Below are 57,671 nucleotides of genomic sequence, written 5' to 3' on the forward strand. Positions count from 1 at the left end.
GTAACGGTATTTATTACGATAGTGGGAACCATTCTTAGTATGTTATTCACAGTTTTGACAGCGTTTCCATTATCGCGGAAGGATTTTCTTCTGCGTAAGCCGATCATGTTAATGATGGTCCTTACTATGATTTTCAATGCGCCAATGATTCCTTTCTTTTTAACAGTAAGAGAGGTAGGGCTAATGGATTCGATTTGGGCATTAATTATTCCGGGTTTAGTTAGTACGTTTAATATGGTTATTGTTCGAACGTTCTTTTTAGGTATTCCAAGTGATCTCGATGATGCTGCACGAATTGACGGCTGTAATGAATTTCGGTTGTTATTCCAGATTTATTTACAGTTGTCTAAACCAGTACTGGCAACGATTGGTCTATTTTATGCTGTTGGCTACTGGAACACCTTTAAGACAGCTGTTCTATTTTTAAGGAACCCTGATCTTTGGCCTTTACAAATGCGTTTGCGGGCATTTTTTACATCCGAAGAAGAGCTTGCCGCCGTGGATTTAATAATGGGTGATTTTGACTTTAATACAACCACTTTAAAAGCAGCAACGATTATTTTTGCAACCATTCCAATTGTATTAGTTTATCCATATTTACAAAAATACTTTGTGAAAGGAGCAGTGCTTGGTTCACTGAAAGAATAATGAATAATCAGTAATAAAAAAAGGGAGGAAAAATGGATGAGAAGAAATCATTATTTTCATTTCTTACTGTTTTCTGTATGGGTATTGTTTTTGTTGTTATTTACGGCATGTTCTAATAGTGAAGATACAACAAGTCAGGAAGAAAATGAAGACGAATCGGAAACGGAAGAAAATGGTGAATCTGCAACTGTTAACGTATTTAAAAGTCACTTGGGAAAAGGAACGATTCCTGACGGTGATGATCCCCATGTGCAATATGTCCAAGAAAAAACAGGTGTGGAGTATGAATTGAATTCAACACCGCCAGGATCCGAACCAGCTGAGTACATTAATCTCATGATTGCTTCAGAGGATTTTCCTGATATCTTAAGACCTATTGGTGGAGTGGAACAAACACTTATTGATCAAGGTGGTGCTTTACCATTAGATGACTTGTTACCGGAGTATGCACCAAATGTTTGGGAAAGGGTTCCTGAAGAAGCATGGAATATTGTTAGATCTGCCTCTCCAGATGGGAAAATTTATTATATTCCTAAAGTATATTTAATACCGGAGCGCGCAGCTTTATTAAGACAGGATTGGTTAGATGCTGTTGATATGGATATGCCAGAAACATTAGACGAGTATAAAGAAATGTTAATAGCTTTCCGTGATGAGGATCCGAATGGTAATGGGGAGCAAGATGAACTTCCTACATCAGGGAGAGAGTTTGGCACATGGATGGATCATTTATTTGCGATGTTTGGTATAGCGATGTGGGAAGGTCATCCGGAATGGGATATTTATGATGGTGAAATTAACTATGCCGGTACATCAGAAAATATGAAAGCAGCTATTTCATTTATTAGAGAGCTTTATGCTGAAAATTTACTAGATAATGAAACATTTTTAAACAAGGGAGATGTATGGACCGCTAAAATTAATAATAATTTGGTCGGTAGCTGGTATCACCTCCCAGCCAATTTACATGATCGATATATAGCAATGAAAGAAGGAGCGCCAGAAGCTTATGTTGTTGGGATGCCTCTTCCTGAAGTAGATGGTTTCGACGGCTATATTACACAAAAAAGTATGGGTGAACCAGAGTGGATGATTCCAGCTGCATCAGAGGATAATGCTGCTAATGCGTTGAAACTACTTGATTTTTTCTATGATCCGGCAAATGCTGACTTTGTCCAGTATGGTATTGAAGGAGTTCAGCATGAAGTAGTAGACGGTGAAAAAAAATTATTGCCTACTTCAGATGATAAGCCGATTGCCTTAGGAATGCTTAATTTAACTACAGAAGAATCGATGGATTTAAGAATTGAAAACTCCTTCCCTGAAGATGAACAAGAAATGGTAAGTGATATTTTTGAAGTAAGTAAAGCAGATGCAAGGAGAATTGCTGGTGATGGATTGCCGAGCACTGTTTATGATGGATATCCAGATATTCAGTCACATAAGTTATTCCAAGAATATTTAACCAAAATTGTCATAGGTGAATGGTCCATCGACAAATTTGATGAATTTGTAGAAAAATGGAATCAATCTGGAGGCGAAGAAGTAACACAGCGCGTCCAAGAATGGTATGAAACAGCTAAATAAAAATATTTACTCCTCCTCTTGTTTGGGGAGGAGTATAATAATTTTCTCGTAATATAATCCATACAATAATATAAGAAGAAATGAAAGCAGGTGAGCTTATGCCAAAGCCTTTTCCAGTTCGGAGAATAAAGAATATGCTTCGAAAGAATCTTTCTGATACACAAACAAGGTTACTACTCATTTTAATGATACCTGTTCTTTTTATTATATTGACAGTCGGATTTTCTTCTTATTACACTTCTAAAGACATATTACAACAGGAATTAAATGAACCGCAGCACCAGATGTTAACAATAAACATGCATTCTATTGACGAATATTTAATGGAATCCGATCAAATTGCTGTTAAATTAGCATTAGACAATGATGTATATCGCTTTTTAACGAATCAATCACAATATTCTTATCAAAATATCAAGGAGATATATGACAAGTTAACGACCATTACAAAGAATTCATCTGTTATACAAAGTATTTATATTTATAATGTGAACAGTGATAGCTTTGTCGCTATTCCCCAAGGATTTAGCTCTAGTAGTGCGACTTTTAATGATGCAGAGTGGATCAGTGTGTTGGATGAATTTAATGAAACATCAAGGGTTGTTAAATACCGCGATCTGCCAAATGGTGCAAAATATAAAGGATCAAACATTTCCTTGTTTCGAAAAATCAATTTGAAAGGGGAGACAAGAGGAGTTGTTGCGGTTAACCTTAATCAAGCAGAATTATTCTCTAAATTAAACTCATCTGCCGATCCACAATCTAATAGTATGCAATATATTTTGGATCAAAATAATACCATTCTACATACGACAAAAAATCATACATTTGATCCAGATACTGTTCAACTTGTAAATAAAGAGGTAAACAAGGGAAACTTAAGTGATATTACGTATAACGATAAGATACTGCTAGCCAATCAAATGGAATCTGATTTTACCGGATGGAAATATGTTTCTGTTGTTTCACAAGAAAGTATACTGTCTAAATCAAAAACAATTCGTAATGTGGTGTTTGTTGTTTCTTTAATCGCACTTATTATTGGCGGAATCGCTATATTTTTTATTCACTCTGTGGAATTAAAACCTATTAGAAGAATGAAGGAACTTTTTTCCGTAGATGGTGATCCACATTATAGACGAGATTTATTTCATTTAGAAAATATCATAGATGACTTGGTCAGTGATCATGCGCAATTATCCCAATTGATCAAAAAAATGAAGGTCGAAGCTAAATCTAAATTTTTATATGACATCTATATCGGTAGATTAATGAACAGGGCCGAGCAAAAGGAAAAGTGGCAGGCTTATTTTAAAGAATGGAATGAAGATAATATTCAATTATTAGTCGTATCGATCGATAATTATCCTTTCTGGAAAGAAAATGTAGCGGGCAATTATCGTTCAGTAGTGAAGTCGGGTATGGAAAATATCTTGACTGAAGTATTATCGACTCATTATTCCGTAGAGGTAGTAGATATTGGTAAGGATAAAATGATTATCATCATCCAGCACTTAGAGGGAAAAATCAATGTTATAAACCATTTAAAGATAGCGCTTACACATGTGGAAGATATTTTAGGATTCTCCGTTTCGTTAGGACTTAACCACACAGGGGTTTCACTGCTAGATCTAAAAAACGCAATGAATGAAGCGGAAGAGGCACTTCAATACCGTCTGTTTGAGGGGTATGGAAATATTTATACGAAAGCTGATCAACAGGAAGAAGACAAAGAAACAAATATAGAAAAAATTTCTAGTCTTGTAAAATCAATTACACTCGAAAATCCGACACAATCGATTGATGACGTAACTACATTATTTCAGTTGTTTCATGAGAGTAATATTAGTCCAGAGTTAGCCTTTTATTTTATTGAACAAGTAAGAAAAGTTATTTTTACTGAAAACAAAGATGTTACCAACTCATCTTTTATTACTGCAGAAGAAATTCGCACCATGAATCTACAGGATATCGCCAATGTATTCAAGGGAATAATCTCAGAAAGAATAGAAAATATTAAGAAATTAAATGACTCTAAAAGATACGTCATGTGCAGAAAAATGATTCAGTATATGAATGTACATCTAGCTGAACCTGTCGGCATTCCGGAAATAGCAGAATCTGTTGGTGTTAGTGTAAGTCTTGCAAGTCAATGGTTTAAGGAAGAAATGGATGACACCATTTATGGCTATTTTACCAGGCTTAGAATGGAGCGTGCACAAGAATTATTGATTAAAACGGATAAGAAAATAGCTGATATTGCATTTGAGGTTGGCTATCAACATGAAAATAGTTTTATACGAAAATTTCGAGAATATAAAGAGCTGACACCAGGTAAGTACAGAAGATTAAATGCCGTGATAGAAAACAAGGAATAAAAGGTTAGAGGAGGAAATTAATATGAACAGGAAAAGCATCGTGCAAAAACATAATCCCAACATAAATCAACTAGAAGCCTTATCACCATTGTCTATTGGTAATAGTGAGTTTGGTTTCAGTGTTGATTTTACAGGGCTACAAACATTTCCGCAATTGTATGAAACACCTTTAGGGACCCAATCAAATTGGGGATGGCATTATAGCATGGGGAAGAATTTATATAAGTCAAGTGACATAGAATACCAGACCTTTGATCATTACGGTCGAAAAGTCCCATATCCTATGCAACCAGAAAATAAAGAAGAAGCCTATCACTGGCTTCGACAAAATCCTCATCGATTGCAGCTTGGCCAACTATCTTTTCAATTTTTAGATGAGAATGAAAAGGTTGTAGACATAAATGCTATTACAGAAATTAATCAAGAATTGGATCTCTGGTCAGGTATCATAATTAGTCGTTATGCTGTAAATGGTCAAGAGGTTTTGGTGAAAACAGTTTGTGATCCAAATTCTGATGCGATTGGTGTGTATGTATCCTCTACCTTATTACTAACAGGCAGATTACAGATTATTCAATCATTCCCTTCGCCTGATGTTAGCCATAATAGCTGGGCTAAAGCTACTACCTTAAATTGGGATCATCAGGAAAGACATCAAACCATTGAATTAGATTATAACGATTATGTAGTAAATTTAAAACGGGTGATGGATGAGGATAGTTATTATGTGCGATGGGAGAAAAATGGTGGAAGCTTTACTCGCCTTGATACCCATCAATATCAAATAATTCCGCCGCATCATCAAAGTGAATATAGCTTTACCGTATCGTTTAGCCCTGAAAAGTCGACCAAAGTAGATTCATTGAGTGATATGATGACAGCTTCTCAACACTATTGGAAAGAATTTTGGCAGAAGGGAGCTTTTGTTTCCTTTGCTGGAAGTACCGACACCAGAGCAAATGAATTAGAGCGAAGAGTAATCTTATCTCAATATCTAACAGCCATTCACAGTAATGGATCGATTCCACCTCAAGAAACAGGATTGATGTACAATAGCTGGTTTGGTAAAGCGCACTTGGAAATGCATTGGTGGCATGCTGCTCATTTTCCACTGTGGGGAAGAGCTGATAGGTTAAACAAAAGCTTACAATGGTATACAACCATTATACCGATCGCAAAAAAAATAGCTAGCGGGCAAGGATATGAAGGTGCCAGATGGCCAAAAATGGTGGGGGTTGATGGAGAGCAAAGCCCATCACCCGTAGCGCCGGGGCTTATATGGCAACAACCACATCCAATTATGTTGGCAGAATTACTCTACCGAGATAACAATTCCTTATCTATGCTTCATCAATATCAAGAAGTAGTATTTGAGTCTGCCGATTTCATGGCTGATTTTGCTAGTTGGGATGAAGAGGAACAAGTCTATGTTTTAGGACCGCCTTTAATACCTGCACAAGAATGCCACCGAATGGAGGATTCTAAAAACCCTCCGTATGAAATTGAATATTGGAAATATGGTTTAGAAACGGCAGTGAAATGGGCGGAAAGATTAGGGGTTGCTCCTAATAAAAAGTGGAGTCATATCGCCAATCATTTAAAGCGACCTCGAGAAAAAGATGGGGTTTATTTAGCACATGAAAATGGTGACCATACCTTTACTGAGAAAAATCATGATCATCCTTCGATGGTTGCAGCATTAGGTATTCTTCCAGGCTCATTAATAAACAAGGAAACAATGAAAAATACCTTATTTAAGGTAAAAGATGAGTGGCAGTGGGATACGGCTTGGGGATGGGATTTTCCGATGTGTGCGATGACAGCAGCTCGTGTAGGAGAAACGGAACTCGCTATTGATTTTTTATTAATGGATGCAGTGAAAAATACGTATTTACCGAATGGACATAATTATCAACGGCCAGGATTAACAGCGTACTTACCAGGGAATGGCGGACTATTAATCGCTATTGCTATGATGGTAGCAGGTTGGGATGATCATACCAGTGGGGATTATCCAGGATTTCCTAAAAACAGCAAATGGAATATTGAGGCGGAAGGCTTCCAATCCTATATTTAGAACTTTGTGCAGCAACAAAGGAGGACGATAATTTGTTTGAGCAGGTGCCCGATCGAAATAAGCTTATCTTACAATACCCAGCCTCGTGGTGGAGAAATATGTGGCGGGAGGCATTACCATCAGGGAATGGCGAAATAGGAGCAGCAGTATATGGTGCGATAAAAAAAGAGACGGTTTTAATTAATCACTCCGAGTTATGGCATATGGGTGTCAAAGGAGAATTGCCTAATGTCAGTCAATCTTTAACAGAGACGAGGGCTTTAATGAAGGAGGGGAAATTTCAAGAGGCGAATTGGCACTTAACGAATGCTGTAAAAAAACATGGCTACTTTTCCAAATTAGCTTGTCCGCTACCACTTGTTGATCTACAACTTGAAATGCCCTGTGAACAGGGTTTTAGTCAGTATAGTAGAGGAATTAATATGGAAACTGGTGAAGTCGGTGTCACGTGGTCTGAAAATGATACGACCTTTACAAGAAACTTATTTGTATCCCGTTCTGCTGATCTGATCGTTTATAAAATCAGCTCCAATAACACGAACGCTATTGATGCGGTATTAAATTTTTCCTTACATCCGACACATTCGCCAAACATGAAGGAAAGACACGATGAGCTATCTGGTACGGTGGAAGTTCAAACCGAAGATAACTTTCTATTCTATAAAGCTACGAATGAGGATAATAAAGATTTTGGGGCAGTTGCCAGAGTCATAGCGGATGGAGGGGAGATAAGTTCAGATCAAGGTGAATTAAGATGTACTAATGCTGATAGTCTATTAATACTTGTAAAAGTTTTTACCAACGCAAATCGCTCGACACAATGGACGACATTAAAAGAGGAATTAAGCAAAGTGAATGCCAGTTATGAGCAATTATTAGGCGAACATCTGCGAATTTATCAGCCTTTGTTTTTTTCCTCTACGTTACAATTAACAGATGATCAAGAGGAATGGCCAAATGAAGCATTGCTTTTACAGGCATATAAAGGGAAAGCTCCTGTTAGACTATATGAAAAATTATGGGCTTTTGGGCGATATCTATTTATTTCCGGAACAAAAGTGGGTGGTCAACCTTTTTCTATGTATGGATTATGGCATGGAGACTACCAGTTAATGTGGAGTCATCGAATGGCTAATGAAAACATTCAAATGATGTATTGGCACAGTTCGGTAGGAGGCTTATCGGCATTCAACCTTTCCCTCATTGATTACTATGTGCGTTTAATGGATGACTTTCGAGATAATGCGAAGAAATTATTTGGCTGTCGTGGCATCTATATACCTGCGGGGACAACGCCTGGCATCGGCAAGCCGAATCAATTAGTACCAGTCATCATGAATTGGACTTCTGCTGCTGGATGGTTAGCACAGCATTTTTATCAATATTATCAATTTAGCGGCGATAAAGAATTTTTAAAGCAAAAGGCATTGCCATTTATGAAAGAGGTAGCAGCATTTTATCAGGATTTCTTAGAAGTAGGAGAGGATGAGTTCTATCAATATTATCCTTCGGTATCGCCGGAGAATACCCCGGCGAATTTCATGCCTGAGAGTAGTAAACCTGTTGCCCATCCAATGCCAACAACGATAAATGCTACGATGGACTTTGCGGTGATGAAGGAATTACTTACGAATTTAATAGAAGGTAGTTCTATAGTTTCGATGTATCAGCAGGAGCTATCGGTTTGGGAGGAAATGCTGGCAAGAATTCCGTCCTATCAAGTGAATCAAAATGGGGGAATCAGGGAATGGATGAGTGAGCAATTTGAAGACAATGATGAACACAGGCATCTGTCACATATCTATCCGATTTTCCCCGGGCAGGAGTTAGTAAAAGAAAAAGAAGAAGAACTATTTGAGGCATTTCGAAAAGCAGTTCAAAACAGGAAATTAGGAGCTCAGACGAGCTGGTCCTTCGCTCATATGGCAAGCATTTATGCGAGACTGGAAGATGCCAAGCATGCACGCATTTGTCTCGAGCATCTAACACGTTCCTGTTTATTAAATAACCTTTATACGGTCCATAATGACTGGCGTAATATGGGTTTGACGATGGAAATTGACTCTGCTCCAGTACAAATGGATGCTAACTTAGGAGTAGTAAACGCCATTCAGGAAATGTTGATGTATGTGTCACCGAAAATGATCAAGTTACTACCTGCATTGCCGAATGAATGGATAGTAGGGAAGGTAGATACCTTTCATTTTTGTACAGGGTCGGCAAGCTTCCATTGGGATCTACAAAAAGGTGCATTTTCGGCTGTAATAAAAGCGGATCGAGATACCAATATTATTCTAGGCTTACCTTCATACTTCACAGGATATGAGTGGAAAGGAGTGTCTGGGGTAGCACAATCTGACTTAGGGGAAAAGTATTTTCAAATTAAAATCGATGCACAGCAAACGATAGAGATTGTTTCGTATAAAAGAGATATTTCTACGTAATCGCCAGCAACTAGGGCGTCTCTCTCAAGCTTTCTTTCGTAGATAGTGCTTGAGAGTACCTAATAAGGGCCGGTCGGGTTTTGTCTGGCTTTTCTAAATAGGTCAGAAAGTATAAAATTTGCGCGGGTGTCTAGCTCCGAACGCCCAGAAACTAGGCGACTTCACGAATCGCCCTACGATAAGTCATCATCGGTTCGCAAGCTCACCGTGATTCCTTTATCTCAGGTGATTCGCTCCAGTCGCTACGTTTCTAAACGGGCGCTTTGCGCTTTTCTAAATAGGAAGGTGATGCACATGCAATATGCAGGATTAATGGGTAGGTTCTATGTGATCGCAGATTGGGTTTATAAATTTTCATTTGCCAATATTATTTGGCTGGTGTTTAATATTCCGATTATTTTTGTTTTATTTAACCTTTTATTAGCAGATGAAATCGCTGTTATATTAGTATTATTTGCAATGATGTTATGGTTATCTCCATTTGTTTTTTTCCCATCTACTATTGCTTTGTTTTCAGTTGTGAACCAATTTATTAAAAATGAAGAGGTAAAACTCTTAAGTGATTTTTGGGGTTATTATAGGGGGAATTATAAGAAAAGCATGAAGATAGGAGCAATATGCACTATTTTCTGGGCCATTCTTATTATAGATTTTTTCTATGTATTGGAGTTAGGAAACGTCGTCTTGACATATGTTTTTATTGTCCTTGGATTTTTTGCGCTTGTTTATAATTTGCATATATTCTCTGCTGCTGTAAATATCGATAGTAAAGTTCGCAGTTTATTAAAACAAGTAGCCATTATCATGTTCGGGCATCCGATTTTATCAATGTCATTAGGGCTACTTAGTCTCGCCTTTTTTTATCTGATTACGCAATGGTTAACTTTTCTTTTCCCTTTATTTTTTGGTTCCATTTTAGTATTTTTATCACTGCTTGTTTTTATTAAGAGCTACACAAACTTAGAATTGTCTCGTCCGTAAAATTAGAATGACTACTTTATCAATGAGAGAAGCACTGATCATGCTAGTGATCAGTGCTTTTTAACAATTGTTGCTTTTCTTTTAGTAATTGTTGGAATTCTTTCTCAAGCTCTTTTGTTGGTGCAATACTTAACCTGCTTAAAACATCGGTTATTTTAGTCTCTATTATTAGCATTTTTTCTTCGAAGTCATCTTTTACAGATGTCTGTCCTCGACTTTTAAATTGCAGGTAGTTTCCTTCAAAAAACGTGATATGTTGTTCTTCGATGGAGATGATCTTTGTCGCTATTTTTTCCACGAACCTTCGATCATGTGAAACGAAGATGACTGTACCTTCGTATTCCATCAGTAATTTTTCCAGTGCCTCTAGTGCTTCTAAGTCTAGGAAGTTGGTTGGTTCATCTAAAAGTAAAGTATTACTATTACTAAGAAATAACTTTGTAAGTGTTACTTTGACACGTTCGCCACCACTTAGTACGCCTACTTTCTTATGAACCTGATTGCGGTAAAAGTGGAGCCTCGCAAGTACGGTTCGAATCAGTGTTTCATTATGGATCGAGCTTTCTTGCACATTTTCCAGGATGGAAATTTTTGGATCTAAAATCGATAAATCTTGTTTAAAATAAGCTATTTTGCAAGCAGAAGATAGGTGGACACCTGTTTCACCTTTGATTATTTTACGGATTAATGTGGTTTTTCCGCTTCCGTTGGCTCCGATAATAGCAAGCTTATCTCCTCCTTTTATAAGAAAATTCGCTTTTTTCCAAAGGAGTTGGTCACCAGCTTTACCGTCTATATTTTCTGCTCGCACCAATACTTTACCTGATAATTTTTCTTGATTCGGTAAGTCCATTTTTATCGGAGTTTCTTCAAAGGGCTTCTCTAATTTTTCAAGCTTTTCCAGTCGGGTTTCGATTGATTTGGCCGTTTGTTGGAGTTTCTTTTGTTTTTTTGCAAAGTAAGGTTTCGCCATTTTTGCCTCGGAAGCACTAGTTTTCTTTGGCTTCTTAGTAGCTCTTTCAGCTTTTTCTGACTTCAATGTTAAAGCTTTTTCTAGTTGCTGTTTTTTGGTTTGATATTTTTCGTATTCCTGTAGGTGTCGGCGTGTTGTTTGCTCTTTTTGTTCTTTGAACTGCTGGTAATTGCCCTTATATTCATGCAATTTTCCCTGGTCGATCTCCCAAATCCTGCTACAGGTTGCATCTAAAAATGCTCGGTCATGTGACACAATAACATGTGCCCCTTGCCAATGCTTTAACGTATTTTCTACCCACTCAATATGGTTGGTGTCTAAGTGGGTGGTTGGTTCATCTGCTAATAGAATGCTACTTTGATCGGAGAATGCTTTCTGGATATAGTCTTGTGTTATTTCACCACCACTCTTATGACCATCAGGAGCCTTTAATTGAGGCAAGAGATGAATGGTCCCGTACTGTTTGACAGTTCCTTGCTCTGGTAGCAATGTTCCTGCCAAGGTGTGTAATAAGGTTGTTTTTCCGGTTCCGTTTTTTCCAACAAGACCAATTCGTTCTCCTTCGTATACTTCAATTAAATCAATTTCTATTAGCGTCTTAGCTTCTACAGAGATGACAAGCTCTTTCGCTTGTAATAGCATAAGCATTCGCTCCATTCTTGTTTGGAGACAATAAAAAGCCTCCTTATTCGTATTCAGAATAGGAGGCAATACCGTAAGAAAGGCAGATCTGCATAAGGGAATGGTCGGAATATCCCTGATACACAAGCCGGTCAATGAGTATGAATCCTATTCTGAATATTCTGCATAAAGACATACGTATCCCTTGTCGGAATGATGATCTTTATGAAAATATTTATGAGAGAATAGGATTATAACTTCATTGGCCCAAGGCTCACCCTTTCGCATTTATTTAAACAAAGTGTACAAAAACTGAAGGAAGAAGTCAATAGGCAGATGACAGGTGGTTTTCTTATTTAATTCAAAGGGTTAAAATGTTGGCTAAATTACCTTGTGTAATCGGCGCATTCACCATGCGAACAAATCTAACTGAAGGAGAACTTTTTCTCTTTAATCAAATTGCACCATAAACCGGCAATGATTATTTCCTTCTGTTTTACATTGTACCCTCTCTACTTGAGTTGTCCCTAACACCTTCTTAAACATGCTTGTTTCGCATTGGCAGGCGATATGAAATTCCTTTGCCACTGCAAAAATAGGGCAATTGTACTCGACAATCTCAAATTGCTTTTCATCATGCTGATATAAATCTGCCATATAACCTTTTTCATTTTGAATATTGATCATATCCTGCATTTTTTCAAGGTTCGAGGATTGGGTGACGAGATCGGCATATTGATGTGTTTGTCGCTCTTTCCGATTTTTGAAAAGCTGATCAATGGACTCTTTCCCGTGTATTGCTTGAATATCTTTTAGGAATTCCACACTTATAGATTCATAATTATTGGGAAATAAACGTTTCCCTTTTGTTGTTAAAAAGAATTTTTGAATTGGTCGCCCAATTTCCTTTTTCTCATGCTGACTGGAAACAAGTCCATCTTTCTCTAATGTTGTTAAATGCTTACGAATGGCCATGTGCGTGATATCTAAATGTTCGATAAGTTCATTTACAGATAAAGAGACGTCTTTCTTTAATAACTCTAATATTCTATCTTTCGTTGTTTTTTCTAATTGTTTCATGGGGATTCCTCCTAAATTGGCTTCCCTTTTATATGTATAATTGTTCATATAAACCATAAACTGCTAAGTTATACATTATAGATTTGCTTTCTTCCGTTCTAATTAGAGATGAGTGCAGTTATACGCTCCGGCAGAAAACAAAAAACGTTTTATTACGGGGTCTTTGGTTCGCGTGAGTTCCCATAGGAGTCTCCGTATTCTGCCTCCGCTCATTTTAGTGTCCTGATTATTAAAAATATAGAACTCATGGAACTTTTAATTTTGGATTTCCTGTCTTTTTAACAGAACAAACACTACTCTAAGCTGCGGAAAAATGCGACACTCCTGTGGGAACAGCGCGAGCTGAAGATCCACTTGGTAAAGTGCTTTTCTTTACCAAGTTAGCTGAAGTCGTGCCCACGGCATAGAAAACACTACGAAAGCGTTATTTGCTTGAGTAGATGTTGCGCTTGTGCCCTTGGGTGAAAGGGAGTATTTTTCCGCAGCGACGAATTAGCACTCATCATCAATCAGAATGGGAGAAGGCCTTACTTTTCTAAATTTTCAATAGTACGCAGTTTGTATCTAATGTGAAGAATCTTTTGATACTCATTATACAATATAATTTTTATGTACAGAAATAATTGTAAATTATGGAACGAATGAGTTGAATAATCGTTAAAAATAGTATACCATATAATTATACTTTTTATACTAAAAGGTATAATAAATATATTGGAGGTTTTACATATGGCGAACTTTACTTTACCTGAGTTAGGTTATTCGTTTGACGCTTTGGAACCGCACATTGATCAAAAGACAATGGAAATTCATCACGGAAAGCATCATCAAACATACGTTACGAAACTAAATGCAGCATTAGAAGGGCACGCTTTAGCTGACAAAAGTCTTGAAGCACTTCTAGCTGACTTAAACAGCATACCTGAAAATATTCGTACTGCAGTAAGAAATAATGGTGGTGGACACTTCAACCATACGTTTTTCTGGGAAGTGATTGCTCCAGGATCTAAAACAGATAAACCAGAAGGAGAATTAGCGAAAGCGATTGATGGAGCATTTGGTAGCTTTGATCAATTTAAAGAGGAATTCTCCAATGCAGCAACTACTAGATTTGGTTCTGGCTGGGCTTGGTTAGTCGTAAATGCTGATGGGAAATTAGAAGTAACTAGTACTCCTAATCAAGATAATCCCATTTCAGAAGGAAAAACAGCTATTCTAGGCATCGATGTTTGGGAGCATGCGTACTACTTAAACTACCAAAACAGACGTCCTGATTATATTGCTAATTTCTATAACGTAATTAATTGGGATGTTGTTGCAGAAAAATATCTAGCAGCCGTTAAATAAGTATTATAAGTATTTCGAGTAATAAGTGGGAGGGTGGTGTTTCTATCCTTCCACTTATTTTTTAATTACGGTGAACAATCGTCTGTAAGACTCCCATTGATAGAAGTCTTATTTTATAGGAGGTGTTTAGTGTGGCATTTGTGATAACAGCGCCTTGTGAAACAGAAAAAGCTGGAGAATGTGCAACAGTATGCCCGGTAGACTGTATTGAAGAAGGAAAAGATCAATTTTATATAGATCCTGATATTTGCATTGATTGTGGCGCATGTGTAGCCGTTTGTCCTGTTGATGCAATAGTTGAAGAATATGACATGACGGCAGATCAAGAGTCGTATCTAGAAAAGGCAGAAGCTTTTTTTGGTAATTGATCAACCTGTAAAAAAAGCCCTGATAATTTTAATTATCAGGGCTTTAAATCATTAAAACGGAGGCATATTCTCACTATTTTCGGAACTCAACATTTTGGTTGGATATCTAATTTATCGATGACAGGTAAGGACAGTAGCAGAATTTTTGTCATGTCGTTATGTTAACTTATAATTTATCTATCAATAACAAAAGTGATACTTCACAGACTAATCTGTTGGTATCACTTTTTTGTTATGACAATTTATTCTTTTTCTCCGACTACTGTGAAACGTTCATTAATATGCTCTGGATTTTCGATTTCCTCCAGAATAGCTATTGCGAAATCTGCATAACTGATATAGCTTTCACCAGCACTGTTCATGATGACATTTTCTTTTCCTTTTTGATAAGAGCCAGTTCGTTTTCCTTCTGAATCAAACACCGCTGCGGGACTTAAGTGTGTCCATTTCACACCTTCTGTTTGTTTTAATTCATCTAATGCTTTTCCCATGTTAGAAGCTAATGGATAAACGAAATCAGGGAAGTCAGGTGTGTCATATAAGTGTGTCGTTTGTTCTTCATCAACGTATAAGCTACCTGCACCGCCTACAACGATAAGGCGTGTTTCAGTCCCTTGAAAAGCCTTGATTAATACGCGATGAGAGTCGATATGCAAATGTTCTTCGCCTTGTGGGGAATTATAAGCATTTACGACAACATCAAAATCATTAACATCCTCCGTTTGAATATCAAATATATCCTTTTTCACCACATGGACGTTTTTGTCGTCTACCTTTTCTGGACTTCGTACAATCGCGGTAACATCATGTCCTCTGTTGAGAGCTTCTTGTGTAATTAGTTTTCCTGATTTGCCAGTTGCCCCTATAATTCCAATTTTCATTTATAATTCCTCCCTTGATCATTTGTAACAATTATAGTTACATTTTGTTTTGAAGTCAAATAAAAACATCCCTCTACTGTTTAGAGAGATGTTCGATAATATCTGCTAATGTTTGCCTTTTTAATTCATTTTCCATAGCTTGTTGAGCTTGGGTTAAAGATGTATTCAATGTAGCTTGGATATTTCTGCCGACGTCACAATTTGGATTTGGTTGATCGTGTATGGCAAATAACTCTTCCTCCGTTGTTACAGCTTTATATATTTCTAGTAATGTAATTTGTTGAGGTTTTTTTACAAGAGAATAGCCAGTTACACCAGGACCACCTTTTAACAGGTTCGCTTTTTTTAATAAAGATCCAATGCGCCGAATGACAACTGGGTTTGTATTGACACTTTTCGCAATGAAATCAGATGTTACACCCTTATCCGTTTGTGCTGAAACAAGTGAAAGGATGTGTATAGCAACAGAAAAGCGAGTGTTTATCATTCTCGTTCACCACCATTGATATTATTTTAGTTGTAAGGGGGGAGGTTGTCAATCTAGCAGTCAATAGAAGGCAACTTTGATATATTTTATTTATTGCTCCCCCTTTCCTTTCTAACTATATCACGGAACAACATGAAAAAATTACAGGAATAATGAATAAAAAGAAATGTATAAAACGGTTTATAAATATGGATAAAATGTTATAATTTGTATGATTGATGGAAGAAGGTGTAAATAGGATGTTGAAAAAAATATTCAAAAAATCGGAACCTACGCATGAGGAATTCCGTCTAGTATATGACATGTTTTATTCAAGAGTTTACCGAGATGTCTATTTCATTACGAAAGACTGTCATCTGGCTCAAGATGCTTTGCAAGAAACCTTTGTGAAAGCATATAAACATATGAACCGATTAGAAGATAAAGAGCGGATGGGGGCATGGATTTCAACAATTGCAACAAGAACTGCTATTGATGTATTAAGAAAAAGAAAAGGAGCACGTGAAGTGCTAACAGAGGATATTATGATACAAGAAAAAAACATGGAAGAAAAAGGTTCTGACACCTTACATATTGTAGAAGCTAATTTAGTGAGAGAAGAATTACTCGAATCAATAAATGAGATAAGTGCAGAATATCGCGAAGTAATACTGTTACGTTATATCCATGAACTATCAATCAGAGAAATTGCACATTCATTAAATATAAACGAATCAACTGTAAAAACAAGACTTCATCGTGCACGGAAAAAAATTAAAGAAAAGGTACAACATGATCCGAAACGGCAATGGATTGGTGGTGAATAATAATGAGTGAAGAACATAAGTGGAAAAAATATCTTAAAGAAGATTACCACGAAGTAGAAGAATCTCCACATTCCAAGGACGAAAACTGGGAAAAAATAATAATGGAAGTATCGCAAGCCCATCAACATCAAAAAAAAATTCCGAAGAAAAGTTTGTTAGCAGTGGCTATGATTGTTGTTATTGTGATTGGCTCTGCTTTTGTTCAAACTAATCAAATGCAAGCCTTTGATTGGTTTGTGAAAATGTTTGTCACAACAGACGGCAATACGACACAAATTAATCAAACAACAACAGAAGAAAAGGATGTCTCAACGGGAGCACTGCCTGATTTTGATAACATAACTACAGAAGAAGTCCAAGATGAGGAAAGCAAAGAAATGACGCTTGAAGAGGCGCAAGCTGATACAGATTTTAATATTTCAACCCCCACCTACTTACCTAACAGCTACCAATTAGAATCAGTAACTATATTTTATGATAAAGCGCCAGCTACACATGTTCAAATTGAATATGTAAACGATGGGAACGATGTAGTAACGCTTCATCAAACATATCAACCAGATGACTTTGCAGATGCCAAAGTGGTGGATAATGAGGATACCAAAATAAAAACGATAGCATTAGATGGTGGAGAGGCACGTTTGTTAGAATTTAAGGATGATGTCAGACAAATCATATGGAGCACGCCACAAATGAATTGGCTTCTAGAAGGTACCGAAAATGAAAGGAATCTTATCAAAATTGCAGAATCGATGGAATAACAAAAGAGTTTCGTATCTAGTATAAGATACAAAACTCTTTTGTGTTAGGGATAAAATTAATATTTTATTCTTCCTGTGACGGAGTAAAACTGTTCGTAGTTACCGTAATGTGAAATTGCGTGGAGGGTGCGAATACGATATTCAAACCCTTTCTCGATCCGAAAGTTGACCCTTCCGCTAACATACGAACTAGAATATTTGACAAACCTTTTGCTATTACCGGTATTCACCCATTCCCCTGTTGACTTATTTTTGACTTGTAAGTAAATGGTGCAATTAATTTGTTGAACGGATGAATAGCTAGATGTATTACAATTGCTTCCTACTGTTTGTGAATCCACTCTGCGTATGGAAGCATTCCCTTCTTTGATGTATTTAGTTGATTGGACACTGATGATATCCTCTTTAATTTGTGGGGTATTTTGCTCTGAAGCTTTCACGTCTGAAGTATAAAGAAAAAAACCAATAATGAGAAAACATGATGTTAGTAACAATTTTGCCAACATTTGCATGAAACCATTCCTTTCTAGGTTTTTTTGCTTACACATGTTAGACGTTTGTATTAGTAAAAAGGTTGCAGAAAGATTATTGGAAGATGTTTGTGGTCTGAATTCTGTACACTTTATTTATCCTTTGATTGCTCAAATGCCTTGATAAAATAAGCGGCAGGTAACAATACACCAATTGCCGCTTGAATTAGGGCGAAGAATCGGGCAGAGTTAACGGGGATCATATCTCCATAACCAATAGTAAGGAAAGTGACACCACTAAAATATAACAGATTGCCAAAGGTATGCTCGACAGGATTATTACTCGATAATCCCTGCACAACTACAGTTTCTTGGAATGATAAAGCATAGTATAACAAGGCAAAGCCGAACGTAACGCCAAATAATACGAAAAATAACTTTTTAAAAAGAGCAGTACTGAAATAACTTTTCTTATAGGTTTTATTCCGAAAAAAATATACTACATTGGATATGATGAAAATTGTGGCAACGATTATTAAAGCCTGTGACATTACTATACCTCCTTTACTTCCTACATTCACTGACGAAATGTAAATCAAACCTTGCTTTTGCTCCTTCCATAAAGTAAATCATCTATTTATTTGTTATAATTAGGTGAAGGTTAGTAGAAAGGAAGTTTTATAAAATATGACGTTTGTGAATGAAGCAAAGCGTACAATTACACCAGCTTATGATCCGTGGGAAGCGTACATGGATGTTGAACAGTATGGTGAAATGACGTTAACAAATATAGAATTTACCACCACTCATTTATGTAATATGCGCTGTGCACATTGTGCAGTAGGGTATACGTTGCGAGACAAGGATCCGGATGCATTACCTTTTTCTTTATTGAAGCAACGATTAGATGCAATACCACATTTACGTACATTAAGCATTACAGGCGGGGAACCAATGATGTCTAAGAAATCAGTGCGAGAATATGTGGTGCCCTTACTTCGTTATGCGCATGAACGAGGAGTGCGAACACAAATTAATTCGAATTTAACACTCCCGTATTCCCGATATCAAGCAATTATTCCTTATTTAGATGTATTACATATTTCACATAATTGGGGAACGCCGGAAGAATTTGCGGAAACAGGCTTTGCGAATATGGAGCGGAAGCCAAGTGAGGAAAATCGCAAAAAGTATTTTGAACGAATGGTCGAAAACTCACAGCGACTGGCTGCGGAAGGTGTAATGGTGTCAGCGGAAACGATGCTGAACAAACGAACTTTTCCTTATTTAGAATCGATTCATGATCACGTGGTGGAGATGGGCTGTACCCGTCATGAAATTCATCCCATGTATCCAGTGGATTTCGCCAGTAATATGGAGACGCTCAATTTGGCGGAAATGCAGGAAGGTATTGAACGGATCCTCGATCACCGCGACGAATCGATTTGGATGTTATTTGGTACATTGCCGTTTTACCCGTGTAACAAAAATGAAAATGAACTAGCCTTGTTAAAAAGGTTATACCAAGAGAAAAATGTAACGGTTCGTAATGATCCTGATGGAAGATCTCGATTAAATGTAAACATCTTTTCCGGGGAAGTGATAGTGACCGACTTTGGCGATGATGAAGAGCCATCACTTGGCAATATACAGAATACGCCGTTGCAAACATCCTATGAACGCTGGATGGAATCGAAAACAGCGAAGTCATTGAATTGTCATTGTCCAACAGTTAAATGCTTAGGCCCAAATATCTTGGTTAAAAATACATATTACCAAGATGTTGATTTTACGAAAAGATCAACGAATATTACACTTTATGAAAGATCATAAAAGATCCTTAACCCCTGTGTCCATAATAGTGATTCGGTAACTAGCACTCACTATAAAGAAGATAGAAAGAAGTGCATCCATATATGGAAATTTATAGTTGTTGAAAAGCGATAAGTATGAAAAAAGACCTTAGGGATTGGTTTTTATTTATATATATGGAAAAATGATACTCTAAATATGACAAATGTCATATTGAAATACTGACAACTGTGCCTTATAAAAATCCTGAATTTGGCGTAAACTTTCAAATATAGAAAGCTTCGAAAGTAGGGATTATGATGAGCAAACAAAAACAAGCGAAATTAAGAAAAGATGTAATGCCGTATGCAACATCGAAAACTAAGACAAGCATGATTCAATTATTCAACACAATCCCACCATTTTTTATATTGTGGTTTTTGGCATATCAGAGTTTGTCGGTCTCCATATTCTTGAGTCTTGCTTTCTCCGTTGTTGCAGCAGGGTTCATGGTGCGAACATTCATTATTTTTCACGATTGTGCCCACCAATCCTTCTTCAAAAATAAGAAATGGAATCGTGTGATCGGAACTATGACAGGAGTTCTCACGCATTTTGCTTTTGAAAAATGGAAAAGAGAACACGCGATTCATCATGCAACAAGCGGTAATTTAGATCAACGTGGTATTGGTGATATTTGGGTTATGACAGTTAACGAATATGAACAAGCTAGTAAGTGGGAAAGGTTACAATATCGTTTATATCGTAATCCTTTTGTTATGTTCGGTTTAGGTCCATTTTCGTTATTCTTATATGATAATCGCTTTAATCGTAAGGATGCTCGTAAAAAAGAGCGTTGGAATACGTATTTGATCAACTTTTTATTAGTAGCGATTTATACAGTGATCGTGTTGACATTAGGATGGAAGGCAATCTTACTTGTTCAACTACCGATTGCATATGTAGCAGGCGCTCTTGGTATTTGGTTGTTTTATGTTCAGCATCAATTTGAGGATTCTTACTTTGAGAATGAATCGGATTGGGATTACGTGAAGGCTGCAGTGGACGGAAGTTCTTATTATAAGTTACCAAGATGGTTGGAATGGATGACTGGTAACATTGGTTATCACCATGTTCATCATTTAGCACCGAGAGTGCCGAACTATCATTTAGAGAAGGCACATCAGGAAACACCACCATTACAGCAGGCAACTACGATTACATTAAAGACGAGCTTAGAGTCGATTCGCTTTCGCTTATTTGATGAAGATCGGAAGATATTTATTAGTTTTAAGGAAATGAAAAAGCGCGGTAAAAAGAAATCAAATAACTCGATAACTTCGACGAAAGGCTCTCAATCGATTCGTCCCTGATTTGGGGACGATTCCTCTATCACCTGTCCCATTTCTTTTTGGTACAATGTTGATAGAGGTTATTTTTTTGAAGTAAAGTATAAACGGAGATGTCCACACAGGGACCAGAAACTAGGCACCTTCCCTAAGTAACACTCCTGAGCTTTTCTGGAAAGTAAAGAATGTATATAATTGTGCATATAAAACATAAACTGCGAAGTAACCTTTGGGTTCTTCCTCCCATTTTGTTGGAGATGAGTGATAGTCTAACGCTGCGGAAAAACACTCCCTTTCACCCAAAGGCGCAAGTGCAACATCTTTTTTCCGCAGCTTCATATGGTTTTCTGATTAAGTGAGAAGAAATCCACGAGATGTATATTCATGGATTCTATCCTTTCAATCATCAGAAAATCACTATCAGCGAAGTATTCTGCCGTAGCGTATCAATGTATGTATCTTTAATCAGAATGGAAGGAATCTTCACTACAGACATTTTCGCTGGTTCGCAGTTTGTATCTAGTATGAATAAGGATCGGTCGGGTTTTGTCTGGCTTATCTTAATGAGGTGGTTGTGAATGAGGGATTGGTATGATATTTTTCCTCGAAATACGGGGTTGAGTTTGTATATTTGGATTATTTTTTGTGTGTTGCCATTTTATTTTATTTTTCGTTCCACTTCCTTGTGGGAGATTGGGGCAGGAATAGCGGCGACAATGTTGTTTTTTGGCATGTATTGGATGACATTTAATTCCCATGGTCCATTGGTATATATAGGGTTAAGCATCGAATTTGTGATTCATATTATGATGACAATCTTGTTTGGGTATGTTTATTTTGCATTGTTTTCCGCGTTTTACATAGGAAATATTCGCAGTAAAGCGGGGTTTATTACGATGTATGTCATTCACCTCGTCACCACTGTAGGTGCAATGACAGCAGGGATTTTATTAAATTATTCCTTGTTTTTAAGTCAGATACCTTTCCTAATTATGACGATTTTAGGGGTTATATTAATCCCAATAAATCGTTATAATCGATTTAAACAAGAAGATCTAGAAGGGCAGCTTGAGGATGCGAATCGAAAAATTGCCCAATTAGCAATTATTGAAGAGCGACATCGTATTGCAAGAGATTTACATGATACACTTGGTCAAAAGTTATCAATGATTGGCTTGAAAAGTGAATTATCTGCAAAACTTGTTGAAAAAGATCCTGAAGCAGTGAAGAAGGAGTTACAAGATGTTCAGGATACGGCTCGGCAAGCATTAAAGGAAGTTCGTGAAATGGTTTCAGACATGAGAAGTATTCGGTTAGCGGAAGAAGTAGAACATACCAAACAGTTACTCAATGCGGCAGGGATCGAGAATGAAATTACATTCGAAGCGGATTGCGACCATCTTCCACTTTTTTTAGAAAATGTGCTAAGCATGTGTTTAAAAGAGGCAGTAACCAATGTAGTGAAGCATAGCCAAGCTGTTTCCTGCTTTATTTACATTACAGAAACGAAGCAAGCAATACAACTAGCAGTGATCGATAATGGTGTTGGTAATAAGGGTAAGGAGAATTATGGAAATGGCTTAAAAGGAATGAAAGAACGCTTGGAATTTGTTAATGGAACGCTTGATATTAAGAGAAGAAGTGATGGTTTTGAAGTGTATATATCTGTTCCAAAAGTTTTGAGGCAGATAGAAGAGGAGGAAGAGCTGTGATCCGAATTGTGCTTGCTGAAGATCAACAGTTATTATTAGGTGCTCTAGGGGCTTTATTAGATTTAGAGGAAGATATGGAAGTAGTCGGAAAGGCAAATAACGGTGAAGAAGTATTAGCATTAGTAAAAAAAGAAATGCCGGATATTTGCTTAATGGATATCGAAATGCCGGTGATGACCGGACTGGATGCAGCGGAACAGATGAGAAATCACTCTTGTAAAGTGATTATCCTTACGACTTTTGCAAGGCCTGGATATTTTGAAAGAGCCAAAAATAGCGGTGTCAGTGGTTATCTGTTAAAGGATAGTCCTAGTGAAGATTTAGTACACACGATTCGTCAGATCATGAGAGGAAAACGAGTTTATTCACCGGAATTAATTGATCTAGCCTTTTCAGAAGAAAATCCTCTTACGAACAGAGAAATCGAAGTGATGAAATTATTAGCTGAAGGAAGAACGACAAAAAGTATCGCAAAAGAACTTTTTTTATCTAATGGAACGGTTCGGAACTATATATCGATTATACTAGATAAATTAGAGGTGGATAATCGTATCGAAGCGATTGCAAAAATAAATGAAAAGGGATGGTTAAAATAGAAACTGTTTTTTTTAGTTTCTATTTTTTGCTTTTTTTTGTAAAAGAGCATACAATATCTTTCGTGATTAGAAATATTTTATACATAGGGAGTGAGAGAATGACTACATCCGTTCAAAAGCGAGGAACTATCGTCGCTTTGTTACTAGCTGGAGCTTTTATTGCTATACTCAATCAAACGTTAATGATAACAGCAATTCCTCCAATTATGAATGAGATGGGGATTACTGCTAATTCAGCGCAATGGTTAACCACCATTTTTATGCTAGTGAATGGTATTATGATTCCAATCAGTGCCTTTTTAATAGATCGATTTACAACGAGGCAATTATTTATTACAGCAATGAGTGTATTTGCCCTTGGAACATTAGTGGCAGCGTTAGCTCCTAATTTTGCCATGTTATTAACTGGACGTGTGATTCAATCAGCTGGTGCTGGTGTTATGCTACCATTAATGCAAACCGTATTTCTTATGATATTCCCTGTCAATAAACGAGGATCAATAATGGGGTTAGTAGGGTTAGTTATTTCTTTTGCTCCAGCAATTGGCCCATCATTGTCAGGATGGATTACCGAGCAATATTCGTGGCGTGTTTTATTTTATATTATTTTGCCTATTGCTATTATTGATATTGTCATAGCCTATTTTGTTATGAAAAATGTAACCGAGGTTTCCAAGCCGAAGCTAGACATTCCATCGATTATCTTATCGTCCTTTGGTTTTGGTGGTCTGCTATATGGCTTTACAAGTGCGGGGAATAATGGTTGGAGTTCTCCGATAACTATCGTTGTACTAATTGTAGGAGTTATTTCACTGCTCTGGTTTATTTTAAGACAGTTGAAGTTGGCACACCCAATGTTAGAATTTCGTGTATTTACCTATTCGATTTTCCCATTAACGGTAACGCTTGGTATGATTGCATTTATGGGCTTAATCGCAGTGGAAACTCTTGTTCCATTGTATATGCAGGAATCAAGGGGGTTCACAGCTGTCCAATCGGGGCTGGTTATTTTACCTGGGGCGATAATCACCGGTATTATGTCTCCGATAACGGGACGTATATTTGATAAAATTGGTGCAAGATGGCTTGCAATTGTAGGTTTTTCATTAATGACAATTGGCTCCTTCTTATTTGCGATATTAGATGACAAAACATCCATTACTTATTTGACGGTCGTGTTTGCGATTAGGATGTTAGGTATTTCAATGGTGATGATGCCGGCTGCTACTGCTGGGTTAAATCAATTACCGAAAAGTCTAATAGCTCATGGTGCAGCCATGGATAACACGTTGCGTAACGTGTCGGCCTCTGTTGGTACTGCGATCATCGTAACGGTACTAACGCAGGCAGAATCACTTGCTAAACAAAGTGGTGAGCTGCATCCAGGGATAACAGGTGCTAATACTGCCTTTTTAGTACTTTCGATTATCACCTTAATAGGGTTGATTTTATCCTTTTTTATTAAAAAAAGCAGACCATATGAAGAAGAAAAAGGAGATTAGTTTATAACTAATCTCCTTTCTTTTAATAAGTTAAGTAAAAAAATGGTGTGTAAAAGCCGGATCACTCGCCATTTATCTTCATTTTAAGTCAATGTCGTTTATGCTTAGGGATTGCTTGTTCAATAAAGTTATCGGCGAGTTTTCTCAATTCCTTTTTCATTGTTTCGCCTTCCATAGGTAATCCGTGACCTGCAATTATGGTATCGGGATCTAAATCTGCCAGCTTTTTAACAGATTGTTCTGCACTAAACCAGTCTTGTGTAAAATAAGCAGGTGGTCCATAAACATGCTGGAAGGGGAAAAACACTGCCCATGATGACTCCGGTTTATCTGTTGAAATCGCATCACCTGCGATTAATAAACGATCCTGTTCACGAAACAAACTGATATGACCAGGTGTATGTCCAAATGTTTCGATGTATTTCCAATCCTTTAGGAAAGGAATAGAACCATCATTTGGCAACGCAGATACAAGTCCTTCCAAGTGTTCTGGTTTAGTTGGAAATATCGTTGATAATAAAGAGATCATTCCCCCGCCAACGGTTGGATCGCCTGGAGGATATTCACTTTTTCCTGTGACATAGTCCATCTCATTTTCGTGGATATAAATAGGTACCTGCCAGTATTCTGCCAATTTTTTCGCAGCACCAATATGGTCAAAATGTCCGTGTGTTAATAGAATGGCCTGTGGTGGTTTGTTGCCATAACGATGTTCGCAAGCATGAAGAATCCTTTCTTGATATTTTCGAGTACCAGTATCAATTAAAACCCAATCTTCATTTGGTGTACCGATCATGACGACGTTAACAATAAGAGTTCGGTAATATGCAATATCTGGAAGCACTTCTTCTGGTATTGCATGATCTAAATCATGTTCAAGTTCTTTCCACTTTTCAATATGTTCTTGATCCATTGTTTGTCCCACCTTATCTGAGCGTAAACTATCTATATTTTGGTATTAAATGAGCTGAATTATACTATTATCGGAAAAAATTAAAAATTACTTGTTGTTTTTGAAGTCAATAGTAAAAAGATTGGTGCCGAGCAACCAGAAAACTTCACGACAAAATTTAGCACAGATATAAGTAAAATTTATGTAAAAAATGAAAAACCCTTTCACAAGTATAGACAAAATGGTAAAACATGATAAAATTTTAATAAGTCGATATGAGGGAGTTCGATCGAGATGAAAATGTGGATAAAAAAATTAACCGTTTTATTAGTGACTATATTAACACTTGGCTTATATGTTCCGCCTATCTATATTGATGCTGATGTAGATGTAGGCAAAAAGGACATAGAGCCAAGTGAGGATCGAGCAAAACAAATAGATGAAGAGGAAATAGAAGATTCGATAACAGAGAAAAATCTTGTTCTTGAAGACTCTAATCAGCTCTATCTGCAAGAATTAAACCAGCTCGCCAAAAAGCAAATGCAGGCAAAATTAGGTGCAAAAATATCTGCAAAAATCAATAACGATGTGAATCAAGTAGTTTTACCAAATCTTGAAATGGTATTAGATGAATTATATGAAGACATTGGTGAAGAGAAAAGCCAATACTTAATGATTGCCGAAGAACCATCTGCTGGATATGGTGAGCGTATTTTTAATTTATACAATGTGAAAGAAAAACAAAATGTTGCTAAGTTTCATGTAAATCGGTTAAAGAGACCGCAAGACGGTTATTATTTTCAATTCCACTATCATCTGCAAGACGATCAATTCGAAGAACATTTGCCAATAGGAGAAGTTTATTGGGGAAGAGATACTCCACCAAAATGGATGTCGTAAATAGTCAAGATGCCTTGCTTAATTAAGTATAGAAGGCATCTTTTTTAATCAAAATAGCAGAAATAAAAATATGTCAGAATTTTAAAACATTTCCCTTTATTTTAAGTCGAAATATAGGTAGAATAAGTCATATCGTGATATTTTTTCATTTAGGGAATTATATAAGAAAAGTGCAAAGCGCCCGTTTAGAAACGTAGCGGCTGGAGCGAATCAACTGAGATAAAGGAATCACGGTGAGCTCGCGAACCGATGATGACTTTCACCTAAAGGCATAAGCGCGACTAAGCCTCTGGTTTCACCAATCGGCAAGTCTTCTTTATCGTAGGGTGATTCGTGAAGTCGCCTAGTTTCTGGGCGTTCGGAGCTAGACACCCGCGCAAATTTTATACTTTCTGATCTTTTTAAAAAGGAGTCACAAAAAATGCCTATCAAAGTGCCGGATTTATTACCAGCTAAGAGTAAATTACAAGAAGAGAATATTTTTGTTATGAATGAAAGTCGGGCATTTAAACAAGACATTCGGCCTCTTAAAATATTGATTTTAAATTTAATGCCATTGAAGCAGCAAACAGAAACGCACTTATTACGATTATTAGGGAATAGCCCATTGCAAATTGAGGTAGGGTTATTGCATACAAGCACACATACATCCAGCAATACTTCGCCAGAGCATTTAAAGCAATTTTATAAATCGATTGATGATGTAAAGGCCAATAAATATGATGGACTAATTATTACTGGAGCACCAATTGAAAAATTGCCTTATGAAGAAGTGAATTACTGGGAAGAATTGTCCCAAATTATGGAGTGGAGTAAAACGAATGTAACCTCTACCCTGCATATTTGTTGGGGAGCAATGGCTGGGCTGTACTATCATTATGGTGTGGATAAGTATATTATGTCGGAAAAATTATCAGGTATTTATACACATACAATTAATGATCCGCGAGAAAAGGTAGTCAGTGGTTTTGATGAGGAATTCTTAGTGCCTCATTCTCGTCATGCTGATATCCGAAAAGAAGACATCGAAAAAGTACCAAATCTGAAAATAATAAGTGAATCTGAGCAAGCAAGGGTATATATGGTTGCTTCAACAGATGGGAAACAAATTTTTGTCACAGGCCACCCGGAATATGATTCTTTAACATTAAAGAAAGAGTTTGATCGGGACACGGCAGCGGGTCTGAATCCGACGATACCGGAAAACTATTATCCGAATGATGATCCAAACCGAACACCAAAGTTACGGTGGCGAACACATTCCAATATTTTGATATCTAATTGGTTGAATTATTATGTTTATCAAGAAACGCCCTTCGAACTGTAAAAGACTTGCTCAAAAAAGCTTAAAACCTTGTTTGAAATGAAATAAACAGGTTTTAAGCTTTTTATTTTGAAAAGTGCACAAAAACTATAATCAGAACAGCAACTTTCGTGTGACAGTATCTTGCCGGAGCGAATCCTTGTACTCATTTTTAATCAGAATGGATAGAAAGTCACTACGAAAAATGTTAATGTAATTTTTGCTGGTAGTGTGCATAGGCGTCTGTAGCAAGGGTGACTGCTTGGGCGAAGGCTGCTCCTCCACCTAAGGCGGTACTAATTGCAAGAGTCTCCATTAATTCTGCTTCACTAATTCCGTTTTCTACAGCACCTTTTGTATGATAAATAATACAATACTCATCTTGAGCATAGATACTGATCGCCAAAGCCATAAGTTGCTTTTCTTTCTTATCGATTGCCCCTTCTTTAAATGCTTCTTCGGTAAACTCAAAATAGCCCCTTGTCACTTCAGGTAAGTATTCTTGCATTCTAGTGGTACCGCGTTTGTAATCAGAAATGGACTGATCAAAATAATTAACATGTTCATTATTTTCCATCATTTATCCCACCTTTCATTTTAATGTGTGAAAAAGCATAAGATTTTATACAGAGATGATAGACAGAAGAGAATAAACTCGATAAAATCTGTAAAAGGGGGGGTAATAAAAGATGAGTGAAGAGAACAATAAAGTACAACTAAAAGTAAGAGACAATGGATCGATTTTAGTAACAGGAGATGTCGAATTAGTGGATGCGGAAGGAAATCCGTTTGAAACAAAACCAAAGTTTTCTCTGTGCCGATGTGGCGCATCCAAAAACAAACCATTCTGTGACGGATCACATAAAGAAATTGGTTTTCAAGATCAAATAAGAGCGAAATAAGTGAGACAAGTTGTTTCACATTCTCTCTTGGTGGTATTACTTTAGTAACGCCACCAAGGAGAGGAGAAGAAAGATGACACAAAATAAAAATGTAGAAGTAGAAAGAAAAGAGAAAAGGTCAGACTCTAGTAAAGTAGGAGTTGCTGCGATTAAATATATTACTTATTTAATCATTTTCTTTGGAATTCTATGGTTTTTGATCAACTATGTATTTGGGCAATTATTATAATTTTAATAGAAAAGCAAAAGGCACTGCCATTTCGGTTAGTGCCTTTTCCTATTGATTGCCATTGTAGTTGAATATGATCTATAGTAATGTTGAGTTGGATATGGAGGTGATTTCATGAGGAAGAGGCAACAGATTCTCTTAAGAAAATTATTGTTAGCGGATGGCCAAGTGACCTTAGTGCAAAATTTGGCTGAAGAGCTCGACTGTTCAGAGAAAACGATTCGAAATGATTTGCAAGTAGTGGAATCGTTTTTGGAAGAACAAAGTAATGGGCAATTGATAAGAAAGCCTGGTGTAGGTGTATCGGTTGAAATTTCTGAAGATGAAAAGCAGAATATTTTATCATTGATGCAGACTGATAATAATGTAAAAAGAAATGTTTTAGGTGTCGTTGAGCAAAAAGAAATATTATACCGGCTTCTTATTCATGAAAACATCTCCATTCAGCAATTAACAGACCGATACTTTGTTTCACATACTACCATAAAAAAAGTAATTGAAGAGATGGAAACGTGGTTAAAAACCAGAAATGTACAGATTCAGACCAAGCAAAAAGTTGGTATTGTAGTAAAAGCGGCAGAAAAAGATATAAGAATAGCAATCCAACAGATCGATTATTTTAAAGAAAAGAAAGATTCATCATCTTTTTCTTTTGTGTATCAACAAGTGCAAGAACATGAACGACGAGCACTGGATCAGTCTTTATTAACGTTTATCAGTCATTATCAAATTCCTCTAACCGATGAAAGTATAAAGAGTTTAAAGATCTATATGATAGTGATGATGAAAAGATTGAAGACTAACCATATAATAGAAATAAGTAAAGATCGTGTATCTTTCATAACAAAGAAACAAGAATTTCAATGGATAGAGAAATTAGTGGAAGAATTAGAGGATATTTTTCTTATTAAAGTACCAGATCATGAAAAGGTATACTTAACCATGCAATTTCTTGGAGCGAAATTTCAGGAAAGGCATGAAGATGTATCTGCTAGCGTTGACAAGCAAGCTGAATGGATCGCAGAAGTATTGACAAAACGTCTTAGTGTCTTAGCATTAATGCCTTTCGGTAATGATGAAACATTAAAAGAAGGATTAAAGGTCCATCTTTATTCCGTTCTCAACCGATTGACATATGAACTCCCTGTACAAAATCCGTTAGCATCGGATATAAAACAGATGTACCCGTTTATGTTCGATGCTTTAATTACAGCATTACAGGATATGGAGGAAGAATTGCCATTTAAAATTCCAGAAGATGAAGTGGCATTTTTAACATTGCACTATCAGGCGTCCGTGGAACGAATTAGGGGTGAACGTCAGTTAAATAAAAAAATAGTAATCGTATGTCATATGGGTATTGGCGTATCAGAAATACTACGTTCAAAAATTGCTACGTCATTCCACGAAACAGATATTATTGCGATTCTTCCACAAAACAAATTACAGACATTTTTAAAGGAGCGCTCAGTAGACTTGATTGTTTCGACTGTACCTTTAGATGATATTGTAATCCCACATGTGACCGTTACGCCTCTGTTTAATGAGAACGATAAAAATAAACTTCGAAATGTTTTAAAAGGAAAAGTGGAGAGCCAGGGTGTAAGTGATTCTATATTAAAAAGCTATTTAAAAGAGAATTATATATTTTTACACTTAGATATAGAACATCGCTTCGAATTAATAGAGAAATTGTCAGAGAGATTAGTTCATGATGGTCTGGTAGAGACGGATTATGGGCATCAAGCACTAATCCGTGAACGGGCAGCAGCTACAGCCATTGGTGGCGGTATCGCTATCCCTCATGGTGATCCAAATTTAGTGAGAGAATCAACCATTGTAGTCGTCACGTTAAAAGAACCAATCATATGGGGAACGGAATCAGTTTCGCTAATTTTCTTCCTTGTGCTGAAACAGGAATCATCAGATAAAAGAAGAAGACTATTTCATCAGTTATCAAGATTGGCAGGAAATCCAGAGAAGGTTGCTAAAGTAACTGGTGTAACAGATATAGATGAGTTTTTAGCCATAATGGATTAAAAAATTCTTGCAGTTCTATAAAATTGTAAGGATTTTTATATTTATGCATCTGTCTAGCTCCAAGCTCGCGACTTTCTGTGACAAACGTCGGTACTATTTACGCTTTTAAGGGATTCACGCTAGAAGTGGAGAGCACGAATCACGATTATACGTTTTACTCTGTTTTTAATATAAGTGAAACTTGCTTGTGTTACTTCTAATGGTATGTCATCCGATTAACTGGTAATGAATGGGTCTTTTTCCTTTGCACCTATGAACTAAAAAATCATTTTTGCCGGAAGTAGTGGTAAGTTTCTTTTATTTTGATTTGTCGATTTGGGGGTATACTATAAGTAATTACAATAAGGGAAGGTGTTATGTATGACTAAAGTATTAGCGATTACATCTTGTCCTAATGGGATTGCGCATACGTATATGGCTGCTGAGAATTTAGAAAAAGCAGCGGACGAGATGAATATTGATATTAAGGTAGAAACGCAAGGCTCGATTGGGGCGGAAAATGAATTGACTGCTTCTGAAATAGAAGATGCAGATGCAATAATTATTGCAGCGGATAAAGCGGTTGAAAAGTCTCGCTTTGTTGGGAAGAAATTAATTGTGGCAGGTGTTCAAGAAGGGATTCGAGAACCTAAAGACTTAATTGAAAAAGCATTAAGTGATGAAGCCTTTGTACATCAAGGAGAAGGAAATAATAAAAAAGATAAAATGCCAACTGCATCAGAAGGAACGAAGCAAAATCCAATTTATCGTCACTTAATGAATGGTGTATCGTTTATGATACCATTTATCGTTGTCGGTGGTTTATTAATTGCAATTGCCTTAACCATCGGTGGTGAACAAAGTGAAGCCGGTATTATGATACCTGAAGATTCACTTTGGAAAACGATAGAATCGATTGGTGCTGCAGCATTTAGCTTTATGGTACCAATTTTGGCTGGTTATATTGCTTACAGTATTGCAGATCGTCCTGGTCTGGCTCCGGGTATGATTGGCGGTTATATTGCTGCTAATGGTAGCTTTTATGGCAGTGAAGCAAGTGCAGGTTTTCTTGGCGGTATTATTGCAGGTTTCTTAGCAGGTTATGTGGCGTTATGGATTAAGAAAATTAAAGTGCCGAAGATGGTACAGCCCATTATGCCAATTATTATTATCCCAGTATTTTCTTCTATAATTGTAGGCCTACTTTTTGTATTATTAATTGGTGCTCCAGTAGCACAAGTATTTGAATCACTAACAGGTTGGCTTGCAGGTATGCAAGGGACAAGCTCAATTTTATTGGCTCTCATTTTGGGTGCTATGATTTCATTTGATATGGGTGGACCGGTTAATAAAGTAGCCTTCATGTTTGGTGCTGCTATGATCGGAGAAGGTAACTACGAAATCATGGGACCTATTGCGGTTGCAATTGCTGTACCACCAATGGGGTTAGGCTTAGCAACGATAATGTTCAAAAATAAATTCGAACAAGCACAGCAGGAAACTGGTAAGGCATCTTTAACAATGGGATTCTTCGGTATTACAGAAGGTGCAATTCCGTTTGCGGCACAGGATCCGTTACGTGTCATCCCGAGTATTATGGTCGGTTCCATGTCAGGTTCAGTTGTTGCGATGTTAGGTAATGTTGGAGACAGGGTAGCACACGGTGGACCAATTGTTGGGGTCTTAGGTGCGGTTGACAATGTCATTATGTTCTTCATTGCGATTATTGTCGGTGCGATTGTAACAGCATTTATGATTAAGCTACTAGTAAAAGATGTCGATAACCCAGTTATGGAAGAATCAGTAGAAGAAGTAGAAGAAGAGGAGTCAAATAATACTTCTGCTACCCAATCAGTAGAACAAATAGAAAAACTGACAGATATTACAAGTGTAGAATTGATTGATACAGATATAAAAGCAAATGACAGAGATGACGTCATTGATGAAATGATTGTAAAATTAGATGCTAATGATGTTTTAACTTCTAAGGAAGACTTTAGAAAGGCAATATTAGATCGAGAAGCTGAGAGTTCGACAGGTATTGGTATGAATGTGGCCATCCCACATGGTAAATCAGACGCAGTAAAAGTACCACGTGTTGTGTTCGGTATTAAAAAAGAAGGAGTAGATTGGCATAGTGCAGATGATTCGCTTGCAAAGCTGATCTTTATGATTGCCGTACCGAAACATGCAGAAGGAGATGCGCATTTAAAGATATTGCAAATGCTCTCCAGAAAATTAATGGATGATCAATATAGAGAGCAACTATTGAATGTAAAGTCAGAGGAAGAAGCATATCAATTATTAGATCAAATACAATAATAGCTAAACATCCCTTTTCCGTTTTAACTGGAAAAGGGATGTTTTTATTTGTTTACCACCGTGCTAATCGTCCGTAAAATCCCCACTGCTGGAAATTTCAACTTTTCTAAAGGGTGCAAAGTGGAGGCTTTTTCCTTATCAATCTGATCCAATATACCTTCATCTAAAAACCTTGTTAGATTACCTGACATGAAAATTGTGATGTGTAAGATTTCAGCTTAGACTATATTTAACAGTTGATGTTAATAATATTTACAAGGAGAGGGAAAAGATTATGGAAACTGTACTTATGGATAACTTATGGGTCATTATTGGTACTTTTTTAGTTTTATTAATGATAGGTGGATTTATTTTACTTGAGGCAGGTTCAACTAGAATGAAAAATGCCGGCCACATTGCAGGAAAAACAATTTTCACTATTGGAATTGGCTCATTAGTATTCTGGGCTGTCGGTTGGGGCTTTATTTATGGTGAAGGTAACTGGTTTATTGGTCTATCTGATTTCTTCTATGGTGACACATCATTTAATGAAGAAGGGTTATCACCAGCAGTTGATTTTATTTTCCAAATGATGTTCGCACTTATTGCTTTAACTATTGCATTTGGTGGTTTTGCTGAACGTGCAAAATTATCAGCATATGTTGTATTTGCAGTGTTATTCTCAGCACTAGTTTATCCGGTTGTTGCACACTGGATCTGGGGTAGCGGTTGGTTAGCGGAACACGGTAAGCAAGACTTTGCCGGATCAACAGTTGTACACTTAACAGGTGCCATGGCGGCATTAGCAGCAACAATTATTTTGAAACCACGTATTGGTAAATATAATAAAGATGGTTCATCTAATGAGTTAGCAGGACACAACCAAGTATATACAGCACTAGCAGTATTACTTCTATGGGTTGGTTGGTTCGGATTTAACGGTGCAAGTACATTTGGTGTATCAGAAGCATTCTTTGGTTATGTTATTTTAAATACACAATTAGGTGCAGCTGCTGGTGCAGTAGCGGCAATGTTATTAGTTTGGGCAATCACTGGTAAAGCAGATGTGCCAACGACATTAAACGGTGCATTAGCAGGTCTTGTAGCGATCACAGCATCTTGTGGTTTCGTTGAACCATGGGCAGCTGTAATAATTGGTGCTATTGGTGGTCTTATTGTTTATGCTAGTATGCGATTCTTTGATCGAGCACGTATTGACGATCCGATTTTTGCATTATCAGTTCACGGTACTGTAGGTGTTTGGGGTACGATATCAACAGGTTTCTTTGCTACAGAAGCATTATCGAGCGGAGCTGATTGGGGACTACCAGGTTTATTCTACGGTGGTGGATTCGAACAATTAGGTGTTCAAATCTTAGGTGTTGTTGCATCTGGTGCTTATGCATTTGTTGTATCATTCATTATCCTTAAGGTTATGGATAAAGTAATGGGTGGATTAAGAGTTTCTGAGGAAGAAGAGATTATCGGTCTTGACATGAGTGAACATGGTAGCTATGGTTACCCTGAGAACATTCCACACCCTGATGAACAACAGGCAAAATAATGCAAAGTTCTTCTATAAAGGAGAGGACCTCCGTAATGGGTTATGAAGACATAAAAAAATGGCGTGAACAACACATTCATGAACAAATGAATCATGAACAATTAAACAATTTTCATGATGAACTAATGATAAAAACTGTACAATCAGCAATGGAGAAAGTTAAGGAAGAGCAGGGGAAAGTTCCTGCTCCCTTCGCTTTTTTTCTTATGGGTAGTGCAAGCAGAAGGGAACAATCGATTTGGAGTGATCAGGATCATGGCATTATTTTCGATGGTCCCAACCAACATCAAGCTTATTTTCAAAAGTTAGGAACAGAGATTGTGGATGGCCTAGAAATAGTCGGCTATGAACGGTGTGAAGGGAAAGTAATGGCATCTGAATCACGATGGACAAAATCGGTTGATGATTGGAAACAACAAGTCATCAACTGGCTTGATGAAGAGAGTTGGCAATCGTTACGTCATTTTTCCACTTTCTTTGATTCTCGAGTTTTACTAGGAGAAGAAAAACTTCTGAAAAATGTAAAACAAGTAACATTTTCATATATTCAAAATCATCCTAAAATAATGAATAGACTTGTGGATAATGTAGGATTTATCCGAAAAGGTGTAGGAGTATTTGGGCAGTTATTGCCGGAACAATCTGGAACAAGAACAGGTCAGATAAATATTAAAACTATGGCACTGTTTCCGTTTGTCAACGCAATTCGACTATTAGTTTTATGCAATCAAATTATGAAGACACCAACTGTCGAAAGGTTTGCAGCACTTAAAACGAAATACTCCTTTTTAACGGAGTATCAAATACTGTTTGAAAGTTTGCTAGCTTTTAAGTTCCAGTTCACAAAAGATGCAGCCGAATATGAAGAAGTACATTATATTCCTTTGAAGAAGTTATCAAAAAAAGACAAACAGGAGTTGAAGGAATACATGAAAAAAGGTGCAGAATTGTTTGAGCGAACAAAAAATACGATAGAAAAAGAGTGTTCTAAATGGTAATGAATCAAATGCTTCAATTTATTAAACAGATGTCAGGAAAAATGAGTGATATGAATCCTGTAACCAGTCAAACGGATGCAAGAAAGATTGCTTATATACGTAACTTACAAAGGGAATTGAAGCAAAAAGATGTGTTAAATACACCTTTTAAAGATTTAACTGTGGTCGTCTTTGATATCGAAACAACTGGCTTTTATCCTTATAGTGGCGATCGTATTCTTTCCATCGGTGCAGTGAAAATGAAGGGATCTGAAATATTAAAAGATCAGTTGTTTTATAAAACGGTTTATAGCGAATCCCCTCCTTCAGAAGAAATTGCGACTTTAACAGGGATTACCAAGACGGAGCTTAATCAAGCGGCACCTTTACCAGAAGTGTTAAGGCAATTCTTCCAATTTGTTCGTAGTGATACTTTGATTGCCCATCACTCCAGTCATGAAAAGCAATTTATGAAACAAGCTAGCTGGACTGCGTTGAAAACAAGCTTTCAGCATCGTATCATTGATACTTCTTTTTTAACAAAAGTTGTGTCCCCTGGAGTTTCTCTTGTTACATTGGATGAGTGGTGTGATCACCATGGAGTAGATATTAGCCGTAGACACCATGCGTTATATGATGCTGCAGCAACTGCCAAGTTATGGTCGCAAAATGTAAAAAAAGTAGAAGAAATGGGTTTCACCAATTTAAAAAATATTTATACACATATTGCTAGTTTGCCTTAATTCTGAAAGGAGAGGAAAAGAACGTGAATCATGACATTCCAGATCATATGGCCACCTTTCCAATTAGTGTAGTAAAAGAACTGACAAAATTAAGCGGAAGGCAAATTCGTTACTATGAAGAACAAGGATTAATCTCCCCAGCCAGAAACGATGGAAACAGAAGAATGTTTTCTTTAAAGGATATCGAACGATTAAAGAGAATTAAAGAATTAATTGATCAAGGAATTAACATTGCTGGAATCAAAGCGATGTTAAGAGATTAACAACTCCCCCGTTTTTTTAGTAAAAAACAAACAGGGGGTTTTTTAATGTCCAAAACCACTAACCATCCATCGTAGTACACATAAACTGCGCAGTAACTCTATAAAGGATTTGCTTCCTTCTTGTAGAGATTGTTATGTCACCGCTGCGGCAGAATACTTCGCTTTCCGTGGGCACGGCATCAGCTAACTTGGTAAAGAAAATCACTTTACCAAGTGGATCTTCAGCCCGTGCTGTTCCCACAGGAGTCTGCGTATTCTGCCTACGCTGGTAAGGATTCACTGGTGATTGAAAGGATAACATCTATGGAATATACACCTTTAGGATTTCTTCTCACTTCATTAAAAAACTACTCTAGGCTGCTGGAAAATGCGAGACTCCTGTGGGAAAGGAACAGTCTGAAGACCCCAAAGGAAGCGATTTTTGCTTTAGTAGATGTTGCACTTGTGCCCTTGGGTGAAAGCGAGTGTTTTTCCGCAGCTTAGTATGTATTTCTTATCATGCAGGAAGAAATTCATAGAATATCATTCCATAAGTTCTTTTCTTTCGATAAACAGAACACTACGCAAAGCGGAGGCAGAATACGCAGACTTCTACAGGAACAGCGCGAGCCGAAGACCCCGCAAGAAAACGTACTTGGTTTTCTGAGGAGGCTAAGGCCGTGCCCGTGGAAAGCGAAGTATTCTGCCGAAGCGTTTCCCAGCAATCACCATCAAAAAGGTGGAAGAGCAAATCTACGCAATAATTTATTGCGCAGTTTGTATCTACTGGTTAATAATATTTGTCCCTCGAAATAGCAGGTTATGAGTAACAATCTTTTAGAAAATGAACTTTCAAAAAAATAGTACCTTGCAATATACAGTAGTTGGTGGTATAGTTTATTCATTAAGTACTAATTGTATGCCAGTACTGTTCAATGTATAGTAGTGGTAAGAAAATCGGAGGTTAACTACCATGAATATCCAATTTAAAAAAGGAGCCTTAGAGTTATGTGTGCTTGCTTTGTTAAATAAGCAAGATCATTACGGTTATGAGCTCGTCAAAAAAATATCAGATCAAATTGCTATTTCAGAAGGATCTGTATATCCCCTATTACGGAGATTGAAGAAAGAAGAGTACTTTACGACTTATTTGCAGGAATCGCAGGAAGGCCCATCACGTAAATATTACCAGCTAACGGATAAAGGAAAAGAATATCTGCATGATTTGCTCAAGGAATGGCAGTATTTCTCTGAAGGGGTAAATCATATTATTAAGGAAGGTGTTAGTAATGAATAAAAAAGAATTTATAACTAGTTTAGATACAAGATTACAAAAGCTTACTAAAGAGGAAAGACAGGATATTTTGCAAGACTTTAATGAACACTTTGATATTGGAAAAGAGGAAGGGAAGACAGAAGAAGAAATTGCTCATTCGTTGGGATCACCCAGTCAAATTGAGAAAGAATTATTAGCTAGTTACTATGTAGAAAAAGTGGAGTCAACTTCATCAGCAGGTAATGTATTAAAAGCTGTTTGGGCAGTTATCGGATTAAGCTTCTTCAACTTAGTAATTGTACTTGGCCCTTTTATTGCTTTAGTCAGTGTGATTGTGGCCGGATGGGTAGCAGGTGCATCATTTGTCCTGTCTCCACTATTGTTCCTGATTAATTTAGCCGTTTTTCCTGGTACATTTGAGTTTTTTGATATGTTTTTTTCAGTTACGCTATGTGGACTCGGGTTATTAGTTGTGATTGGAATGCTTTATGTTACCCGTTTTGCAACAAAAGGGCTTATACGATATTTGAATTATAATGTAAATCTTGTTAAAGGTGGAATGAAATCATGATAAATGTAAAGAGAATCATTATGATTGCCTGCGCGTTATTATTAGTAGGTGGAATCGGCAGTATCATGTCTTACCGTTTTTATGAGCCAGTTACCCTTGCTGTAACAAAGGAAATAGAAAGTACTGATATTACTTCCGTTGAAATCGATATGCAAAATGAAAAAGTAGAAATCATACCGACAACTGATCCGGTTCCAAAGGTTGAACTGACAGGTACAGAGGATAGTCATACTAAAAGTGAATTAGTTGTAGAGGAAAATAATAATACGTTATCAATTTATACAGAAAATGAGATGGCAAAGTGGTTTTCCTTTAATTTTTTTAATAATACACGTACATTAACAGTCTATTTACCTGAACAAGAAAAACAAAACTTAGAAGTTGAAACTAGTAATGGAAGCTTACAAGCACGAGATTTAACGGTAAATCAAGTCAATGTAGAAACAAAGAATGGCAAAGTAGAGCTTAGTGATGTTGTAGCAGACTCATATCAACTGAGGGCTTACAATGGTAAAATTGACCTTGAAAACGTTGAGGGGGAATTGGCTGCGAGGGTAAATAACGGAGCAATTTCTCTTGTAACAGAAAATTTGGATCGTAACATTAATTTTGAGACAGACAATGGAAGGATAAAGATTCAGAGTGAGAAAGAACCAACAAATACTGTATTTGATACATCAGTGAAGAATGGTAGAGTGAACCTGTTTGATGACTCTGATTACAGTACAGTAATAGGCGATGGAGATAATCTGGTGAAATTAAGTACGAAAAACGGAAGTATTACCGTCAGTCAATAAATAAATATTCCAGGAGTGAACATATCAGTTCGCTCCTGGAATTTGCATTATATATGATGTATGATTACTTATTAAACAAGTCAAATACTCCGCCAATACCACCCTCGCCTTTATTTCCACCTTTCTCTGGAAGTGCAGCAAATACTTTACTTGCAAGACGACTGAATGGTAACGATTGTACCCATACAGTTCCTGGCCCTGAAAGTGTTGCAAAGAAAATCCCTTCTCCGCCGAATAATGCGGTTTTGATTCCCCCTACAAATTCAATGTTATAATCAACATCACCAGTAATAGCAACTAAACATCCTGTATCGACACGTAATTTTTCCCCGGGTTGTAACTCACGCTTATGGATGGTACCTCCAGCATGAACAAAAGCCATGCCATCGCCTTCTAACTTTTGCATAATAAATCCTTCTCCACCAAAGAAACCAGTGCCGATTTTCCGCTGAAATTCCACACCAATTGAAACACCTTTAGCTGCAGCTAAGAAAGCATCTTTTTGGCATATTATTTTACCATTTAATTCACTTAAGTCCATTGGTATGATCTTGCCTGGATAAGGAGAAGCAAAGGAGACATGTTCTTTCCCTGCGCCCTGATTCGTGAAAGTCGTCATAAATAAACTTTCACCTGTAATAACTCGTTTGCCAGCACCAAGTAATTTACCGACAAGTCCTCCTTGTTTAGAGCCACCATCTCCGAAAATCGTTTCCATTTCAATGTCATTATTCATCATCATTAAACTTCCAGCTTCAGCAATCACTGTTTCCTGTGGATCTAATTCCACTTCTACAAACTGCATATCATCTCCGTGTAATGTAAAGTCAATTTCATGATTGTTCATGTCTACTCATCTCCTTTTTAATAGCCTATTTATATATACGTATCATATCACAAAAACGATTTGAATTGTCAGAAAATTCTAATCGTTGTGAATAAATATTCAACCTGTTTATAAAAAAGTTGATATAATCGCGTTTCTATATATTACAAAAACATTGCAAATTTAGAGTAATTAAGGAAAATGCGGAGAATTAAAAAGAATATAAAAGAATTTCATAATATATGTTTACAAATCGAGTAAATATGGTAATATATAATTAAATTCATTAATAAATGAAGAATTTTTTAAGGGAAAGGGGATAGTTGACTATGGTAACTTCTTTATACATGGTTTCTCTAACTATTCTACTTGCTTTTCTAGTTTTATCTGCAGTTGAAAAAATAACGTCACGCAGAAAAAAACTAAAAGTAGAGATGAATTTAGAAACACCCAACACGCAAGTACAACCGGTTATTGCTGGTAAAAAAATGAGATAAGTAACTAGTCATCTGAAAGATAGGACTAGATGAAATAGGGCTTCCTGATTTTTATCCGGGAGGCTTTTTGTTTGTGTTAAATTATTTTGAAAATTATTATGTGTTAGCTTACCGAAGTCATTAATTACAGCAGGATTAGTATTTGCAGGTATCATGTCCAGTATGGTGAATGTTTGCATCCTACTATTTGCAACGATAGGCGCCATTAGCAGGCTTAGTGCAAATTTTCAATGGGGGCTATGGGGATGTTCGTTGTTCTGTCTTTTGTAGCTAAAAAAGGATAAAAACCTTGATGAGGGGTTTTTATCCTTTTTTTGTTAGGAGTAAATATATAATTTTTGCTCTTTCAATGGTCAGTAAAGAATTGTTGAGACAAATGGAGATAAATCAATCAAAAGTCACCTAAGATTTACATCTAATTGAAGTAAACGGAGTAGGCATTTTCTATCAAGCGTATTCCCACTCATCCTTAAGATGTAAATAAAGCAATAACAACCATACTTCGTTACTTTTGGTGCTGTCTTGCATCTGATCTTCAATTTTCGGCAAGAGAATCTCACTGACTTGCGTCGTCAGCTCATCTTTTTCCTGTGTATCCATATGAAGGATTCGATGAACGTAGGTCTGTAAAAGACGCCAATCTTTTTGATTAAATTGTTTCAAGTGGAAGGATTCTAACTGCAAGTCCTCCTTTTGAATACCAAGTTGAACGATATGTTTTTTTAATGGAGATTGTTTGAGCGGCTTTTTCCGTCTTTCATGCACAACAATAGTTCCTGCTGTCATATCTCCTAACCGTTTGTGTTTAGAATGGAAAAAAACTAGGATAATACCAACAGCATAAGCACCTGGCAACATATCTATTAACCTTACAAAGTTTCTAATGATACTTGCAAGGAATGTAATATTATGTCCATTATCCTGTATAACTCGGATGCCCAACAATCTCTTACCAATGGTTCGACCTCCCCAGAAGTATTCAAAGAAGATGAAGTACCCAAATTGCAGTAAAAAGATCATGATGATGATAATTGCTAACATGGCACTTTCGAGATGGCCTAAAAATATATCACTCAAACTATTATTAAACGCTAAAAATAAAAGCAATATACCCAGAAAATGAGCTAATAAAATAATTGTATAGTCAATAATATGGGCAGCAGACCTTGATCCTAAGCCAGCTAATTGAAATTGTAAAGAGACATACTCGGGTGTTTTTACCTGTAACTGTTCTTGTTCCATGTTTAACCCCTTTCTTATTATTTTCTAATATCAACAGCACGTATTTCTATACTGTTCATTAAGACTATTTTCCATTATAATGAAGTGAGACTATGATCAGTGGGGGGGTTGACTCCCACTGATCATTAGCGAAACTTATCAGGGCGTTAGCTTCTGTTATCCCCACTTAGCTTCCTTGTGTTACTTGAAGTAGTAGGGGTCTTACAGACAGTTAGCACCGTGATAAAGTAAAATGCTAGTAAAAAAGGTGATTATATGCAATTAAATCAATTCATTAAACAGCACCGTCAAGATTGGGAACAATTAGAAAAGCTGATAACCCAATTACCAAAGAAAAAGACCAACGAAATCATCGAGGAGTTTCAACATACATATCAAAAAGTGGTGAGACAGTTATCTTACAGCCAGACTTATTTTCCGAATGAAGACGTGACGAATTATTTAAATGAATTAGTCGGAAAAGCACATAATGTATTATACCAATCTCAACATTCATCATGGAAACAAGCCTATCATTTCTTTTCCAGTAAATTCGTAGGTCTACTATTAGAACAATGGAAGGCAATTATTATTGCCTTGCTTTTATTTTGTTTTGGTGGTATTGCAAGTTTTGTAGCTGTAGTTGAAAATCCAGCTCATTTATTTGGTATTTTACCAGAAAATATGGCACAATCATTTGACCCTGAGTCACTCGGAGAAGAGCCATCCGCAGTTGATGCACCTGTTATGTCGGCGGAAATTATGGTTAATAATATGCGTGTTGCCATTCTTGCATTTGCCGGTGGTATAACGTTCGGATTACTGACTGTATATGTATTGATTTATAATGGCATTATAGTTGGCGCCATTGCAGGACTTTTCTGGAACTATGGAAGTTCATATGTTTTTTGGGCTTATATAGTCCCACATGGAGTGATTGAATTAATCGCTATTTTTATTGCCGGTGGTGCTGGACTACTGATGGGATATAAGTTGTTTGTCCCTGGAAATTATTCGAGAGGATACCAGCTGAAGACGCAAACAGTGAGATCGGTCCAGTTGTTGTTAGGCACCATTCCTTTATTTGTAATAGCTGGTATCATCGAAGGTTTTATCACTCCTGCTGATATTTCATTAGAGATGAAATATGCTGTAGCATGTACAACAGCCATCGGCCTTGTCGCTTACATGATAATTGGTCATTATCTCTTGCGAAAGAGAGCGTTACAGCATTCCACGGTTTAATGTTTCGATGTAATGGGAAACAGAAGTGACTGCTAAACGTTCAGCAGGTGCTTCTAGCATGGGTAGTCCATGCTTTTTCCATTTATTGATGACTTGTTTCTGGTTGATATATTGTTTTTGTGCGATGCTTTTTTCTATTGCTGATAAGGTGCTGTCAGGCTTCGTTCTTATTTGAGCTTGTAGCAGGCGATCTTCAATGCCCAACATGACAAAAAGGTGTTTTTTTCTTATTTTCTTCATGTGAAATAGTTGATAATCTTCATTCGCAAATGTTTGTACATCACTGAAAAGTACAATCATACTTCGTTTTCGCTGGATGGATTGAGCGTGCTGTAAGGCAAGCGGATAGTTGGATTCTTGTGCATCAACTTCTATATCATAAATCGTTTGTAAAATAGTGTCTAAATGCTCTAATCCCTTATCACCAGGCACAACTGCTTTCATTTCTTTTGAGAAGGCTATGACGGCTACTTGATCGCCATTTTTTAGAGCTGCAGCCGCGAGCGTGATAGCTGCTTCAACCGATTTCTCCAACCGATTTCCTTCTTCTAACTCGACTCCCATCATACGACCGCAATCAATTAAGATCGTTATGTTCTTCCCATGTTCCGGTTCATATTCGTTGGTCATCACATCTTGCAATTTGGCAGACTGACGCCAATTTATTTTTCGTGGATCGTCTCCAACAACATAATTTCTAACCTTAGAAAATTCTCCAACACCACTGCGCATCTTTCGAATTTTTATCCCTTCATGTAATAAATATTTTTGGGCACTTTCTAAATACCTTTTTGTCTCTGAAAGGTTGGGAATGACTTTTACCTCATGTGGTAAGTGGTAGGTCATTTGTTTTTCCCAGAGTCCCATTTTTGTCTTAAAGCGAAGATACAATTTATCTATCAGATATTTTCCTCTTATTTGCGGGAAGACCTCATACGGAATGTCAACTGTTCTCCCGCTAGGAACTTGCTGGTTGAAGGGGAAAATGGTTTGAAATGATGCCGGTATCCCATCCTTTAGTCGAACCGTAAACCTGTCATTTGTATGATTTTTAATACGAATGATCACCATTTGTTTATCATATCGTTCCATTTCATCGGCAATGGTACGATCTACATGTATATCTTTCTTTCTGGGAAGTAAGAAGGCATCTATGCTTAACAGACTTACCATTAGTAGAGTGGCTATACCCAGAAACAGCCATGAAAATTGCCAGAATGATAAAATAAACATAGCTAAAATAAACAGAGCGTAATAACTTAATAGTTTATATGTAGGAATAATCCCTTTATCTCGGAACAGCAACCGATCCCACAAGCTCTTGAATCGTTTCATCGATATCAGATCCCTCCAATTCTGCATATGGAGATAGTTGAACACGATGACGTAAACTAGGAATAGCTACCGTTTTCACATCATCCGGTGTAATATAGTCACGGTCATCAAGATATGCCCAGGCTTGTGCTGTTTTTGCTATTGCGATCGCAGCACGGGTACTTGCTCCATATTGAATATGTTCCAATTCACGTGTTTTACGAACAATCTTCATAATGTAATCAGCTATTTCGTTACTAATGTTTACTTCTTGAACACTTTTTTGGATATCTAGTAATGAATCATTGGAGAATATGGATGCTATCTCCTGTGGATTTGTTTGTTCTTTTATTACCATTTGCAAAACAGATGTTTCTTCTTCTAATGTAGGGAAATCTATCTTTAGTTTAAAGAAGAATCGGTCTTGCTGTGCTTCTGGTAACGGGTAAGTCCCTTCAAACTCGATTGGGTTTTGCGTTGCTGCAACAAAAAACAAACCTGGTAATGGATAAGTTTCTCCTTGAATGGTAACTTGTTTTTCTTCCATTGCTTCTAAAAGAGCTGCTTGTGTTTTAGCAGGTGTTCGGTTGATTTCATCCGCCAGCAACACATTAGTAAAAATCGGTCCTTTTAATGTTTGAAAATCATGTTCTTTCATATTATATATAGCACTTCCAGTGATATCACTAGGCAATAAATCGGGAGTGAATTGGACACGTTTAAAGTCACTATCTAATAGCTGGGCTAATGTTTTTACCATTTGTGTTTTGCCTGTCCCAGGCACCCCTTCTATTAATACATGACCACCAGCTAAAGCAGCGGCTAATAATAATCGTACGTTTTTCTGTTGACCAAGAATACGTTGTTCATAGTTTTCTAATAATGACGTAATCGTTGAAGTCATCGTTACTCCACCTCTTCTCTTATTTTATCTATTTTTGCAGACCAGGAAAGATACTCATGTTTATTTAACGATTTCCGACTTGAAATGGTTTCAATTCCCTGGGCAATGTAATCTAATTCTTTTGCAGAAATAGAATCTATTTTTTCTTCCATTCTTGTCAATCTTTCCTTCCAACTGTGATGATAAGGTATACCGTATCGTTCTCGAATTACTTCTTTGAGATATTCGAGTTGGTATTGAAGCGATGCTTGATAATTTTTACCTTTGGATTGCCAAATAGCGAGTGCTCTTACACGTTCATTACTCAGTCTGACCGTTTCCTCACGAACAGGATAAATTGGTCCAAAACGTTTACCTTGATTCCATAGAATAAAAATTGTAATGATGAGACCTTGAACTAATAATACGTATGCCCAGCCAGGAAACAATTCAAAATAGGACACAAGACCGCCTGATGTAGCTAGACTATACTCATCAAAAATTACTGTCTTCGATTCTTCGAAGGGAATAAGATTAAATATAGCTGCTGTATGATCATGTTCGGTGATGTGTTCATTTGTAAGCCAGGCAGGTTCTAAAAGTACAATGAGAGAGCCTTCTCCTACTTTTCTCTCTATTGCGAGTGCACCAGCATTATCTTCTAACAGCACAATGTCATCATCGTTTACTGTCAAGCGGAGGAAGCTGTTTTGAAGTACTTCCAATGGTTCTCCCTGATAATCTGCTTCAGTTGTAGTTTGAGGTTCAGTGTTAAACGATTCTGTGACTGCATATTCTGTTTGCAGGTTAAAAAGTCCATCAGGGTTTTCTTTAGCAAGTACGACGGTATTGCCCTCTCGTACGTAATCGAGATAGTGATTTTCTATATTGTTATCAGAGAATACAGGTGGATTCACTAGAATTCTTAACGTTTCTTCTGTCGTCGCAGGTAATGTTTCTTCACTTGAGACATCATAATCACCTTGTTCTAAATATGTATAGATAGCCTTTAGTCCGGTAGGTGAGGGTGATTCGACAAGATAAGGAGGATACTGCTCCGATGTATTACTGGTTGAGAAAATACTGACTACGATAAGCAAAAAAAGGAATATGACTCCAATGATCCATGTTTTTTTATCAAACATTATCGTTCACCTATTTCTTTCGTATCTGATTGATGCAAAATGGAATCTATCCATCTATTAATTTGAGTCTTATACGTTTGATAATCCTCTTCTGTAATAGACTGTTCACCATATGTGACTTTTTCAAAGAATAGAGCTAAATTGTAAAAGTCTACTGCTAATGGTTTATTGGTTTGTTTTAGTTCTTCATAATAATCCCAATTCGTTTTCCATTGATTTGCTTGTAACAAACGGTATTCATGAAAAATTAACAACAACGCCAAAAACTGATGTCTGGTAGCCAGGCGGTAATCAGCTTGTATTTCATAATCTCTGGCACTCTGCAAATGATCGTCATAGTTCCAATCTAATTCATTATTTTTATTAAATGGTTGTTGATTGGAAAGTCGTCTTTTTCTTGCAGTGAACATGATCAAAGCAATAACGCCAAAAATCACTACAGCTGAAACAATCAGGACAATGAGGACGATAATCAGATTGCCAGCTGTAGAGGAAGGTTCAAAGGAATCAAACAATTTAGTGAGTATGTCACCAATCCAATTAGTTACACGATCCCATATTCTTTCTAAAAAACTGCGATTGTCTTCATAATAGACTTGATATTCCTGTTTACTCAAAATATCGTTTAACTGCTCTTGTTCCGTTCGAATAGATGACATCGCCAATCTCCTTTATGATTCTTCTGTCACTTCATATTCTTTAATCATTTCTTTCAAGTCGGTACCTTCTTGTCTAACGGAAGCGTCCAAATACATGACGGCATATCCAACCGTAAATACAATAGATGAAATTAATGAAATGATGTTGGTTAATAAGTGGAATAACACACTGTTTCCTAAAAAGAAAAGTGGAAGTTGTAATATGCTGCTAATAATAGTAGAAATAATAAGCAACACAATCATTAATCCAAAGAATTTCCATGTTTGTTTTTTTGTTAGTTGCCAACTCTTACCTAAGCCTGGTGCGACTTTATCAAAAAGGACTGCAGGTATGTATAAACTCCATCTAATTATAAGTAGTCCTACCCCAATAAATACTCCTAAAGAGAAAAGCATGATAATGCCAAATCCGATAATAGGCATATCCATCATCATGAGAGGCACACTAATTAAGGCAATTGCCATAAAACTCAGTAATAGTAAACCAAATAAAATAAGTGAAAAAAGCAGTGTGCTACCAAGAAGAGGCCAATACCTTGGCAGCGCTTTTCGGATCATTTTTATCGCAATCAAATTATTTCCTTCTCTTGCATATTTGACTGCCCAGGTAATAGCACCTGCGAGAACGGGTGTGGCAAAAAGGATTAATATATTTACGAAGCCGGTAAGTAAGTCCTCTTGAAAGGATGTGCTGGTGACAGACTCAGCACTTGTAAGTAATTGGTCAATCAGGTTTTGCCCTGAGTCACCGCTAACAATGAGATCACGGCCGATCAAGCTTAAAATGAAAGCTTGGAGAGCGAATATCGGTACCATTACAAGAAAAGTAATCATAAATAAAGATTTAAAATTTGATTTAATAATGCGAAAAGTTTGATCTAAAATTTCACCAAATCCTAATGGCTTTGTTATATTTTCATTCATATCCAATTATAACCTCCTAAATTCAATCATTCATTGCCTATTTTAACATGATTTATGATTTATGGGACAAGAATTTGAAAGGAATTGTAAAAAAAAGGAGGATGAACCAATGTCATCCTCCAATTTCTATACTGCTTTATTGTCTGCTTTATCATTTTGTGATTTGGTTTTCAAGAAAAATGATAAACAGAGACCGACAATAGATAATATGGTAGCTATCCAGAATGCACTGTTGTAACCATTAATAGCAGCGCTACTGGCAATATGGTTCATAGCTTCTGCTTCTGATAAACCTTCTAATGCCGCTTGATCAGGCTGATAATTTGTTGCGGCAGAAGTCATTACAGTAATAAGTATCGCCGTTCCAATCGATGCGGATACTTGCTGCATTGTATTTGCCATGGCTGTTCCGTGTGGGTGCCATTCCGGTGGTAATTGATTTAAACCGGCTGTCATCACAGGCATCATCACTAAGGAAAGTCCAAACATACGAACTGCATAAATGATAACAAGGAAACTGTAAGCTGTATCCATTTCCAAGCTAGTAAATAGGAATGTAGTGACCGTTACAATGGCCATTCCGCTCGTTGCTAACCATTTCGCACCAAACTTATCAAACAGCATCCCGGTAATAGGGGACATAACCCCCATCACAATCGCACCTGGAAATAGCATTAGTCCGGATTCCAAAGGAGTAAATCCTCTTGTGTTTTGCATATATAATGGCAACATTGTTTCTGCACCAATTAGTGCCATAAGCACGATCATTGTAATGATTAATGATAAGGAGAAAATCGGATATTTAAATACACGAAATTCGAGCATCGGACGTTTTAATTTCATTTGACGGATAATAAATAAGGTGATGATAATCGCACCAGCTATGATAATTGCTACTGCTTGACTATCGATTTGAGCAGCGGCTTCTTCTCCGCCATGTCCACCAGTGATACTACTAAATCCGTATAACAAACCACCAAAGCCAAATGATGATAACAAAATGGAAAGAATATCAATTTTGGGATAGGTCTGTTCTGTTACATTTTTGACAAAGATCGCTGCTATGATAATAGTGATAATTACGATCGGTAATACAACGTAAAATAGCCCTCTCCAAGAGAAAAACTCTAACAGCCATCCAGAAAGAGTTGGTCCGATAGCAGGTGCAAAGGAAATAACAACTCCGGCCATCCCCATTGCAGCCCCACGTTTTTCTACTGGAAAAATTTTTAACATGACAGTCATCATTAACGGTAACATGATACCGGAACCGGCAGCCTGGATTACCCTTGCTCCCAATAACAATTCGAATGTATGGGAAATCGATGCAACAGAGGTCCCTAATGCAAAGATACTTAAGGCAGTTATGAATAACTGCCTGGTCGTAAATCGCTCAATTAAAAAGGCGGTTATTGGAATCATTACACCATTTGTTAATAAGAAGGCAGTGGTTAACCATTGTACTTGGCTCTCCCCAATACCAAAATCATTCATAATACTTGGCAATGCTGTTGCTAAAAGTGTTTCATTTAATATTCCGACAAAGGCACCAACCAGCATAGCCGCGACGATGGGTACCCTTTTTACTTCTGTCGGATTTACATTTTGATTCATTTAAATGCCCCCTTGTTTACACAAACGCTCTAGTCTTAATACGTCTGTCTGAATCATTTCTTCGCCTTTCAAGTAGTGTAGTGATACTTCGGCAGTAATGGAATATGGTGAATGGTTATCAATTTCCTGTTCTATTTGTTTCACTACTTTTAAGAGCTTATCTTGATTGTGAAGCTCTTTTTGTTGAATAGTCGCTCTTAAGTCCTTTAGAACACTATCAAATGTCTCGTTTTGCGTTTCATGTAAAAATGGGTCCAAGTCATCCAGATTGTTAACAATACTATTGATGTGATGACTAATCCATTTACTTAGTTGTTGGACGTTAAGTTGGGTTTGCTGAATAAACATATATAAATAATATTCTTTCAGCATACCTTGTAAAATAACAACCATATCGGCAAGAAATGGTTTTACCTTCTCTCCATAACACATGTAAAACATTGCTTTATGTTTTTGTGTTAGCGTAACTTGTAGCTCATCCATTTTTTTATTTATTTGTGGATCCTTTCTTGGTTGAAACTCATTAAACATCACTTGAATAAAAGGCTGATGTTCCATCCATGCGGTCATCTCGTGTTCTATATACGCAGCTAGATCACGGTTTGTTTCCTCTATTTGGTGGGTGCTGTTAATAATTTTACTGTAATGTTCATCAATCATTTCCAGCATTAAATCCCGCTTAGAAGAAAAATAATTATAGAATCCGCCTTTAGAAATACCTGCCTTTTGTGCTATTTGCTGGACAGATGTTTCATTAAATCCATGATCCGAAAACAGTTTTAAAGCTGTGTTCATGATGTGCTTTTTTGTATCCAATTGATCACCTTCTGACTAATCGGTCACTTTAATGACTTTTGAGTCACGATAATTATTGTATTAAATATTAGGCTTAGTGTCAACGTATAAGAACTAATCTTTACATTAAAAAAACAATGCTATCATTAGCATTGTTTTGCGAAGCTCTCTGCGATTTTGACAGTTGTTTCTGTAGCTTTGATCATGTTATCGACGGAAATGTATTCATATTTGCCATGGAAGTTTTCACCACCGGTAAATATATTCGGGGTTGGTAATCCCATGAAGGAAAGCTGTGAACCATCCGTTCCGCCCCGGATAGGCTGGATTAAAGGCTCTACACCGACTTCTTTCATGGCTTCTGCTGCGATATCTACAATATATTTTACAGGTTCAATTTTTTCAGACATGTTATAGTATTGATCCTTCATTTCTAACTGGATACGATTTTCACCATAGTGACTTTGTGCATTTTCTACAATGGAAATGATCGATTGCTTTTTCTTATTAAATTTATTCCGGTCATGATCCCGGATAATATAATACAGTTTTGCTTCTTCTACATCACCCTCGAATGAAAGTAGATGGTAAAAACCTTGATATTCTTCTGTATATTCTGGAGCTTGATCAGCAGGTAATTGTCCTTGAATCTCCATCGCTATTTTTGTAGCATGTATCATTTTTCCTTTTGCTGTACCTGGATGAACGTTGTTACCGTGCACCGTGATTTTTGCCGCTGCTGCATTAAAGTTTTCGTATTGTAATTCACCTAATGGTCCGCCGTCAATCGTATAGGCGAGCTGGGCACCAAATTGGTTTACATCAAATTTATGAGGACCACGTCCAATTTCTTCGTCTGGTGTAAAAGCGACTCGTATTGTCCCGTGTGGGATCTCTGGATTATTAATAAGATATTCTAATGCTGTTATAATTTCTGCAATACCTGCTTTATTGTCAGCACCTAGCAATGTTGTACCATCTGTGGTTATTAGCGTGTGATCATGGTAGTTTTCTAATGCTGGGTATTCAGTTGGTGACAGGACAATATTTTTCTCTTTATTTAATAGAATATTTTTTCCGTCATATTGTTCCACTACTTGTGGTTTGACTGCTTTACCAGTAAAGTCAGTCGCCGTATCTACATGGGCAAGAAATCCGATCACTGGAATTTCTTTATCGATGTTGCTCGGGAGAGTTGCCATCACATAGGCATTTTCATCGATAGTTACATCCTTCATGCCAATTTCTTTTAATTCTTCTACTAACAAATAAGCCAGATTCCATTGGCCATCGGTGGACGGGCAATTCGGGTTACTTTCATCGGATTATGTATCGATTTGTACATATTTACTTAGTCGATCGATTAGTTTCTGTTTCATGATTTGACCTCCGGTTCACGATATGAATAGTTTTACTATTAATCATATCATACTAATGCCAAAGATGATTGACGAGAGATTTTACCAGAAATTATGTATACTAGTAATAAATGATCATTAATGTAAATAAAGGAGTCAGCTTATGACGGATAAAATCCATAAACGAAAAAGTGAGCACATAGAGTTAAGTTTAAAAGATGAGGCGTTAAGTGAAGGCATAACAAATGGTTTTGATCAATATCATTTTCAGCATAATGCTTTACCTGATATCGATTTTGAAGCTATTGATATATCATCCAGCTTTTTTGACCAACCACTACGGACACCATTGTTGATTAGTTCAATGACAGGTGGTGCGGAAATGGCTGAGATGATTAATCGAAATCTGGCGATTGCAGCGGAACAACAAGGATGGATTTTTGCTTTAGGCTCAACCCGGGTGATGTTAGAAAGTGAAAAATTCCGCAAATCGTTTCAAGTAAGAGAATATGCGCCAAACACACCTATTATTGCAAATATTGGAGCTGTACAATTGAATTATGGCGTGACAGTCGATCAAGTCAAACAGATTTTAGAGTGGACAGATGCCAATGCATTGGTATTACATTTAAATACGATTCAAGAAGTGATTCAGGTAGGTGGAGATACGAATTTCAGTAATTTGTTACCAAAGATTGAAAAGCTGATTCAATCGTTATCTGTTCCGGTGGGGGTGAAAGAAGTCGGTTTTGGAATTGACGGTAAAACGGCAAAGCGATTAACTGATATTGGTGTAGCCTTTATCGATGTTGCTGGAGCAGGAGGTACGTCATGGAGTCAAGTAGAGAAATTACGTGCCAAAGAAAAGTTAAAAAGAGAAGCAGCAGAGGCCTTCGCTAGCTGGGGGAATTCCACCGCAACTTGTTTAGAGGAGGTTGCCAGCATGATCCCTGAACAAAACATTATCGCTAGTGGTGGTATTCGTAATGGTCATCATGTCGCAAAGGCGATTGCATTAGGTGCCAATTATGCAGGTTTCGCTAGGTCGGTTTTAAAAGAGGCAATTGATTCTGCCGAAAATGTGATAGAATGGATGCAGGTTCGTGAATTAGAATTGCAAATGGTCATGTTTGGTGTCGGTGCAGCAAACCTACAGTCATTACAAGCAACTGACCGATTACATAAAAGATAGAGGTGTATATCCATGGGGGACTATGAACTGTTTGATATCACCATTATTGGTGGTGGGACAACAGGTCTATTCGCTACGTATTATGCAAGCATGCGTAATATGAAAGTTAAATTGTTAGAGTCTCAATCTCAATTTGGCGGTAAAGTAATGCAGTTTTTTCCTGAAAAATTAATTTATGATGTTGGGGGATACCCTGATATTTTAGGCGAAGATTTAGTAGAACAAATGATCAGCCAAGCTAATCGGCATCAACCTGTGATGTTAACTAATAGATGGATAGAAACAATTGAAAAAGAATCCGATCATTTTATTTTATATACAAGTAATGGGGAACGGCATGCTACAAAAGCAATTTTGCTTGCTACAGGCTCAGGCACGTTCCATACGAAAACCCCTGATAATTGGGATACTTTACCTTTCCCGGAATTCCGCAAGCGTGTTGCTACTAACCTGATGAATCAGGATAAATACCATAATAAAAATGTTGTGATTACTGCTAATAATAAAGTAGGGATGGGCTGGGCATTGCATCTAAAGGAGACTGCGAAGTCTGTCACGATCGTTAATCCTGATCCGAAATTCCATCAAGTAAAGGAAGAGGATCTAAATCGATTACTAAATAGCTCTGTGCAGGTTTATTTGGAGTCCAATATTACAGATATCGATGTGAAGGAAAATCAACTGCAATCAGTAGCGATCCATAAGAAAGAACAGGAAACTATCACTGTTAAAACAGATGAGTTGCTTACCTATAACGGTTTGGAATTACAGGCAACCCCTCTGGATAACTGGGATGTTGCTACGTATAAAGGACGTATTTCGGTTGAAGGTGATATGGCAACTAATACACCTGGGATTTTTGCAGCGGGTGATATTGTTCAATATGAGGGCAAAACAAATTTGATTGCATCGGGTTATTCGGAAGCTATTACGGCTATTAATAAAGCACACCTATTTATCGACCCGCGTGCTACTGAACAATTGTATAGTACAGTTCTTTACCGTTAATGGAAGGGGGTTAATCGACCACATCTTCCGGTCTTTTCCCCCATTTTAATTCTCTTATACTTAGGCCAAAGTCCATTTGTAAGTGTGGATAATCTTTAAAACGGGTAAAATCGCCACCCCAGGAAAATCCTAAATCCTTAGCAATTTTCACCACTTCCATCCAGTCACTTTCGCCGTTTTGGTTACCGTCATATTCTAAATCCCAAATGATGTTATTTTCACTTGTTTGTAAGGCAAAATCTATAGCTAGCCCATAATTATGATAGGACTCTCCTCCTTTTGCATACGTTACAATTGTTCCTTCCGTCTCCCTTCCTTGCTGATAAATTGCATTTTGCTCTGTTGCTGAACGAAAGCTGTCAGTAATGATTATCGAAATTCCGATTTCATCTGTCTTTCTTACCAATTCTTCTTTTTTCTCTTCCACGATTGGATGTAATTCTGTCGGCATTGGTCGATTGCTATATGTTTGATATTGAAAAAATAAGTAACAAATGACAATAATAAACAACAAGACTAAAATTGTGCGAATTTTCATTTTTTTCTCCTCTATTTTTAAGTACGAATTATTCCGTATTTTATAAATATATGATACTATATCATTATTGAGATGTAGAGACATCATTTCTCAAACTAAATTTTACAGAAAATTATAAATTGAAAGAATTCTGGTATTTAAACTAGAAAATATAGTGGGAGGCATATTGGAATGGGGAAGGACTTACGTATCAAAAGTAATGTGTTTGATGATTCAAAACGCGCTCCGAACCGTGCAATGTTACGGGCTGTGGGGGTAACAGATGAAGATTTTAAAAAGCCAATGATCGGTGTAGCGAGTACATGGAGTGAGGTAACACCGTGTAACGTTCACATAGATGATCTGGCAATTAGTGCTAAAGAAGGTGCCCGAGAAGCTGGCGGTGTGCCAATGATTTTCAATACGATCACGGTTTCAGATGGTATTTCCATGGGTACTTCGGGAATGCGTTATTCCCTTCCAAGTCGTGATGTGATTGCAGATTCGATTGAAACAGTAGTAGGAGCAGAGAACCTCGATGGTTATGTTGCAATTGGTGGATGTGATAAGAATATTCCTGGTTGTTTAATTTCTATTGCTCGTTCTGATGTTCCAGCTGTTTTTGTATATGGTGGAACGATTTCGCCAGGATACCGAAATGGACAAAAATTAGATCTTGTATCTGTTTTTGAAGGGGTAGGTAAACACAATAACGGTGATATCGATGATGAAGAATTAAGAGGAATTGAGTGTGCAGCATGCCCAGGAGCTGGTTCTTGCGGTGGTATGTACACAGCAAATACAATGGCAACAGCAGTAGAAGCACTTGGTATGAGTTTACCGGGAAGCTCTTCTAACCCTGCGGAATATCCTGAAAAATCACAAGATTGCCGTGAAGCAGGGGAAGCTGTTTATAAACTTCTCGAAAAAGGTATCTATCCAAAAGATATTTTAACGAAAAAAGCATTCGAAAATGCAATAACTGCTGTAATGGCATTAGGTGGATCAACAAATGCTGTGCTTCATTTATTAGCGATTGCTAATGCAGCAGAAGTAGATTTAACGATTGATGACTTTAATCGTATTCAAGAAAAAGTTCCTCATTTAGCAGACTTGAAGCCGAGTGGTAAATATGTAATGGAAGATTTACATAAAATTGGTGGGGTTCCAGCTGTAATGCGTCTATTATTAGATAATGGATTCTTACATGGTGACTGTTTAACTGTTACTGGTAAAACCATTGCAGAAAATTATGCAGATTCGGTAGTGCTTTCAGATGATCAGGACATCATTCATCCATTAAGTAATCCATATCGTGCAGATGGACCATTAATCGTATTAAAAGGTAACCTTTCACCAAGTGGCGCAGTAGCGAAAGTGTCAGGTGTAAAAGTAAAACGTCATAGTGGGCCGGCACGTGTGTTTAATAATGAAGAAGAAGCAACAAATGCTGTAATGAATAACGAGATTAATGAAGGAGACGTGTTAATCATCCGTTACGTTGGTCCAAAAGGTGGACCAGGTATGCCAGAAATGCTTTCCATTTCTGCGATCTTAGTTGGTAAAGGATTAGGTCAGAAAGTAGCATTATTAACGGATGGTCGTTTCTCTGGTGGTACACATGGTCTGGTAGTTGGTCATATTGCCCCAGAAGCACAAACAGGTGGACCGATCGCTTTCCTAGAAGAAGGAGATATGGTAACTATCGATTCAGAGAAAAAAGAAATTTCGATGGACGTTTCTGATGAAGAATTAGAAAAACGTCGTGCTAACTGGAAAGCACCGGAGCTATACAAACGTGGTATATTAGGAAAATATGCACACAACGTATCTTGCTCATCAGAAGGTGGCGTAACAGACTTTATCAATCGAACGGATCAATAAGAATAATGATTTCAACACGCGTTTCATCTTTGATGAGACGCGTGTTTTTTAGCATGTAGAGATAGGATGGACAAAAATGAGCGAAACGGAGAAAAGGTGTCTATGAATAGCAAGGTGAGGAACAAAAAAAGGGAATCGACAAATGTTATCCTTCACATTTTATAATCGATGAAACAGTCTAAACCCTTTTCAACAAAAGATAAATCGCAAATAAGCTATACCGAAGTTGTCGAAATTGTGCTATAATAAATCTTAAAAGTTTGAAAATTTCAAATTTAAAGAAAATGGGGGAAAAGGGGATTATGAAGAAAAATTTGCTTTTATTATTAATTATTGCTTTCTTCAGTATACTTGTGTTAGCAGCATGTGGTACAAGTGACGATACAGATAATACAAATGGCGGATCGGATGCCGAAGAGACAGAGGGAGATTCTGAAGAAGCTACGGAAGAAACGGAAGATGAAGAAGCAGTTTCTGACGATGAAGTATATCAGATTGGAGCAACACAAATTGTAGAGCATCCATCATTAGATGCTGCATATGAAGGGTTTCAGGCAGCGATTGCAGATGCTGGTTTAGAAGCAGAATATGACTTTCAATCCGCACAAAATGATCAAAATAATGCATCAACGATTGCTAATAACTTTGTAGCAGATGGTGTTGATTTAATTTTTGCAAACTCTACTCCAAGTGCACAAAGTTCATTGCAAGCAACAAGTGATATTCCGATTTTATTTACGTCGGTTACAGACGCAGTAGAAAGTGGTCTTGTTGAAGCATTAGATGAACCAGGTGAAAATATAACGGGAGTATTGGACTTACACCCAGATTCTGTCTTAACAACGGTAGAATTTGTTGATAATTATTTCGAAGGAGCAACAATCGGACTTATTTATAGTGCAGGTGAAGCAAACTCTGTTGCACAAATTGAGGCAGTGAAAGAAGCGGTAGAAGGCACGAGCTTATCTACAGCAGAGGCAACTATTGGTAATTCCTCTGAAGTACAGCAAGCAA

At 37.0% G+C, this 57,671-nt stretch carries 52 protein-coding genes and 1 pseudogene (2 of these 53 running past the window's edge); 34 read left to right on the plus strand and 19 right to left on the minus strand.

Annotated elements, in window-relative coordinates; genetic code table 11:
* The 6 genes from BM121_RS11280 to BM121_RS11305 form a co-directional block, all read left to right on the plus strand.
* Positions 1–648, plus strand: partial view of a carbohydrate ABC transporter permease gene (locus BM121_RS11280; protein WP_091483739.1) — the 3' portion only. The gene continues 222 nt to the left of window position 1, outside the view; the window shows 648 of its 870 coding nt (coding positions 223–870); the start codon falls outside the window, past its left edge; the stop codon is at positions 646–648.
* Positions 649–684: 36 nt separating this feature from the next.
* A complete protein-coding gene (locus BM121_RS11285; protein ID WP_091483740.1) occupies positions 685–2,235 on the plus strand; it encodes an extracellular solute-binding protein in 1,551 nt (516 codons plus the stop codon).
* Between the two features lie 134 nt (positions 2,236–2,369).
* Entirely contained in the window at positions 2,370–4,613 is a 2,244-nt protein-coding gene (locus tag BM121_RS11290; protein ID WP_175495408.1) for an AraC family transcriptional regulator, read from the plus strand.
* Between the two features lie 22 nt (positions 4,614–4,635).
* Positions 4,636–6,690, plus strand: coding sequence for a glycoside hydrolase family 65 (locus BM121_RS11295; RefSeq protein WP_091483742.1), 2,055 nt, complete (start codon positions 4,636–4,638; stop codon positions 6,688–6,690).
* Positions 6,691–6,722: 32 nt separating this feature from the next.
* The gene (locus BM121_RS11300) at positions 6,723–9,134 is read left to right on the plus strand and encodes a glycosyl hydrolase family 95 catalytic domain-containing protein (RefSeq protein ID WP_091483743.1); all 2,412 of its coding nucleotides are present in this window, start codon (positions 6,723–6,725) and stop codon (positions 9,132–9,134) included.
* Between the two features lie 294 nt (positions 9,135–9,428).
* Positions 9,429–10,115 (plus strand): DUF624 domain-containing protein, encoded by a 687-nt coding sequence (locus tag BM121_RS11305; RefSeq protein WP_175495409.1) that lies wholly within the window; start codon positions 9,429–9,431, stop codon positions 10,113–10,115.
* Positions 10,116–10,158: 43 nt separating this feature from the next.
* On the opposite strand, the gene BM121_RS11310 is transcribed toward BM121_RS11305, so the two are convergent.
* Complete coding sequence (locus BM121_RS11310) at positions 10,159–11,736, minus strand: Vga family ABC-F type ribosomal protection protein (protein WP_091483835.1); 1,578 nt, start codon at positions 11,734–11,736, stop codon at positions 10,159–10,161.
* Positions 11,737–12,159: 423 nt separating this feature from the next.
* A complete protein-coding gene (locus BM121_RS11315; protein ID WP_091483745.1) occupies positions 12,160–12,789 on the minus strand; it encodes a helix-turn-helix transcriptional regulator in 630 nt (209 codons plus the stop codon).
* 729 nt (positions 12,790–13,518) lie between these two features.
* On the opposite strand from BM121_RS11315, the gene BM121_RS11320 reads away from it, so the two are divergent.
* Positions 13,519–14,136, plus strand: a complete 618-nt coding sequence (locus BM121_RS11320; protein WP_091483746.1) for a superoxide dismutase — start codon at positions 13,519–13,521, stop codon at positions 14,134–14,136.
* 131 nt (positions 14,137–14,267) lie between these two features.
* A complete protein-coding gene (locus tag BM121_RS11325; RefSeq protein WP_091483747.1) occupies positions 14,268–14,504 on the plus strand; it encodes a ferredoxin family protein in 237 nt (78 codons plus the stop codon).
* A gap of 242 nt (positions 14,505–14,746) precedes the next feature.
* Here BM121_RS11325 and BM121_RS11330 read toward each other — a convergent pair whose 3' ends face one another.
* A complete protein-coding gene (locus BM121_RS11330) occupies positions 14,747–15,385 on the minus strand; it encodes an NAD(P)-dependent oxidoreductase (RefSeq protein ID WP_091483748.1) in 639 nt (212 codons plus the stop codon).
* A 73-nt stretch (positions 15,386–15,458) separates the two neighbouring features.
* On the minus strand, positions 15,459–15,872 hold the full coding sequence (locus BM121_RS11335; protein ID WP_091483749.1) for an Rrf2 family transcriptional regulator: 414 nt from the start codon (positions 15,870–15,872) through the stop codon (positions 15,459–15,461).
* 239 nt (positions 15,873–16,111) lie between these two features.
* Between BM121_RS11335 and BM121_RS11340 the strand changes: the two genes are divergently transcribed.
* The gene (locus tag BM121_RS11340) at positions 16,112–16,678 is read left to right on the plus strand and encodes an RNA polymerase sigma factor (protein ID WP_091483750.1); all 567 of its coding nucleotides are present in this window, start codon (positions 16,112–16,114) and stop codon (positions 16,676–16,678) included.
* A gap of 2 nt (positions 16,679–16,680) precedes the next feature.
* A complete protein-coding gene (locus BM121_RS11345; RefSeq protein ID WP_091483751.1) occupies positions 16,681–17,439 on the plus strand; it encodes a DUF4367 domain-containing protein in 759 nt (252 codons plus the stop codon).
* Between the two features lie 56 nt (positions 17,440–17,495).
* Here the strand turns inward: BM121_RS11345 and BM121_RS22285 are convergent, their stop codons facing one another.
* Positions 17,496–17,951, minus strand: a complete 456-nt coding sequence (locus tag BM121_RS22285) for a hypothetical protein (protein ID WP_091483752.1) — start codon at positions 17,949–17,951, stop codon at positions 17,496–17,498.
* Positions 17,952–18,061: 110 nt separating this feature from the next.
* Positions 18,062–18,460: a potassium channel family protein gene (locus tag BM121_RS11355; RefSeq protein WP_091483753.1), complete on the minus strand. Its 399-nt coding sequence runs from the start codon at positions 18,458–18,460 to the stop codon at positions 18,062–18,064.
* A gap of 136 nt (positions 18,461–18,596) precedes the next feature.
* On the opposite strand from BM121_RS11355, the gene yfkAB reads away from it, so the two are divergent.
* The 5 genes from yfkAB to BM121_RS11385 all read left to right on the plus strand — a co-directional run bounded on the left by yfkAB (position 18,597) and on the right by BM121_RS11385 (position 24,859).
* Complete coding sequence (gene yfkAB, locus BM121_RS11360; RefSeq protein ID WP_091483754.1) at positions 18,597–19,742, plus strand: radical SAM/CxCxxxxC motif protein YfkAB; 1,146 nt, start codon at positions 18,597–18,599, stop codon at positions 19,740–19,742.
* Between the two features lie 278 nt (positions 19,743–20,020).
* Entirely contained in the window at positions 20,021–21,073 is a 1,053-nt protein-coding gene (gene desA, locus BM121_RS11365; protein WP_091483755.1) for a Delta(5) desaturase DesA, read from the plus strand.
* Between the two features lie 554 nt (positions 21,074–21,627).
* Positions 21,628–22,761, plus strand: coding sequence for a sensor histidine kinase (locus BM121_RS11375; protein ID WP_091483757.1), 1,134 nt, complete (start codon positions 21,628–21,630; stop codon positions 22,759–22,761).
* A complete protein-coding gene (locus BM121_RS11380; protein ID WP_091483758.1) occupies positions 22,758–23,357 on the plus strand; it encodes a response regulator transcription factor in 600 nt (199 codons plus the stop codon). The genes BM121_RS11375 and BM121_RS11380 overlap by 4 nt, the downstream gene beginning before the upstream one ends.
* A gap of 98 nt (positions 23,358–23,455) precedes the next feature.
* The gene (locus BM121_RS11385) at positions 23,456–24,859 is read left to right on the plus strand and encodes an MDR family MFS transporter (protein WP_091483759.1); all 1,404 of its coding nucleotides are present in this window, start codon (positions 23,456–23,458) and stop codon (positions 24,857–24,859) included.
* An 88-nt stretch (positions 24,860–24,947) separates the two neighbouring features.
* On the opposite strand, the gene BM121_RS11390 is transcribed toward BM121_RS11385, so the two are convergent.
* Complete coding sequence (locus tag BM121_RS11390; protein ID WP_091483760.1) at positions 24,948–25,772, minus strand: MBL fold metallo-hydrolase; 825 nt, start codon at positions 25,770–25,772, stop codon at positions 24,948–24,950.
* 273 nt (positions 25,773–26,045) lie between these two features.
* Here BM121_RS11390 and BM121_RS11395 point away from each other — a divergent pair, with 273 nt between their 5' ends.
* Both BM121_RS11395 and metA read left to right on the plus strand, forming a co-directional pair.
* A complete protein-coding gene (locus tag BM121_RS11395) occupies positions 26,046–26,651 on the plus strand; it encodes a YpjP family protein (RefSeq protein ID WP_091483761.1) in 606 nt (201 codons plus the stop codon).
* Between the two features lie 421 nt (positions 26,652–27,072).
* Positions 27,073–27,978 (plus strand): homoserine O-acetyltransferase MetA, encoded by a 906-nt coding sequence (gene metA / locus BM121_RS11400; RefSeq protein WP_091483762.1) that lies wholly within the window; start codon positions 27,073–27,075, stop codon positions 27,976–27,978.
* A 184-nt stretch (positions 27,979–28,162) separates the two neighbouring features.
* On the opposite strand, the gene BM121_RS11405 is transcribed toward metA, so the two are convergent.
* Positions 28,163–28,531 (minus strand): carboxymuconolactone decarboxylase family protein, encoded by a 369-nt coding sequence (locus BM121_RS11405; protein ID WP_091483763.1) that lies wholly within the window; start codon positions 28,529–28,531, stop codon positions 28,163–28,165.
* Positions 28,532–28,643: 112 nt separating this feature from the next.
* Here BM121_RS11405 and BM121_RS11410 point away from each other — a divergent pair, with 112 nt between their 5' ends.
* From BM121_RS11410 to BM121_RS11465, 11 genes are all read left to right on the plus strand, one after another.
* On the plus strand, positions 28,644–28,856 hold the full coding sequence (locus BM121_RS11410) for a CDGSH iron-sulfur domain-containing protein (protein WP_091483764.1): 213 nt from the start codon (positions 28,644–28,646) through the stop codon (positions 28,854–28,856).
* Between the two features lie 73 nt (positions 28,857–28,929).
* Positions 28,930–29,085 (plus strand): hypothetical protein, encoded by a 156-nt coding sequence (locus BM121_RS22060; RefSeq protein ID WP_175495410.1) that lies wholly within the window; start codon positions 28,930–28,932, stop codon positions 29,083–29,085.
* Between the two features lie 114 nt (positions 29,086–29,199).
* Positions 29,200–31,125, plus strand: a complete 1,926-nt coding sequence (locus BM121_RS11415) for a BglG family transcription antiterminator (RefSeq protein ID WP_091483765.1) — start codon at positions 29,200–29,202, stop codon at positions 31,123–31,125.
* A 360-nt stretch (positions 31,126–31,485) separates the two neighbouring features.
* Positions 31,486–33,426, plus strand: a complete 1,941-nt coding sequence (locus BM121_RS11420; RefSeq protein WP_091483766.1) for a PTS fructose transporter subunit IIABC — start codon at positions 31,486–31,488, stop codon at positions 33,424–33,426.
* Between the two features lie 274 nt (positions 33,427–33,700).
* The gene (locus tag BM121_RS11425; RefSeq protein ID WP_091483767.1) at positions 33,701–34,969 is read left to right on the plus strand and encodes an ammonium transporter; all 1,269 of its coding nucleotides are present in this window, start codon (positions 33,701–33,703) and stop codon (positions 34,967–34,969) included.
* A gap of 35 nt (positions 34,970–35,004) precedes the next feature.
* Positions 35,005–35,967 (plus strand): DUF294 nucleotidyltransferase-like domain-containing protein, encoded by a 963-nt coding sequence (locus BM121_RS11430; RefSeq protein ID WP_091483768.1) that lies wholly within the window; start codon positions 35,005–35,007, stop codon positions 35,965–35,967.
* Positions 35,961–36,689 (plus strand): exonuclease domain-containing protein, encoded by a 729-nt coding sequence (locus tag BM121_RS11435; RefSeq protein ID WP_091483769.1) that lies wholly within the window; start codon positions 35,961–35,963, stop codon positions 36,687–36,689. The genes BM121_RS11430 and BM121_RS11435 overlap by 7 nt, the downstream gene beginning before the upstream one ends.
* 23 nt (positions 36,690–36,712) lie before the next feature.
* Complete coding sequence (locus tag BM121_RS11440; RefSeq protein ID WP_091483770.1) at positions 36,713–36,952, plus strand: MerR family transcriptional regulator; 240 nt, start codon at positions 36,713–36,715, stop codon at positions 36,950–36,952.
* A 952-nt stretch (positions 36,953–37,904) separates the two neighbouring features.
* Positions 37,905–38,228 carry a PadR family transcriptional regulator gene (locus tag BM121_RS11455; RefSeq protein WP_091483773.1) on the plus strand — a complete coding sequence of 108 codons (324 nt, stop codon included), beginning with the start codon at positions 37,905–37,907 and terminating at the stop codon, positions 38,226–38,228.
* The gene (locus BM121_RS11460; protein ID WP_091483774.1) at positions 38,221–38,778 is read left to right on the plus strand and encodes an HAAS signaling domain-containing protein; all 558 of its coding nucleotides are present in this window, start codon (positions 38,221–38,223) and stop codon (positions 38,776–38,778) included. Before BM121_RS11455 ends, BM121_RS11460 begins: the two co-directional genes overlap by 8 nt.
* Entirely contained in the window at positions 38,775–39,575 is an 801-nt protein-coding gene (locus BM121_RS11465; protein ID WP_091483775.1) for a DUF4097 family beta strand repeat-containing protein, read from the plus strand. The genes BM121_RS11460 and BM121_RS11465 overlap by 4 nt, the downstream gene beginning before the upstream one ends.
* Positions 39,576–39,639: 64 nt before the next feature.
* On the opposite strand, the gene BM121_RS11470 is transcribed toward BM121_RS11465, so the two are convergent.
* The gene (locus BM121_RS11470) at positions 39,640–40,422 is read right to left on the minus strand and encodes a TIGR00266 family protein (protein ID WP_091483776.1); all 783 of its coding nucleotides are present in this window, start codon (positions 40,420–40,422) and stop codon (positions 39,640–39,642) included.
* 308 nt (positions 40,423–40,730) lie between these two features.
* On the opposite strand from BM121_RS11470, the gene BM121_RS22065 reads away from it, so the two are divergent.
* Positions 40,731–40,898 (plus strand): hypothetical protein, encoded by a 168-nt coding sequence (locus tag BM121_RS22065; RefSeq protein WP_175495411.1) that lies wholly within the window; start codon positions 40,731–40,733, stop codon positions 40,896–40,898.
* A 447-nt stretch (positions 40,899–41,345) separates the two neighbouring features.
* Here the strand turns inward: BM121_RS22065 and BM121_RS11475 are convergent, their stop codons facing one another.
* Entirely contained in the window at positions 41,346–42,140 is a 795-nt protein-coding gene (locus BM121_RS11475) for an RDD family protein (RefSeq protein WP_091483777.1), read from the minus strand.
* Between the two features lie 255 nt (positions 42,141–42,395).
* On the opposite strand from BM121_RS11475, the gene BM121_RS11480 reads away from it, so the two are divergent.
* On the plus strand, positions 42,396–43,364 hold the full coding sequence (locus BM121_RS11480) for a stage II sporulation protein M (protein WP_091483778.1): 969 nt from the start codon (positions 42,396–42,398) through the stop codon (positions 43,362–43,364).
* Here the strand turns inward: BM121_RS11480 and BM121_RS11485 are convergent.
* From BM121_RS11485 to pepT, 8 genes and pseudogenes are all read right to left on the minus strand, one after another.
* On the minus strand, positions 43,344–44,699 hold the full coding sequence (locus BM121_RS11485; RefSeq protein ID WP_245780789.1) for a DUF58 domain-containing protein: 1,356 nt from the start codon (positions 44,697–44,699) through the stop codon (positions 43,344–43,346). The genes BM121_RS11480 and BM121_RS11485 overlap by 21 nt on opposite strands.
* Positions 44,653–45,582 carry an AAA family ATPase gene (locus tag BM121_RS11490; protein ID WP_091483779.1) on the minus strand — a complete coding sequence of 310 codons (930 nt, stop codon included), beginning with the start codon at positions 45,580–45,582 and terminating at the stop codon, positions 44,653–44,655. Before BM121_RS11490 ends, BM121_RS11485 begins: the two co-directional genes overlap by 47 nt.
* A 2-nt stretch (positions 45,583–45,584) precedes the next feature.
* On the minus strand, positions 45,585–46,706 hold the full coding sequence (locus BM121_RS11495) for a DUF4350 domain-containing protein (RefSeq protein WP_091483780.1): 1,122 nt from the start codon (positions 46,704–46,706) through the stop codon (positions 45,585–45,587).
* Positions 46,706–47,365, minus strand: a complete 660-nt coding sequence (locus tag BM121_RS11500) for a DUF4129 domain-containing protein (protein WP_091483781.1) — start codon at positions 47,363–47,365, stop codon at positions 46,706–46,708. The genes BM121_RS11495 and BM121_RS11500 overlap by 1 nt, the downstream gene beginning before the upstream one ends.
* Positions 47,366–47,377: 12 nt before the next feature.
* The gene (locus BM121_RS11505; RefSeq protein WP_091483837.1) at positions 47,378–48,289 is read right to left on the minus strand and encodes a hypothetical protein; all 912 of its coding nucleotides are present in this window, start codon (positions 48,287–48,289) and stop codon (positions 47,378–47,380) included.
* Between the two features lie 126 nt (positions 48,290–48,415).
* Complete coding sequence (locus BM121_RS11510; protein ID WP_091483782.1) at positions 48,416–49,903, minus strand: MDR family MFS transporter; 1,488 nt, start codon at positions 49,901–49,903, stop codon at positions 48,416–48,418.
* Positions 49,904–50,719, minus strand: coding sequence for a TetR/AcrR family transcriptional regulator (locus BM121_RS11515; protein WP_091483783.1), 816 nt, complete (start codon positions 50,717–50,719; stop codon positions 49,904–49,906). It abuts the gene before it with no gap.
* 125 nt (positions 50,720–50,844) lie between these two features.
* Positions 50,845–52,077, minus strand: a pseudogene (gene pepT / locus BM121_RS11520) (peptidase T).
* A 142-nt stretch (positions 52,078–52,219) separates the two neighbouring features.
* Here pepT and fni point away from each other — a divergent pair.
* Together fni and BM121_RS11530 are read left to right on the plus strand one after the other, a co-directional pair.
* Entirely contained in the window at positions 52,220–53,248 is a 1,029-nt protein-coding gene (gene fni / locus BM121_RS11525) for a type 2 isopentenyl-diphosphate Delta-isomerase (RefSeq protein WP_091483784.1), read from the plus strand.
* A 12-nt stretch (positions 53,249–53,260) separates the two neighbouring features.
* Positions 53,261–54,256, plus strand: a complete 996-nt coding sequence (locus BM121_RS11530) for an NAD(P)/FAD-dependent oxidoreductase (RefSeq protein WP_091483785.1) — start codon at positions 53,261–53,263, stop codon at positions 54,254–54,256.
* Between the two features lie 10 nt (positions 54,257–54,266).
* Here BM121_RS11530 and BM121_RS11535 read toward each other — a convergent pair whose 3' ends face one another.
* Positions 54,267–54,794, minus strand: a complete 528-nt coding sequence (locus BM121_RS11535; protein ID WP_091483786.1) for a M15 family metallopeptidase — start codon at positions 54,792–54,794, stop codon at positions 54,267–54,269.
* Positions 54,795–54,965: 171 nt separating this feature from the next.
* Here BM121_RS11535 and ilvD point away from each other — a divergent pair, with 171 nt between their 5' ends.
* Positions 54,966–56,657 carry a dihydroxy-acid dehydratase gene (ilvD, locus tag BM121_RS11540; RefSeq protein WP_091483787.1) on the plus strand — a complete coding sequence of 564 codons (1,692 nt, stop codon included), beginning with the start codon at positions 54,966–54,968 and terminating at the stop codon, positions 56,655–56,657.
* 302 nt (positions 56,658–56,959) lie between these two features.
* A protein-coding gene (locus tag BM121_RS11545; RefSeq protein WP_091483788.1) for an ABC transporter substrate-binding protein crosses the window boundary here: on the plus strand, positions 56,960–57,671 show its 5' portion. 368 nt of this gene lie beyond the right edge of the window; only the first 712 of its 1,080 coding nucleotides appear in the window; its start codon is at positions 56,960–56,962; its stop codon lies off the right edge, out of view.

Source organism: Gracilibacillus orientalis, from assembly GCF_900114645.1.
Taxonomy (GTDB): domain Bacteria; phylum Bacillota; class Bacilli; order Bacillales; family Amphibacillaceae; genus Gracilibacillus; species Gracilibacillus orientalis.

Excerpts from the sequence above, each read along its gene's own strand:
- BM121_RS11285 (WP_091483740.1), top strand. The coding sequence starts at position 685 with ATGAGAAGAAATCATTATTTTCATTTCTTACTGTTTTCTGTATGGGTA.
- BM121_RS11290 (WP_175495408.1), top strand. The coding sequence starts at position 2,370 with ATGCTTCGAAAGAATCTTTCTGATACACAAACAAGGTTACTACTCATT.
- BM121_RS11295 (WP_091483742.1), top strand. The coding sequence starts at position 4,636 with ATGAACAGGAAAAGCATCGTGCAAAAACATAATCCCAACATAAATCAA.
- BM121_RS11305 (WP_175495409.1), top strand. The coding sequence starts at position 9,429 with ATGCAATATGCAGGATTAATGGGTAGGTTCTATGTGATCGCAGATTGG.
- BM121_RS11310 (WP_091483835.1), bottom strand. The coding sequence starts at position 11,736 with ATGCTTATGCTATTACAAGCGAAAGAGCTTGTCATCTCTGTAGAAGCT.
- BM121_RS11315 (WP_091483745.1), bottom strand. The coding sequence starts at position 12,789 with ATGAAACAATTAGAAAAAACAACGAAAGATAGAATATTAGAGTTATTA.
- BM121_RS11320 (WP_091483746.1), top strand. The coding sequence starts at position 13,519 with ATGGCGAACTTTACTTTACCTGAGTTAGGTTATTCGTTTGACGCTTTG.
- BM121_RS11330 (WP_091483748.1), bottom strand. The coding sequence starts at position 15,385 with ATGAAAATTGGAATTATAGGGGCAACTGGCAAATCAGGAAAACTAATT.
- BM121_RS11335 (WP_091483749.1), bottom strand. The coding sequence starts at position 15,872 with ATGATAAACACTCGCTTTTCTGTTGCTATACACATCCTTTCACTTGTT.
- BM121_RS11340 (WP_091483750.1), top strand. The coding sequence starts at position 16,112 with ATGTTGAAAAAAATATTCAAAAAATCGGAACCTACGCATGAGGAATTC.
- BM121_RS11345 (WP_091483751.1), top strand. The coding sequence starts at position 16,681 with ATGAGTGAAGAACATAAGTGGAAAAAATATCTTAAAGAAGATTACCAC.
- BM121_RS22285 (WP_091483752.1), bottom strand. The coding sequence starts at position 17,951 with ATGCAAATGTTGGCAAAATTGTTACTAACATCATGTTTTCTCATTATT.
- BM121_RS11355 (WP_091483753.1), bottom strand. The coding sequence starts at position 18,460 with ATGTCACAGGCTTTAATAATCGTTGCCACAATTTTCATCATATCCAAT.
- yfkAB (WP_091483754.1), top strand. The coding sequence starts at position 18,597 with ATGACGTTTGTGAATGAAGCAAAGCGTACAATTACACCAGCTTATGAT.
- desA (WP_091483755.1), top strand. The coding sequence starts at position 20,021 with ATGAGCAAACAAAAACAAGCGAAATTAAGAAAAGATGTAATGCCGTAT.
- BM121_RS11375 (WP_091483757.1), top strand. The coding sequence starts at position 21,628 with ATGAGGGATTGGTATGATATTTTTCCTCGAAATACGGGGTTGAGTTTG.
- BM121_RS11385 (WP_091483759.1), top strand. The coding sequence starts at position 23,456 with ATGACTACATCCGTTCAAAAGCGAGGAACTATCGTCGCTTTGTTACTA.
- BM121_RS11390 (WP_091483760.1), bottom strand. The coding sequence starts at position 25,772 with ATGGATCAAGAACATATTGAAAAGTGGAAAGAACTTGAACATGATTTA.
- BM121_RS11395 (WP_091483761.1), top strand. The coding sequence starts at position 26,046 with ATGAAAATGTGGATAAAAAAATTAACCGTTTTATTAGTGACTATATTA.
- metA (WP_091483762.1), top strand. The coding sequence starts at position 27,073 with ATGCCTATCAAAGTGCCGGATTTATTACCAGCTAAGAGTAAATTACAA.
- BM121_RS11405 (WP_091483763.1), bottom strand. The coding sequence starts at position 28,531 with ATGGAAAATAATGAACATGTTAATTATTTTGATCAGTCCATTTCTGAT.
- BM121_RS11410 (WP_091483764.1), top strand. The coding sequence starts at position 28,644 with ATGAGTGAAGAGAACAATAAAGTACAACTAAAAGTAAGAGACAATGGA.
- BM121_RS22060 (WP_175495410.1), top strand. The coding sequence starts at position 28,930 with ATGACACAAAATAAAAATGTAGAAGTAGAAAGAAAAGAGAAAAGGTCA.
- BM121_RS11415 (WP_091483765.1), top strand. The coding sequence starts at position 29,200 with ATGAGGAAGAGGCAACAGATTCTCTTAAGAAAATTATTGTTAGCGGAT.
- BM121_RS11420 (WP_091483766.1), top strand. The coding sequence starts at position 31,486 with ATGACTAAAGTATTAGCGATTACATCTTGTCCTAATGGGATTGCGCAT.
- BM121_RS11425 (WP_091483767.1), top strand. The coding sequence starts at position 33,701 with ATGGAAACTGTACTTATGGATAACTTATGGGTCATTATTGGTACTTTT.
- BM121_RS11430 (WP_091483768.1), top strand. The coding sequence starts at position 35,005 with ATGGGTTATGAAGACATAAAAAAATGGCGTGAACAACACATTCATGAA.
- BM121_RS11435 (WP_091483769.1), top strand. The coding sequence starts at position 35,961 with ATGGTAATGAATCAAATGCTTCAATTTATTAAACAGATGTCAGGAAAA.
- BM121_RS11455 (WP_091483773.1), top strand. The coding sequence starts at position 37,905 with ATGAATATCCAATTTAAAAAAGGAGCCTTAGAGTTATGTGTGCTTGCT.
- BM121_RS11460 (WP_091483774.1), top strand. The coding sequence starts at position 38,221 with ATGAATAAAAAAGAATTTATAACTAGTTTAGATACAAGATTACAAAAG.
- BM121_RS11465 (WP_091483775.1), top strand. The coding sequence starts at position 38,775 with ATGATAAATGTAAAGAGAATCATTATGATTGCCTGCGCGTTATTATTA.
- BM121_RS11470 (WP_091483776.1), bottom strand. The coding sequence starts at position 40,422 with ATGAACAATCATGAAATTGACTTTACATTACACGGAGATGATATGCAG.
- BM121_RS22065 (WP_175495411.1), top strand. The coding sequence starts at position 40,731 with ATGGTAACTTCTTTATACATGGTTTCTCTAACTATTCTACTTGCTTTT.
- BM121_RS11475 (WP_091483777.1), bottom strand. The coding sequence starts at position 42,140 with ATGGAACAAGAACAGTTACAGGTAAAAACACCCGAGTATGTCTCTTTA.
- BM121_RS11480 (WP_091483778.1), top strand. The coding sequence starts at position 42,396 with ATGCAATTAAATCAATTCATTAAACAGCACCGTCAAGATTGGGAACAA.
- BM121_RS11485 (WP_245780789.1), bottom strand. The coding sequence starts at position 44,699 with ATGAAACGATTCAAGAGCTTGTGGGATCGGTTGCTGTTCCGAGATAAA.
- BM121_RS11490 (WP_091483779.1), bottom strand. The coding sequence starts at position 45,582 with ATGACTTCAACGATTACGTCATTATTAGAAAACTATGAACAACGTATT.
- BM121_RS11495 (WP_091483780.1), bottom strand. The coding sequence starts at position 46,706 with ATGTTTGATAAAAAAACATGGATCATTGGAGTCATATTCCTTTTTTTG.
- BM121_RS11500 (WP_091483781.1), bottom strand. The coding sequence starts at position 47,365 with ATGTCATCTATTCGAACGGAACAAGAGCAGTTAAACGATATTTTGAGT.
- BM121_RS11505 (WP_091483837.1), bottom strand. The coding sequence starts at position 48,289 with ATGAATGAAAATATAACAAAGCCATTAGGATTTGGTGAAATTTTAGAT.
- BM121_RS11510 (WP_091483782.1), bottom strand. The coding sequence starts at position 49,903 with ATGAATCAAAATGTAAATCCGACAGAAGTAAAAAGGGTACCCATCGTC.
- fni (WP_091483784.1), top strand. The coding sequence starts at position 52,220 with ATGACGGATAAAATCCATAAACGAAAAAGTGAGCACATAGAGTTAAGT.
- BM121_RS11530 (WP_091483785.1), top strand. The coding sequence starts at position 53,261 with ATGGGGGACTATGAACTGTTTGATATCACCATTATTGGTGGTGGGACA.
- BM121_RS11535 (WP_091483786.1), bottom strand. The coding sequence starts at position 54,794 with ATGAAAATTCGCACAATTTTAGTCTTGTTGTTTATTATTGTCATTTGT.
- ilvD (WP_091483787.1), top strand. The coding sequence starts at position 54,966 with ATGGGGAAGGACTTACGTATCAAAAGTAATGTGTTTGATGATTCAAAA.